The organism is Variovorax sp. E3, from assembly GCF_016082275.1.
Taxonomy (GTDB): Bacteria; Pseudomonadota; Gammaproteobacteria; order Burkholderiales; family Burkholderiaceae_C; genus Variovorax.
The window spans coordinates 1-52,897 of the sequence record NZ_MOWM01000038.1 but is presented as its reverse complement, the minus strand read 5'-3'; the positions used below and the strand labels follow the sequence as shown (position 1 = coordinate 52,897).

53 protein-coding genes, 1 tRNA gene and 4 pseudogenes are annotated in these 52,897 nt (G+C 64.2%); 33 read left to right on the top strand and 25 right to left on the bottom strand.

What is annotated here, in order from left to right:
• Positions 1 to 115: 115 nt before the first annotated feature.
• Genes BMG07_RS15840 through BMG07_RS15835 form a run of 3 tightly spaced genes read right to left on the bottom strand, consistent with a single transcriptional unit; the run spans position 116 to position 1,361 of the window.
• Positions 116 to 700 carry a hypothetical protein gene (locus tag BMG07_RS15840; RefSeq protein WP_198085377.1) on the bottom strand — a complete coding sequence of 195 codons (585 nt, stop codon included), beginning with the start codon at positions 698 to 700 and terminating at the stop codon, positions 116 to 118.
• Positions 697 to 849, bottom strand: coding sequence for a sigma factor-like helix-turn-helix DNA-binding protein (locus BMG07_RS42245; RefSeq protein ID WP_269759029.1), 153 nt, complete (start codon positions 847 to 849; stop codon positions 697 to 699). The genes BMG07_RS15840 and BMG07_RS42245 overlap by 4 nt, the downstream gene beginning before the upstream one ends.
• A complete protein-coding gene (locus BMG07_RS15835) occupies positions 825 to 1,361 on the bottom strand; it encodes a sigma-70 family RNA polymerase sigma factor (protein WP_269759028.1) in 537 nt (178 codons plus the stop codon). The genes BMG07_RS42245 and BMG07_RS15835 overlap by 25 nt, the downstream gene beginning before the upstream one ends.
• 135 nt (positions 1,362 to 1,496) lie before the next feature.
• On the opposite strand from BMG07_RS15835, the gene BMG07_RS15830 reads away from it, so the two are divergent.
• The 15 genes from BMG07_RS15830 (at position 1,497) to BMG07_RS15760 (ending at position 13,022) form a co-directional block, all read left to right on the top strand.
• Entirely contained in the window at positions 1,497 to 3,008 is a 1,512-nt protein-coding gene (locus BMG07_RS15830; RefSeq protein WP_198085376.1) for a VWA domain-containing protein, read from the top strand.
• Positions 3,009 to 3,062: 54 nt separating this feature from the next.
• A tRNA-Met gene (locus BMG07_RS15825) sits at positions 3,063 to 3,139 on the top strand.
• A gap of 11 nt (positions 3,140 to 3,150) precedes the next feature.
• Complete coding sequence (locus BMG07_RS15820; protein WP_198085375.1) at positions 3,151 to 3,684, top strand: hypothetical protein; 534 nt, start codon at positions 3,151 to 3,153, stop codon at positions 3,682 to 3,684.
• 40 nt (positions 3,685 to 3,724) lie between these two features.
• Positions 3,725 to 4,261 (top strand): hypothetical protein, encoded by a 537-nt coding sequence (locus BMG07_RS15815; protein ID WP_198085374.1) that lies wholly within the window; start codon positions 3,725 to 3,727, stop codon positions 4,259 to 4,261.
• 318 nt (positions 4,262 to 4,579) lie between these two features.
• Positions 4,580 to 4,870, top strand: coding sequence for a hypothetical protein (locus BMG07_RS15810; protein WP_198085373.1), 291 nt, complete (start codon positions 4,580 to 4,582; stop codon positions 4,868 to 4,870).
• Between the two features lie 78 nt (positions 4,871 to 4,948).
• Positions 4,949 to 5,335: a hypothetical protein gene (locus BMG07_RS15805; protein ID WP_198085372.1), complete on the top strand. Its 387-nt coding sequence runs from the start codon at positions 4,949 to 4,951 to the stop codon at positions 5,333 to 5,335.
• Positions 5,336 to 6,067: 732 nt separating this feature from the next.
• Positions 6,068 to 6,562 carry a hypothetical protein gene (locus tag BMG07_RS15800; RefSeq protein ID WP_198085371.1) on the top strand — a complete coding sequence of 165 codons (495 nt, stop codon included), beginning with the start codon at positions 6,068 to 6,070 and terminating at the stop codon, positions 6,560 to 6,562.
• Positions 6,563 to 6,829: 267 nt separating this feature from the next.
• Complete coding sequence (locus tag BMG07_RS15795; protein ID WP_198085370.1) at positions 6,830 to 7,075, top strand: hypothetical protein; 246 nt, start codon at positions 6,830 to 6,832, stop codon at positions 7,073 to 7,075.
• 20 nt (positions 7,076 to 7,095) lie between these two features.
• Positions 7,096 to 7,794, top strand: a complete 699-nt coding sequence (locus BMG07_RS15790; RefSeq protein ID WP_198085369.1) for a hypothetical protein — start codon at positions 7,096 to 7,098, stop codon at positions 7,792 to 7,794.
• A gap of 701 nt (positions 7,795 to 8,495) precedes the next feature.
• A complete protein-coding gene (locus BMG07_RS15785; RefSeq protein ID WP_198085368.1) occupies positions 8,496 to 8,990 on the top strand; it encodes a hypothetical protein in 495 nt (164 codons plus the stop codon).
• 196 nt (positions 8,991 to 9,186) lie between these two features.
• Positions 9,187 to 9,387: a hypothetical protein gene (locus BMG07_RS15780; protein ID WP_198085367.1), complete on the top strand. Its 201-nt coding sequence runs from the start codon at positions 9,187 to 9,189 to the stop codon at positions 9,385 to 9,387.
• 11 nt (positions 9,388 to 9,398) lie between these two features.
• Positions 9,399 to 9,521, top strand: coding sequence for a hypothetical protein (locus BMG07_RS44915; RefSeq protein ID WP_198085381.1), 123 nt, complete (start codon positions 9,399 to 9,401; stop codon positions 9,519 to 9,521).
• A complete protein-coding gene (locus BMG07_RS15770) occupies positions 9,518 to 10,792 on the top strand; it encodes a relaxase/mobilization nuclease domain-containing protein (protein WP_198085366.1) in 1,275 nt (424 codons plus the stop codon). Before BMG07_RS44915 ends, BMG07_RS15770 begins: the two co-directional genes overlap by 4 nt.
• 996 nt (positions 10,793 to 11,788) lie before the next feature.
• Positions 11,789 to 12,262 carry a hypothetical protein gene (locus tag BMG07_RS15765; RefSeq protein WP_198085365.1) on the top strand — a complete coding sequence of 158 codons (474 nt, stop codon included), beginning with the start codon at positions 11,789 to 11,791 and terminating at the stop codon, positions 12,260 to 12,262.
• Between the two features lie 58 nt (positions 12,263 to 12,320).
• Entirely contained in the window at positions 12,321 to 13,022 is a 702-nt protein-coding gene (locus tag BMG07_RS15760) for a hypothetical protein (RefSeq protein ID WP_198085364.1), read from the top strand.
• 267 nt (positions 13,023 to 13,289) lie between these two features.
• Here BMG07_RS15760 and BMG07_RS15755 read toward each other — a convergent pair whose 3' ends face one another.
• On the bottom strand, positions 13,290 to 13,733 hold the full coding sequence (locus BMG07_RS15755) for a GNAT family N-acetyltransferase (protein ID WP_198085363.1): 444 nt from the start codon (positions 13,731 to 13,733) through the stop codon (positions 13,290 to 13,292).
• A 23-nt stretch (positions 13,734 to 13,756) separates the two neighbouring features.
• Here BMG07_RS15755 and BMG07_RS15750 point away from each other — a divergent pair, with 23 nt between their 5' ends.
• The 3 genes from BMG07_RS15750 to BMG07_RS15740 all read left to right on the top strand — a co-directional run bounded on the left by BMG07_RS15750 (position 13,757) and on the right by BMG07_RS15740 (position 15,436).
• Positions 13,757 to 14,173 carry a DUF2946 family protein gene (locus tag BMG07_RS15750; protein WP_269759027.1) on the top strand — a complete coding sequence of 139 codons (417 nt, stop codon included), beginning with the start codon at positions 13,757 to 13,759 and terminating at the stop codon, positions 14,171 to 14,173.
• A gap of 122 nt (positions 14,174 to 14,295) precedes the next feature.
• The gene (locus BMG07_RS15745; RefSeq protein WP_198085362.1) at positions 14,296 to 14,925 is read left to right on the top strand and encodes an SCO family protein; all 630 of its coding nucleotides are present in this window, start codon (positions 14,296 to 14,298) and stop codon (positions 14,923 to 14,925) included.
• Positions 14,926 to 14,959: 34 nt separating this feature from the next.
• A complete protein-coding gene (locus tag BMG07_RS15740; protein WP_198085361.1) occupies positions 14,960 to 15,436 on the top strand; it encodes a copper chaperone PCu(A)C in 477 nt (158 codons plus the stop codon).
• Between the two features lie 24 nt (positions 15,437 to 15,460).
• Here BMG07_RS15740 and BMG07_RS15735 read toward each other — a convergent pair whose 3' ends face one another.
• From BMG07_RS15735 to BMG07_RS15710, 6 genes and pseudogenes are all read right to left on the bottom strand, one after another.
• Positions 15,461 to 15,916 carry a type IV pilin protein gene (locus tag BMG07_RS15735; RefSeq protein WP_198085360.1) on the bottom strand — a complete coding sequence of 152 codons (456 nt, stop codon included), beginning with the start codon at positions 15,914 to 15,916 and terminating at the stop codon, positions 15,461 to 15,463.
• 5 nt (positions 15,917 to 15,921) lie between these two features.
• Positions 15,922 to 19,343 (bottom strand): annotated as a pseudogene (locus tag BMG07_RS15730) (pilus assembly protein).
• A 16-nt stretch (positions 19,344 to 19,359) separates the two neighbouring features.
• A complete protein-coding gene (locus BMG07_RS15725; protein WP_198085359.1) occupies positions 19,360 to 19,953 on the bottom strand; it encodes a PilX N-terminal domain-containing pilus assembly protein in 594 nt (197 codons plus the stop codon).
• Positions 19,950 to 20,699, bottom strand: coding sequence for a PilW family protein (locus tag BMG07_RS15720; protein ID WP_198085358.1), 750 nt, complete (start codon positions 20,697 to 20,699; stop codon positions 19,950 to 19,952). Before BMG07_RS15720 ends, BMG07_RS15725 begins: the two co-directional genes overlap by 4 nt.
• Positions 20,696 to 21,256 (bottom strand): type IV pilus modification protein PilV, encoded by a 561-nt coding sequence (pilV, locus tag BMG07_RS15715; RefSeq protein WP_198085357.1) that lies wholly within the window; start codon positions 21,254 to 21,256, stop codon positions 20,696 to 20,698. The genes BMG07_RS15720 and pilV overlap by 4 nt, the downstream gene beginning before the upstream one ends.
• The gene (locus BMG07_RS15710; protein ID WP_198085356.1) at positions 21,253 to 21,807 is read right to left on the bottom strand and encodes a GspH/FimT family pseudopilin; all 555 of its coding nucleotides are present in this window, start codon (positions 21,805 to 21,807) and stop codon (positions 21,253 to 21,255) included. The genes pilV and BMG07_RS15710 overlap by 4 nt, the downstream gene beginning before the upstream one ends.
• Before the next feature lie 356 nt (positions 21,808 to 22,163).
• On the opposite strand from BMG07_RS15710, the gene BMG07_RS15705 reads away from it, so the two are divergent.
• Complete coding sequence (locus BMG07_RS15705; RefSeq protein WP_269759026.1) at positions 22,164 to 22,628, top strand: hypothetical protein; 465 nt, start codon at positions 22,164 to 22,166, stop codon at positions 22,626 to 22,628.
• A 20-nt stretch (positions 22,629 to 22,648) separates the two neighbouring features.
• Here BMG07_RS15705 and BMG07_RS15700 read toward each other — a convergent pair whose 3' ends face one another.
• The 4 genes from BMG07_RS15700 to BMG07_RS15690 all read right to left on the bottom strand — a co-directional run bounded on the left by BMG07_RS15700 (position 22,649) and on the right by BMG07_RS15690 (position 26,722).
• Positions 22,649 to 24,625 (bottom strand): UvrD-helicase domain-containing protein, encoded by a 1,977-nt coding sequence (locus BMG07_RS15700; protein ID WP_198085354.1) that lies wholly within the window; start codon positions 24,623 to 24,625, stop codon positions 22,649 to 22,651.
• Positions 24,626 to 24,706: 81 nt separating this feature from the next.
• Positions 24,707 to 24,877, bottom strand: coding sequence for a hypothetical protein (locus tag BMG07_RS42240; protein ID WP_269759025.1), 171 nt, complete (start codon positions 24,875 to 24,877; stop codon positions 24,707 to 24,709).
• Positions 24,877 to 25,032, bottom strand: coding sequence for a hypothetical protein (locus BMG07_RS42235; protein WP_269759024.1), 156 nt, complete (start codon positions 25,030 to 25,032; stop codon positions 24,877 to 24,879). Before BMG07_RS42235 ends, BMG07_RS42240 begins: the two co-directional genes overlap by 1 nt.
• Positions 25,033 to 25,300: 268 nt before the next feature.
• Positions 25,301 to 26,722: a cytochrome P450 gene (locus BMG07_RS15690; protein WP_374221284.1), complete on the bottom strand. Its 1,422-nt coding sequence runs from the start codon at positions 26,720 to 26,722 to the stop codon at positions 25,301 to 25,303.
• A gap of 83 nt (positions 26,723 to 26,805) precedes the next feature.
• Here BMG07_RS15690 and BMG07_RS15685 point away from each other — a divergent pair, with 83 nt between their 5' ends.
• Positions 26,806 to 27,747 (top strand): helix-turn-helix domain-containing protein, encoded by a 942-nt coding sequence (locus BMG07_RS15685; RefSeq protein WP_198085353.1) that lies wholly within the window; start codon positions 26,806 to 26,808, stop codon positions 27,745 to 27,747.
• Between the two features lie 194 nt (positions 27,748 to 27,941).
• On the opposite strand, the gene BMG07_RS15680 is transcribed toward BMG07_RS15685, so the two are convergent.
• Positions 27,942 to 29,582 carry a 3-(methylthio)propionyl-CoA ligase gene (locus BMG07_RS15680; protein ID WP_198085352.1) on the bottom strand — a complete coding sequence of 547 codons (1,641 nt, stop codon included), beginning with the start codon at positions 29,580 to 29,582 and terminating at the stop codon, positions 27,942 to 27,944.
• A 123-nt stretch (positions 29,583 to 29,705) separates the two neighbouring features.
• Here BMG07_RS15680 and BMG07_RS15675 point away from each other — a divergent pair.
• The 7 genes and pseudogenes from BMG07_RS15675 to BMG07_RS15645 all read left to right on the top strand — a co-directional run bounded on the left by BMG07_RS15675 (position 29,706) and on the right by BMG07_RS15645 (position 34,344).
• Positions 29,706 to 30,376 (top strand): annotated as a pseudogene (locus BMG07_RS15675) (nitroreductase).
• Positions 30,377 to 30,457: 81 nt separating this feature from the next.
• On the top strand, positions 30,458 to 31,234 hold the full coding sequence (locus BMG07_RS15670; protein ID WP_198085351.1) for an AraC family transcriptional regulator: 777 nt from the start codon (positions 30,458 to 30,460) through the stop codon (positions 31,232 to 31,234).
• A 37-nt stretch (positions 31,235 to 31,271) separates the two neighbouring features.
• Complete coding sequence (locus BMG07_RS15665; protein WP_198085350.1) at positions 31,272 to 32,183, top strand: DMT family transporter; 912 nt, start codon at positions 31,272 to 31,274, stop codon at positions 32,181 to 32,183.
• Between the two features lie 55 nt (positions 32,184 to 32,238).
• Positions 32,239 to 33,081: a dienelactone hydrolase family protein gene (locus BMG07_RS15660; RefSeq protein ID WP_198085349.1), complete on the top strand. Its 843-nt coding sequence runs from the start codon at positions 32,239 to 32,241 to the stop codon at positions 33,079 to 33,081.
• A 9-nt stretch (positions 33,082 to 33,090) separates the two neighbouring features.
• The gene (locus BMG07_RS15655; RefSeq protein ID WP_198085348.1) at positions 33,091 to 33,711 is read left to right on the top strand and encodes a hypothetical protein; all 621 of its coding nucleotides are present in this window, start codon (positions 33,091 to 33,093) and stop codon (positions 33,709 to 33,711) included.
• Positions 33,708 to 33,959: a hypothetical protein gene (locus BMG07_RS15650; protein ID WP_198085347.1), complete on the top strand. Its 252-nt coding sequence runs from the start codon at positions 33,708 to 33,710 to the stop codon at positions 33,957 to 33,959. Before BMG07_RS15655 ends, BMG07_RS15650 begins: the two co-directional genes overlap by 4 nt.
• A gap of 13 nt (positions 33,960 to 33,972) precedes the next feature.
• Positions 33,973 to 34,344, top strand: coding sequence for a hypothetical protein (locus tag BMG07_RS15645; protein ID WP_198085346.1), 372 nt, complete (start codon positions 33,973 to 33,975; stop codon positions 34,342 to 34,344).
• A gap of 21 nt (positions 34,345 to 34,365) precedes the next feature.
• On the opposite strand, the gene BMG07_RS15640 is transcribed toward BMG07_RS15645, so the two are convergent.
• The gene (locus BMG07_RS15640; protein ID WP_198085345.1) at positions 34,366 to 35,532 is read right to left on the bottom strand and encodes a GGDEF domain-containing protein; all 1,167 of its coding nucleotides are present in this window, start codon (positions 35,530 to 35,532) and stop codon (positions 34,366 to 34,368) included.
• Between the two features lie 78 nt (positions 35,533 to 35,610).
• The gene (locus BMG07_RS15635) at positions 35,611 to 36,789 is read right to left on the bottom strand and encodes an acetyl-CoA C-acetyltransferase (RefSeq protein WP_198085344.1); all 1,179 of its coding nucleotides are present in this window, start codon (positions 36,787 to 36,789) and stop codon (positions 35,611 to 35,613) included.
• Positions 36,790 to 36,952: 163 nt separating this feature from the next.
• Here BMG07_RS15635 and BMG07_RS15630 point away from each other — a divergent pair, with 163 nt between their 5' ends.
• Complete coding sequence (locus BMG07_RS15630) at positions 36,953 to 37,567, top strand: hypothetical protein (protein ID WP_198085343.1); 615 nt, start codon at positions 36,953 to 36,955, stop codon at positions 37,565 to 37,567.
• Between the two features lie 19 nt (positions 37,568 to 37,586).
• Here BMG07_RS15630 and BMG07_RS15625 read toward each other — a convergent pair whose 3' ends face one another.
• Complete coding sequence (locus tag BMG07_RS15625; RefSeq protein ID WP_198085342.1) at positions 37,587 to 38,369, bottom strand: SDR family NAD(P)-dependent oxidoreductase; 783 nt, start codon at positions 38,367 to 38,369, stop codon at positions 37,587 to 37,589.
• A 134-nt stretch (positions 38,370 to 38,503) separates the two neighbouring features.
• On the opposite strand from BMG07_RS15625, the gene BMG07_RS15620 reads away from it, so the two are divergent.
• The 4 genes from BMG07_RS15620 (at position 38,504) to BMG07_RS15605 (ending at position 43,701) form a co-directional block, all read left to right on the top strand.
• A complete protein-coding gene (locus BMG07_RS15620) occupies positions 38,504 to 41,203 on the top strand; it encodes a LuxR C-terminal-related transcriptional regulator (RefSeq protein ID WP_198085341.1) in 2,700 nt (899 codons plus the stop codon).
• Between the two features lie 242 nt (positions 41,204 to 41,445).
• Complete coding sequence (locus BMG07_RS15615) at positions 41,446 to 42,336, top strand: AP2 domain-containing protein (protein ID WP_269759023.1); 891 nt, start codon at positions 41,446 to 41,448, stop codon at positions 42,334 to 42,336.
• 140 nt (positions 42,337 to 42,476) lie between these two features.
• A complete protein-coding gene (locus tag BMG07_RS15610) occupies positions 42,477 to 43,226 on the top strand; it encodes an AP2 domain-containing protein (RefSeq protein WP_269759022.1) in 750 nt (249 codons plus the stop codon).
• A 97-nt stretch (positions 43,227 to 43,323) separates the two neighbouring features.
• Entirely contained in the window at positions 43,324 to 43,701 is a 378-nt protein-coding gene (locus BMG07_RS15605) for a hypothetical protein (RefSeq protein WP_198085340.1), read from the top strand.
• A 9-nt stretch (positions 43,702 to 43,710) separates the two neighbouring features.
• Here the strand turns inward: BMG07_RS15605 and BMG07_RS15600 are convergent, their stop codons facing one another.
• The 7 genes and pseudogenes from BMG07_RS15600 to BMG07_RS15575 form a co-directional block, all read right to left on the bottom strand.
• Positions 43,711 to 44,859, bottom strand: a complete 1,149-nt coding sequence (locus tag BMG07_RS15600) for an acyl-CoA dehydrogenase family protein (protein ID WP_198085339.1) — start codon at positions 44,857 to 44,859, stop codon at positions 43,711 to 43,713.
• A 32-nt stretch (positions 44,860 to 44,891) separates the two neighbouring features.
• Positions 44,892 to 46,451, bottom strand: coding sequence for a long-chain-fatty-acid--CoA ligase (locus BMG07_RS15595; protein ID WP_198085338.1), 1,560 nt, complete (start codon positions 46,449 to 46,451; stop codon positions 44,892 to 44,894).
• Positions 46,452 to 46,475: 24 nt separating this feature from the next.
• A pseudogene (locus BMG07_RS15590) lies at positions 46,476 to 47,614 on the bottom strand (CaiB/BaiF CoA transferase family protein).
• Positions 47,615 to 47,667: 53 nt separating this feature from the next.
• Positions 47,668 to 48,066: an acyl-CoA dehydrogenase family protein gene (locus BMG07_RS44110; protein ID WP_307866980.1), complete on the bottom strand. Its 399-nt coding sequence runs from the start codon at positions 48,064 to 48,066 to the stop codon at positions 47,668 to 47,670.
• A complete protein-coding gene (locus BMG07_RS15585; RefSeq protein WP_307866979.1) occupies positions 48,054 to 48,806 on the bottom strand; it encodes an acyl-CoA dehydrogenase family protein in 753 nt (250 codons plus the stop codon). The genes BMG07_RS44110 and BMG07_RS15585 overlap by 13 nt, the downstream gene beginning before the upstream one ends.
• A 12-nt stretch (positions 48,807 to 48,818) precedes the next feature.
• Positions 48,819 to 50,012: an acyl-CoA dehydrogenase family protein gene (locus BMG07_RS15580; RefSeq protein ID WP_198085337.1), complete on the bottom strand. Its 1,194-nt coding sequence runs from the start codon at positions 50,010 to 50,012 to the stop codon at positions 48,819 to 48,821.
• A 113-nt stretch (positions 50,013 to 50,125) separates the two neighbouring features.
• Entirely contained in the window at positions 50,126 to 50,995 is an 870-nt protein-coding gene (locus BMG07_RS15575; RefSeq protein ID WP_198085336.1) for a UDP-2,3-diacylglucosamine diphosphatase, read from the bottom strand.
• Positions 50,996 to 51,089: 94 nt separating this feature from the next.
• Here BMG07_RS15575 and BMG07_RS15570 point away from each other — a divergent pair.
• Positions 51,090 to 52,837 (top strand): annotated as a pseudogene (locus BMG07_RS15570) (lysoplasmalogenase family protein).
• Positions 52,838 to 52,897: the final 60 nt, after the last annotated feature.

The window sequence follows — 52,897 nt, the reverse complement described above, 5'->3', positions numbered from 1 at the left end:
CGGCGCCGTGATGCCGCCTGTGGAGCGGGCTGTGGCGGCGGCGCGGCGCGCCGGACGGCGTCCGCGCTGGCCGCGCCCGCGGCCTCCTTGGCGGACGACGAATCGCGCGGGGCCTTCACCTGCTGCTGCTTCTTTTGATCCTCGACTTGCGCTCTTCGTGCAGCGGTGGCCGCCGCTGGTGGCGCCGGCTCCGGTGCTGCTGGTGCTGCTGCTGCCGATGCGGCGGCAGGCAGGTCGGCTGGCGGTGCGGCATCCGCCGAGGGCGGAGCCGGCACGGCCGCAGGTGCGGGTGCAAGTGGAGGAGCCACGGGCGCCTGCGCTGGCGCGGCAGCCCCGCCACGCGCGCCTCGCCGTCGAGCTGCGCGTCAGGCACCGGCTCGCGGTGCCACAGCACGGTCACGAACGTCGCCACGAGCACGGTCGCGAAGGCCGCGTTCCATGGCATGCGCGAGCGCGGCTCGCCGCCGCCGCCGAACACGCGGCGCCACCAAGGCGCGGCACTCGCGCTGTTGGCGGCGGGGCGCGTCGCGGCCGGCACGGCGGCCAGGTTGTGCGCCATCTTCAGGATCGCGTCGCGCGTGCGCGCGTCGGGCGTGGCGTTGCTGTCGGGCGCGTGGTCGAGCGCGCGGCGCAGCGCCGGGTCGCGCAGGTCTTCGCCGTCGTCGCGGTCGAAACCGGTGGTGTTGCCGGTCGTCGTCATGCGCGTGGCTCCAGCACCGACAGGTAGCGCTCCATGCACCCGCGCAGCTTCTGCAGTCCGTAGCGCAGGCGGCTGCGCACGGTCTCGAAGCCGATCTCCAGGCTCGCGGCCAGCGCCTCGACGGTCAGGCCGTCTTCGTGGTGCAGCAAGAACGCGGCGCGCTGGTCGGCCGGCAGTTCGTCGAGGCAGGCCAGCAGGCGGCGGCCCGCGGCACGCCAGAACGCGAGCTCTTCGGCCGACGGGTGCGCGGCGGCGTCCACCGCGCCGCGCACGCACGGTCGAGCGTGGGAATGGGGTCGGTGTCGTCGTCAAGGTGCGCGTCGAGCGTCACCTCGCGCCCGCTGACGCGCAGGCGGTCCATCGCGAGGTTGTGCGCGATGGTGAAGGCCCAGGTGCGCCAGGTCGCGCCCTGCGGCGAAAAGCTGTCGCGCGCCGAGATGATCCGTACCCAGGTGTCCTGGAACACCTCGTCGGCCTGCGCCACGAGCCGCGCGCCCAGCAGCCGCTTGACGAAGCGGAACAGCCCGCCCTCGTGGCGCGCGTAGAGCACGTCGAACGCAGCGGCGTCGCCTTGCGCGTAGGCCAGCATCAACTGGTCGTCGGGCATGGCCTGTCGCTCGGGGGCGTTCTTGGCGGAAGGGGCGCGGGGAAGCGCGGACATCGGAGGATTTTCACCCGAGCTTGTACGGGCGGCGGGGCGGATCGGGGTTCGGGTGGGCAAAAAAGTGGCGCGGACCTAACCCCGTTGCGGCGGCCCCGCCGTATCAGCCTGCATCCAACCACCCGGAGTCCCGCCATGACCCAGCCTTTTGCGCCCCGGCTTCGCCGCCCGATCATCGTGCTGCTGTGCGCCCAACTGCTCCTGACCGCCTGCGGCGCCACCGAGGCCCCGGCCCTGCCCGGCGTGACGCGCCACCCTTCGACGCCGCCCGACAGTCGCACCATGCAGACCGCGCTGAACTTCGAGGCGCCGTCCGCCACGCATTGCGCCCGGCCGGTGCAGACGCACGAGACCCCGGGCACGCCGCGCCCCCTGACGCTCATGCGGCGCGAACGCGCGGTCGGCGCGGCCAGCGCCGACGAATACGCGCTGCGCAAGAGCGCCCCGCCGTCCACGGCCGCCGCCATCGCCGAGGCGCCCGCGGCGATGGCCGTGCCCGTACCGCCGGCATCGCCATCGCCATCGCCAACGCCAACGCCAGCAGCGACAGCACCCCGCGTCGCCGGCGCCATCCAGCCGCCGGCCCAGGCCCCGCGCCCCGCCAACGAACCCGTCACCGCCGGCATGGTCGACGACAACGCCGACTTCGGCGAATACCTGGCCTTCCGCGCCCGCACGCAGGTCGTGCACCGCGAGCGCGACATCAGCGCGCGTTACCTGCTGCAGGTGCGCGACGCGCGCGGCACCGTCGTGCCCGACGCCGAGGTGGCCGTGCAAGCCCCGAACGGCGCCGCCATGTGGGCGCGCACCGACGCGGGCGGGCGCGCGTGGCTGCATCCGAACGCGTTCGATGCCCGGGGCCGCAGCCAGGTGTACGAGGTCACGGTGCGCAAGAACGGCCGACAGAGCACCGCCTTCCTGCAGCGCGGCCAGAAGAACGCCGTTGACGTGGTGCTCGGCGGCAAGTCCGACGCCGCCCCTGCACGCGCGCAACTCGACCTGGTTTTTCTGATCGACGCCACCGGCTCCATGGACGACGAAATCGCCAAGCTCAAGAGCACGCTGCGCACCATCGCCGACCAGGTCGCGAAATTGCCGAGCCGCCCCGACACCTGCTTCGGCCTGGTGGCGTACCGCGACCGCACCGACGACTTCATCGTGCGCCGCCACGACTTCACCAACGACCTGAACGCCTTCCAGGGCGTGCTCGACGCGCTGCGCGCGGCCGGCGGCGGCGACTACCCCGAGGCCATGAACGAGGCGCTGAACGAGACCGTCCACCAGCTGAGCTGGCGCGGCAACGGCACCACCCGCCTCGTGGTGCTGCTGGCCGACGCGCCGCCCCACCTGGACTACGGCGGCCCGCAGTACGACGACGACATGGTCGCCGCGCTGGGCAAGGGCATCAAGGTGTTCAGCGTGGGCGCGTCGGGGCTCGACAGGCAGGGCGAATACATCCAGCGGCAGATCGCGCAGTACACCGGCGGGCGCTTCGTTTTCCTGACCTACAAGGAGGCGAGCGACCCGGCCAGCGGCCCCGGAACGCAGACCGTGCACGACGTCGGCAACTACTCGGTGCAGACGCTGGACAAGCTGATCGTGCGGCTCGTGTCGGAAGAGTTGGGCAAGTTGCCGGCGGGCAGTTGAACTCGGCCAAAAAGCTGGGCTATAATCTTGGGCTCGATGCCAATAAGCATTGACGGCTCTTTAGCTCAGTCGGTTAGAGCGATGGAATCATAATCCACAGGTCCGCGGTTCGAATCCGTGAAGAGCCACCAACACCCCCCGAGTGTTGATTTCATTGGGGAAATCAGCACTTTCAGCCATTCGAAGTGAGCCGGTCAATGAGCCGGTTCACTCAATGCGACACCTCCCCAACCTGTATCGAAACCGATACGGCGTCTACTACCTCCGCCTCTACCACGAGAGGCGCGAAACCAAAATTTCCCTGCGCACCAAAGATTGGTCGCTGGCTAAACTGCTCGCTTTACAACACCACCACAGGCAGGCAATGGCAGGGATACCCAGACGATACGAAGCAAACCTAGAGACCTTCGAGTTCAAGACGGACGGGACCCCAGAAGACGCCGTAGCCCTTGAGCGCTTTCTAGCCAATCCAGCGATTGCCTACAGGCTCCAGCAGCCCCCAGCGGCACGCGCGCCGGTAAGCCACGCGCCCACCTCAGCCCCAATCCTCGCCACACCGAAAACCTTTGTTGAGTTCACTAAAGCATACCTACTCACCAAAGATAATCAAAATACAAATAAAACTCTCGCAGAAAAAAAAACGAACTTACGAAGAGTTTTTACTACCGCTCTCTAACAAGGAAATTCTCGTTAAAGATATTGACAAAAATCACGCGGTGGAATTCAAGCTCAATCTTATGGCTCGAAGAGCGGGAAACTCGATAGTAAATAAAAAGATTTCTTACCTCAAAGATTTTTTTTCAGAAGCAAAGTCGAATGGGCAACACGCTGGACCCAACCCTTTCGACGATTTAAGTGTTGAGAAAAAGGGAAATGATAGTATCAAATTTGACGAGTTCACCGACGAAGAACTCATTTTGATTTTTAACCCACACACATATATTGAATATATGAAGGAGCCAAATTATTTTTGGCTTCCCATTCTCGCACTATTTACTGGCGCTCGACTGAACGAACTTGCCGGGATTTCCCTTAAAGATATATTTCAAAGTTCAGGCGTCTGGGTTATCAAAATCCCTCCGGAACGCGCAAAGACCGAAAACAGTGTGAGAGACATACCTATTCACAAAAAACTTATTGAGCTTGGTTTTCTTGACTTCTATGAACAAGTTAAAGCCGCAGAGCCTTTCAACAATCTTCTTTTTTCCGAGCTTGTTAAGAAAGAAAAAATTCGACAAGTGGAAATCAAATAAGTTTGATATCGACTACGGGAAAAACTGCTCGCGTCGGTTCGCGCAATATCTTGACAAAATTAAGCTAATCTCAAGAGAAAAGGTTTTCCACTCTTTTAGGTCTACTGTAATCAATCGGCTTACTAATGTTGCCGCCCTTCACCCTGCGCTTATTATGGGCCTCGTGGGCCACATTGAGAGCGCGAAGATTGATTATTCTGCGGTTCACTTTAAGGTCTACCAGAAGAAAAAGCCAATTCAGACCTTGAAGCAGGTTATTGATAGACTTTCCTACAATTTTCTGAATGAGAATCTTCACCAACTTTCACAATCACGCAAATGAAAATCGATATTCTTTCAAAATACCATTTTGACAATCTGACTCCAGACCAGCTGGACGAAATCCTAGACATTGAAGAAATTCACGAGCTTCAAGACAATCAGGAGACGCAAGATACTATGCGTATGCTCTCACAGTTTCTTGTTGGCAATGTAGGCAACACCTTCAAGGAAATCAAAGCCCTTGACCAGCAAGACAGAAGGCGACTTCTTCAGCGCTGGGCCTCACTTTTGAAGAGCCCCGACCAACTGAAATCCGTAGTTATCGCGATAACTACCGAACTTCTGTAAAATCTTCAAAGAAACACTTGACTGCAGTTTTTGTTGCAAGGATACTACACTTCCTTAACCACCAAGAGGAGTGAAACTATGGCAACCGCTACCAAGTCGATTGACGAACAACTGGCAGAGCTTGACGCAAAGCGTAAAGAGCTTCTTGCGGCCAAAGTTCAAGAGAAAGAAAAGCCGTACCTCGATATGCTGGAGCATATCAAGAGCAAGGATATTGACCCGGAAGACTTCGCCAAATGGCTTGAGGTGAAATTCCGTAAGTACTTTATCACTATCGACTACAAAGACGGCGAAGAGACCAAGACCTACCGCCGCTACAAGGGCCAGATTGGCAAGGACGCAACCGCGACCCTGTCCACTCTGAAGGCTCTGGGTGAAAAGGCCCTCTATGCGGCTGTAAACCCCGAACACAAGGCGTTGGGCGACGAATGGGTGAAGAACCTGTTCTATCCTGCCCCCAAGTAAGTAAGTTGAATACTCCAAAGAATAAGGCGCCCAGGGCGCCTTTTTCTTTTCAACAGTAAATTTAATCAACAATTACAGAACCAGCTTTATTAAACCAAAAAAGCGCCCATTGTCAAGAGCTATGGACAACTTACCTACCCACAGCGTAAAGCTGTGGATAGCCCTTCGGGTTCGAAAGTTGACCACAGCGAGACACTGACGCGCTGCGCTTGCCCTAGTTTTTATATTTCTCTCAACACAGGGAAGGCAAGCAGCCAGGAACCCCACAGAACGGCCGTAGAGCCGTTTTTTTACACCTGCCCTACCTTACCCCTTATCTCCTATCCCTCCCTGCTCTAGCGGCAGATTACAAGAGATTGTCCGCCTGTCAAATTTCAGAAAACAGATTATAAAAGTCGATTTTTCTTGACACCATTTCTTGACACCACTTTTTTCATTGGAGAAATTTAAATTCTTGACACCACAGGCTGACACCACACCCCCCCGAGCTTGACACCATTTTGAAGCACCCGTTTTCATTGGAGAAAATCACACTTGACAATCAAACCTGACACCACTTTTTTGTATTGTTTACATATTCATTGATTACAAGCTACATTACAAACTCAAAAACCATAGTTTTTGGAGTAATAAGTAAAGCGAAGCGGAAAAAAAAGGCAAAAAACGAAAATCACGCAAAAATTTGCTTTTTAATAATCTTTTTGCTACTGTATTACCAAACAGGAGCAACAATTGGAACAAAAACAACAATTTATAAATTTACCTAAGGACGCAGTAAAAAGACTTTTTAGCCCGGAGCTGAACGATTTTGACCATAAGCTTTATATTTACTTAAGATTTAAATCAACTTTTAAATATGAGCTCTTTGGAATATACAAACAAGAAACCTTTCAAACCCTCAAGAATGCAATAAACGACGCTTGCGGCACGAGCAAAGACATTACGCAAATAAAGCGCTCAATCTCAAAGCTCGAAAAGCTCAAACTTCTCACAGTTCAGAACTCGAAGAGTTGCCTTGTGGTCTGTTTAGACTACACAAAAACCCTCGCTGACACCGTCAGCGCCATTGAGAAGGACTATAAAACCTTCAACCTTTACCCCGAGCGACTTAAAGAGCTTCGAGACGCCATAGGCGTAAACACTGCCGCAGTCTTCCAAAATAATCAAAAACAAATAGAGGAAAGCACAGACCTATCGCCCGATACTCTAGAAAAACTCGGTTGGTAAATAAAATAAAGGCGCAAGGGCGCCTTTTTATTTGACTTTAAATATATTTTTTATTACCATATATTATCAAACAATATCATAAAGGAGAAATATGGATAATAAAGAAACCTACCCCGCCTCAATAAAATATCATTTACCGACAGAGAATAAAGAGCTTTTAAAGGTCATAAGTGATACCTCGGGCGTCTCAGTTAGCGAGATTTTAAGACGCCTCACTGCATATTATTTAAACCTCACCCCCGCGCAAGCTTCAAAGCTTATAACAAAATGAGCATTTTAAACGAAGCTTTAGAAGCACTCCCAGACACCAGCAAAGAGCGCCACACGCTCGAAGCAATACTAATCAGCGGCCTTTCGGCCAAAGAGAAAATCAACTTGACCCGCGCCTGTAATGAACTCGGTGTTGAGCGGAGCAAACTTATCCGCGCATTCCTTGAAATAGGTTTGCGCAACTACAACAACAGCAGGGGCGCCCAAGGTAGCGGCGGCCTTAATATTAAGAAAGGTATCTGATTATGCTAGAAGTCAATTACTTGGGCTTGCTTGACCAAGCTCTGGAAAAATACAACCTAACCGACAAAATCAATAAACAAGGTGTTTCCGACATTCTCGAAGAACTAAAATTTTATTATGAAAAAGAAGGCAGAGAACCGGAAGAGCAGCTCACCTATATTTTTGAGCAAGCACTACCAGACGGCGACCGAGACGAATATCTGAGCTGTGCGCGGTGCGATTGCCTGGACGGGTACATAGAAAATGTTCGCGCACGAGGAAATTCACCTGACCTTATTAAGTCTATTAAAGAAAAAGGAGATTTTAACGAAATTGCCGAAGACTATGATAGGTACTCAAAAGCGATTTGGGACGACGACCTTTATATGGTAAAGAAAAAATCTGCCGATATTGATTTTTCAGGTCTCCAGCAGACTTTTGTAGAAAGAGCGATACGCGCCTACTCTCACGATTTTACGGAAGAAGAACGAGAGCTATTCCGTTTTGAAAATCGCAGCAAAATCACCGCAACGCTTGCCAGTAAAAGTGAAGTGTTTTATGAGTTATGCCTTCCTGAAATCAGGCAAAAAATTGATTTTGAGAAAGCTTTGCCCTACGCGCAGACGCTTGCTCTCTTGGAGCAAACACAACCCACCTACGAACCGGGCACCTACTTCACAGACGCGCTGGACAAGGTGAATGAACTCAACGCACCAAAGAAAAAGACCTTAAAAATATGAATACATTGCGCAACAAAATAATCGTAGACGCCGCAATTTTTGCTTGGTTCTTACCGCTCGTTTGGTTCGCTTATGAGACCGCCTCCGGGCACCGCCAAGCAGAGTTTGGCGATTTCATAATCTACTTAATCGGCTTGGTGCTAGTTCTTCCGTCAACCTTTGTGTTCGCTCTAACTCATTTAAAAGCTTAAGCATATTCTCTATGACTATTTCCAGAAACAGAGACTTTTTTTAAGTCTCTTTTTTTTGGCCTATCGGTGTCATAGTTCTTCATTCTTTCCACAAAATCGCTCACGGTTTTGACTGGCAGGGCTCTATTTATCGCCCCTGATATCTCGCCCCATAGTTGCCCTTCCAGCAAAAGAACAAGAGACAGCGCGTCCTCTTTTTCGCCCTCATTTCCCTCATTTAGCGCGCTCACAGCACTCAAATAGAGTCTGTATTTACTAGATAAATCGAGGCCGATAAAGCCTTTATCCCCTTAATATCTGATATTTTTATATTTATGTGATATCTCATATTTGACTTTCTTTTTTATTCTGTTATCAATATAACAATAAGAATAAGAGAAAGCAAGCATACGCGAACGATAGCGCCCTTCGGTCTCTATCTAACCCTAACGGGTTTCGCGGCTTGTAAGGGGTTCCCCCTTAACCCCCTTGTTCTTCGAACTATAAATACAAATACAGGAAAAAATTTATATGGCAAAAATAACAGAAATTTTTAATAGTAATCGCGAAATTGAGCTATCTGACAGTGAGCGCTTGAGGATTGATATGGAAAGCAGATATGCCGCTTATGGATTGAAACTCACCACGGTTTTTTGTGAGTACGATATCGACAAATTCAAGGTGGAGTTCTCATTAACTAACCTGAAATTTAGCTCTGTTATTTTTCCAGAATCTGGAACTTACTCAGACATTCCAGGAAAACTGGAAAGAGTAATACTCTCTGCTTTCGAGGTATTTTTTAGAGAGAAATTTTTTAAAATAAAACCGTTATCGACAGTAAGAAAATCAACAAAAACAACGACAGGAGAATATTATGAGATTACAAGGAGAAAAAATTTAAGGAATTTCAAAGTGAGAGAGAATTCAATTATTTGTACGGCAAGGCGGCTGGAAAGCCAAGAAAGTCAGTGGCTGATAACTGCGTTGAGTTTACAAAAGAAGAGGATTGTTTTTTTGCCAAGCTAGCAGTCAGATACGCTGATTGGCGCCTCTATTTTGAGAAAGAAATTATCGACGGCGAGACGGTCCTCTCTGTCAGCTATCGATTAAATGGTTCCACCTTTTGGATTCACGCACCCGCTAAAAGGATTAGCTCGGACCAACTACAGGAACTTATTTTTAGCTCGATACGCGAAACATTTATCAAGCACTTGGGCGCGAAATGAGCAAGAAAAACCGCGTCCTTTTCACCCGTTTGACTGAGGAAGAACACAGCAAAGTTTCTGATGACTTTTTTAAATTCTGGCGCTGTAAGCGTGGCCGAGTACGTGCGCGCCACACTTTCAAAGCAGCAACCAAAGCGCCACAACAGAGACTTTTTTTTCCTGTATCGCAGAGATTAGGCGTGTTGGAAACAACATAAACCAAATTTCTATGTCGCTTCACGTAATCAAAAAAAGCGCTGATAAAAACAGCTTTGATTTTTCGATTATTGAGCGAGAGCTTGAAGCGATATCAAGCCACCTTGAAACCTTATCGCAAGAGGTTTCAAAATGATTTTGACATTTTCGGGCTACGGAAAAGGCAAAGGCCACGGGCCTGTCGCTTATGTGTGCGACAGCATAAAACACGACGGCACTCAAAGAAGCGTAGCGCCCGAGATTTTGAAAGGCTCTAGAGCGACCACCAAAGCGCTCATTGATAAAAACGAGAATAAATACAAATACACAAGCGCAGTAATCAGCTTCACAAAAGAAGAGTTCTCAAAAGAACTTGCTTTAAAGGTCCTGAAAGACTTTATTGACTGCGCGTTTGTGGGCCTTAACCCCGCGCAGTACGACCTCTTGGCAGTGCTCCACCTGGACACAGAGCACCCGCACATTCACCTAGTCATACCCCGCGTTGAGCTGACCACGGGCAAGGACTTCAACATTGCGCCACCTCCCCCACGCCCCAACAGTGGCAAGCAGGCCCCTACCGGGTCCGTGGCGCCCGTTTGGAGGGACTGGAGCACCCTTACCCGCCACAAACACGGTTTGGCGCCTGTAGAGGCGTCTGAGGACTTGGACCGCCTCCCACTGACCCAGAAGGAGCGGCGCGCTCTGTCCAAGGTCGAACTGTCCAAGCTCCCACACACGCAGGCCAAGCTAGCACTTGACGGCTTTGTAAAAGACAACATTGCCAATGGCCTCATTCGCACCAAAAAAGACATTGTTCAATTTTTAAAAGAGCAAGGCTTTGAAGTTTGCCGCATTACTTCAAACAGTATCAGCGTTAACCACAACAATAAAAATATCAGACTATCAGGAGGAATTTATGAAGACAGAACAGACAGAAAAACTTTTACCGACCTCGCCTTTGAGCAAGCAAGAGAGCGAGGAAGTGGAAACACTTTTGGACCGATTGAACAAAAACCAAAAATCAATCGACGGGAAAATTTTGATAATGCTTCAAGCGAACTTGGAAGAATTAAACAGCGATACCAAGTACAGATTTCAAAAATTCACAACAGAAATATTGCGCGCTATCGGGGAGGAAACAGTCAAAGCGGAGAAGTACATAGCTCGGTATTTTCGCAAGCTGGTGCGCCCCGTCAAGCTGTGGTTCGCAGCCCTACTGATAAGCAACCTGTTAGTTCTCACAATGTGTCTAATCGTGCTTTACAAAATAAGCCGACTATAAAAGCTGTTTCTTCTGGAGGAAAAGGCGACGACCGTTCACAAATTGCGGAGCTTCTCGCAAGACTAGGCCAAACCTCCGACCCCTTTCAAAGATTGGAACTAGAAGCTCAAATTTTTGATATCACGAGGAAAGTACCAAACCTATGAACTTCGAGCAACTTCTACAAAAAAACATTCTCGACTATCACAACGAGCTTTCATCCAAATACGGCCCCGCTGGAGCCTCCTTTAAGAAACTTCATAGTGAAAATTGTGGGACTATAGCTCGCTATTTTTGTCAAAGTTCACTAATCGAATATGACGCCGAAGAGGTTCTTTTTAGTGGAATAAAAAAACGGTGATACACGAATTCTCTCACCATATCCAGCAAAAACAGTTTGGCTATACAAAGCACGACTTCCTTTTTTACCTAATCAATCAACTGATTATTATTCTAGAGAGGACTTTCGACAGCCCGCGCACGGCATTTTTTTATAAGTCATTACGACCTACACGAGGATAAAGAAGCAATCTCGACACCGATAAATTATTTATTTGTCTATGAAGAACTTAAAAAATACTCAGCGCTTCCGCTCAACCAAGCCTTAAAAAACTGTAAATTTTTAGAGGTTGCTATTTTCGGCGTGCGGGACATTCAGGACTTTGACTACGCAGACCACACGGAAGAAATTAAATTACTCGAAGAAAGAAAACAAAAATATGGACATATTTAAAAGGCTACTTACCTTATTTTGCAAAAGACCAAACGAACAAGCTGGTTTAATTAAAAACCCCGTCTTCAACATTTTTTTGACGCCTGCGAGTCAGGCAAGCAAAAACGTTCGAAGCTATTCTGACCTTATTAAAGCACTTGAAGAAAGCAAAATTAAAACCAGAGATAAAGAGTAATTATGGGCATATTCAATCGGCTTTTTAATTTTCTACTTGGCAAACCAAACGAGATAGCTAAAACAAGGCGCACAAGAAAAACTCGATATGACAGAGATATTGAAAATATCTCCAATTTGCTTGACATAAAGCCTCGCGTTTTTTAAATCTTACAAAGAGCACTTAAAAGAAAGCCTTCAAGACCCGAACAAGATAAACAAAAAGCCTTTAGCAATCACCCTCCAATTTGTCCCGAGCAGCCAATCAAACAGAAATGTGCGCAGCTATCTTGAATACACAACGGGTTCTTACAAAACCTGGCAAGCGATTAGAAACAAATGCGAGAACGACGCGGGCGGAGTTTGTGAAATCTGTGGCGACACCTCTCAAAAATATGGCGTCAAGCATTCGACTGAATGCCACGAAGTTTGGAGCTATGACGAAGAAATACAGATACAAAAACTTGAGTACTTGATAGCTCTATGCGTTCGTTGCCACAAAATTGTTCACCTTAACCAACACAAAGCCATTGAGGAAGATTGGAAATCTCTTTTAAAAGACTACGAGTATCTGAACAACATTACAGCGAAGCAGGCTAAAAACTACTACGACAAAAGCTTATCGCGGCAAAAAAGACAATCTAGCATAAAGTTTAAGATTGATTTAAGTTTTATCCAAGGCCCGTCAAACTTCGACCCACACGCCAAAGAATTTGAAGAGTTTTTGATAAAATTTAAAGAAAAGGATTGATTAAACTTTTATTTATGCTACTGTATTATCTAACAATATCAACAAGGAGACTTTAATAATGAAAATAAGAAAACTAGTTTACGCAATTTTGATTGCGCTTTCAGCTCACCCGCAAGCATTCGCGCAAAATATCGACAGTGCCAGCGCAGGCTATATTGTGGGAGTGGACAAAGCGCCGCCCTTTACCCAAATTGGCGCGGAAACCGGCAACACTTCACAAGCCGTAGGCCAAGGGGTTGAATATAGAACCGTCCCTTGTTCTGGCGGGAAAGTAGGTACGGTTTATCAAGCCAGAAAGGTTTACACCCGTCAAAACTTATCCCAAGTTTTTGAAGAGTGGTACACGCAATCTGACGACTGTAAACAGCCACAAGACGGAGCTATTGCCGATTTGTATGCTCGCTTAGCCGTCCAAGGTGGAGAAATACAGGCATTGAAAAATAAAGCACCCGTAGGCGCTGTAAGTCCAATATTTACCATTCGCACCGGTTCATTTTTTGGTAGCACAAACGGCGGAACAATGACCGGATTTTGTTTCTCCGGAGGCTTTGAAAATTGGCCCAACTCTTACAACCAACAAATTACTTGGGATACTTTGTTAAATGGGCAGTCCTCAGGCGTTGGAACATTTATCGGCCCGTGGCCCAACTGGCCAGGAACACAGGTAAGGGCTTACCTATACACAGGCCCTCTCTGCCCAGAGGGAATGCGCTTCACTATCATTGGGCAAGGAGCACCAGAGGCGCCCAGCGGTGAATAAGCCTCCCAGAACGACTAAACCGCCCCACAGGCGGTTTTTTCTTGTGTGTTGAGCCTTACCCCCTCCCCTGCCCCCTTTGGCCCCTGTAGGCCCCCACCTTGCGCGCTGCCCCGCACTTGTGAGACCATAGGTGAGCCGGTTTCTTGGTGGCTAATCGACCGGCTCTGCCACCAAAAAATCGTTGATTTTGTTGAGTTTTTCCCTCTGGCAGCGCGGGAATCCGTGAAGAGCCACCAACAAAACGAAAAAGCCTTGTAAGTCGCTGACTTACAAGGCTTTTTTCTTGGCCGAGAGATAGGCGTCGGGCACGTATTTCTCCATCAGCGTCTGCGGCCGCGCGGGCGGCGTGAAGCCGAATTTCGCGTAGAGCCCGTGGGCGTCGGAGGTCGCGAGCATGAAGCGACGCAGCCCCTGCAACGGCGGATGGGCCACCACCGCCTCGACCAGCGCCTTGCTGTAGCCCTTGCCCCGGTGTTCCTCGAGCACGAACACGTCCACCAGGTAGGCAAAGGTCGCCAGGTCGGACACGACCCGCGCGTACGCCACCTGCGAGTCCCCGACAAAGCCGCCGAAATTCAGCGAGTTGCGAATCGACGTGCGCACCGTCTCGATCGGGATCTCCCGCGCCCATGCCGACTCTTCGGACAGGAAGCGGTGGATGAGCGGTACGTCCAGGTCTTCGGCGTTGGTGGAAATTCGAAGCTGTTCCATGGCGAAGAGGATAATCCGCGCCGATGCCCGCCGCCTCCCAAGCCGCTGCCCACACCGCACCCCACAGGCCCGCCGCCCGCGCGGCCCTGCGGCGTCCGGGCGTGGGCCTGATCCGCTGGGTGCTGCTGTGGTTCGCGCTGTCGCTCGGCGTGGCCGTTGCTTCACCGGTCGTGCATCCGCAGGCCGTGGAGCTGGTCTGCTCCAGCGCCGGTTCGGTCAAGGCCATCGTGCACACCGACGACGGCGCGCAAGAGCTGGGCATGGGCCACATGGACTGCCCGCTGTGCGTGCTGGCCGGCGCACCGCCCGCGACGCCCGTCGTCGAGCTGCCCGTGTTCATGGCGCCGGCCCACGCGGTCTCGCCGACGCTGTCCGCGCACATCGCCGTGGCCACTGCCGGCGCGCCCCTGCCGGCGCGCGGGCCGCCTTCGCTCTCCTGACGCTTCCTCTTCCGTTCGCCCGCATGTGACGCCGCCTCGCCGAGGCGAGCCGCATTGCATCGTGCGTTCTTGCAACGTGTCAGTCGGCGCCCATGCCCGGGCGCCAGAGAGCCTTTTTCCTCATGACCCATTCCACGCTTTCACGCCGCCGGTTGTTGTTGTTGCTGCTGCTGTCGGGCGGCACCGCCCTGGCTTCGCTGGCCCTCGCGGGCTGCGACGGCAAGGTGATTCCCGCCAGCTTCAACGGCGTCGACATCACCGGCGCCAACTACGCGCAGGACTTTCGCCTGACCGACCCCGACGGGCACGAGCGCACGCTCGCCGACTACAAGGGCAAGGCCGTGATGGTCTTCTTCGGCTTCACCCAGTGCCCCGACGTGTGCCCCACCGCGCTCGTGCGCGCCGCCGAGATCAAGCGCATGCTCGGCACCGACGGCGAGCGCCTGCAGGTGATCTTCGTCACCGTCGACCCCGAGCGCGACACGCCCGTGGTCCTGAAGGCGTACACCCAGGCCTTCGACCCGAGCTTCATCGGCCTGTACGGCGACCTGCAAAAGACCAGCGAGACCGCGAAGGACTTCAAGGTCTTCTACAAGAAAGTGCCCACCGGCTCGTCGTACACCATGGACCACTCGGCCTTCAGCTACGTGTTCGACCCCAAGGGAAAGATCCGCCTCGTGCTGCGCCACGAGCAGAGCGCGCAGGAATGCGCGCAAGACATCCGCCAGGTCCTCGGTTCGGCATCGGCCTGACCCCTCATCGCTTCACACCCAGGAGACGCTTCTCATGAAATACATCGCACACACCCTCGCCATCGCCGCTGCATTGCTCGCGGCTTCCGCCCATGCGCAAGTGACCGTCAAGGACGCATGGATCCGCGCCACCGTGCCGCAGCAGAAGGCCACTGGCGCGTTCATGCGGATCGACGCCGCGAAAGACACGAAGCTGGTCTCGGCCAGCTCGCCCGTCACGCCCGTGGTCGAAGTCCACGAGATGGCCATGCAGGACAACGTGATGCGCATGCGCCAGGTGCCCGCTGTCGACGTGCCGGCGGGCAAGACCGTCGAGCTCAAGCCCGGCGGCTATCACGTGATGCTGCTCGACCTGAAGCAACAAGTGAAGGAAGGCGACACCGTGCCGCTCGCGCTGGTGTTCGAAGGCAAGGACGGCAAGCGCGAAACGGTGGAGGTGAAGGCGCAGGTGCGGGCGCTCAATGCGTCGGCGCAGCCGGCCGCGGCGGGGCATGGGGACCACAAGCACTGAGCCGCGTGCGCCGGCGGCGGCGCATCACCAGCAGTCGGCGGGGGCCTGCGAACCGCTGACGGTTTGCGTGCCCAACTGATCGATGGTGTACGTGCCGCACAGCGTGTCGTTGGCCTGGGCGTTCACGGGCGTGGCGGTCGCGGTGAAGCCCGTGGCCGACGACGCCGTGACGTTGAGCTGATAGAACGCCGTGCCGCTGGTCAGCACATTGAGTGGAAAGGTTCCGCCGTAACCCAGATTGGCCGGGGTGCTGGTGTAGGCGTTGTTCATGGTGAAGTAGCGCTCTTCGCGCGTCACCAGGTCCAGCAGCGCGGTCTTGGCGTCGGTGCGGCGCGACTTCTGAACCTGCTTGGTGTAGGCCGGATAGGCAATGGCGGCGAGGATCGCCACGATGGCCACCACGATCATCACCTCGATCAGCGTGAAGCCCGCGCCGGCACGCGGGCTTGCTGCGTTGTTGGAGCGTTGGATTTTTTTCATGATGATCAGCGCAGCTTGGCCCAGGTCAGTCGCTTGCCCTTGCCGTTGGCGGCAGGGTTGATCTTGGTCACGACGCCCGTGCCGCCCACGGTCTGCTGCACCAGGTAGGGCCATTTGTTGGCCGTGACGATCGACGGCGTGCCGGTCGCGCTCAGGCCGATGCCGCTCACGATGCCGCCGTTGTAGACCACGAAGTTGCCGTTCTGGTCACCGAAGAACGACGCGTTGGCCGCGCCGCCGCTGTCCAGCGACACCGCCATGGTGTAGCCCGCCGCCGGCTGCGTGTCGCAGGTCAGCACTTGCGACACGGCGGGAATGGTGGTGTTGACCAGGAACATGCCGTAGGCCGTGGTCGGGCTGTAGATGACCTGTTCGTTGCCCGTGCTGGGCAGCGGCAGCGTCCAGCCGAACTGCGTGTTGGAGCCCGCGCCTCCCTTGCAGGCGCTCGACCCCTTCCAGCAGACCTTGTTGGTGCTCAGCGTGCGATAGCCGGAAACGGAGCCGCTGCCGGGCGCCGTCGCGGTGATGCTCTGGGCCAGCAGCGTGGTGGTGTCGACCGTCTGCGGCGAAGCGAGCGACGCGTACTGCGCCGACGCGCCGCCCTTGGCGTTCCATGCGGCCATGTTCCAGTCCCACACGCCGTACAGGGCCTGGGCGGCGGATGCATAGGTGGCGGCATTGACCTGTGTCTGCGGAAACTGCTGTCCCGTGCCGAAGCTCACGACCACGCCCGGCTGGCCCGAAGCGCCGATGCCCAGCACCGACGACACCGTCACCCGCGTCGTGATCGGCTGCCCGGTTGCGGTCTTGAAAATCGGCGCCGACGAGGCCGCCCACTTGGCGGGGTCGGAGTCGGTCAGGTCGAAGCGCCACACGTTGCCCAGCACGTCGCCGGCATAGACGTAGTCGGTCACGTGGTCGCCATCGAGGTCGGCGGAGGTCACGTAGCAATGCCGTTGCGGGCCGTGACCGTGGTGCCGCTCATGGTGGGCCCGGCCTTGGTGTCGATGAAGCGGAAGCTGATGGCGCCCGAGGCCGGGTCCACCAGCATCACGAACAGCCCCGCCGTGCCCGTGCTGCTGTTCAGGCCGTTGCCGAACAGCGCGGCCCACTGGCCGTTGTGCAGGCGCCGGATGATCGGCGTGCCGTAGGTGCTGCCGAGGTTGTTGCCGCAGTTTGCGTTGCCGACGCAGGTGATCGCGCCGGTGCCGGTGCCCGAGGTCCACTCGCCGCGCACCAGCGAGGCTGCATTGGCTTCGGAGAACTGCGTCGGGTCGGTCACGTCCAGCGCGTAGATCACGCCGTTGGCCACCGTGGTCTTGTCGCCGATCGGCCCGCCGGCGTTGCCGCCGGCGCCCACGCCGCTCACCAGCCACGTGTGCCACGCGCCGTTGTAATACAGGTCGCCTGTGCCCGGCGTGGCGTCGGTGTAGAGGCTGTGCGAGTACTGCGTCGAACTGAAGTCCAACCCCGGCGTGGTGGAGTGCATCACGTTCAAGATCGCCGCGGGGATGTACGCGAGCACCTCGTTGCCGTCGTTCGTCGTCTTCACGAAATTGCCGCTTGCATCGTAGGTGCCGCTGCGAAAGCCGTGCAGGAAGCCATCGTTGGCGCCGATATAGACCACGTTCTGGCGACCGCCCTGCGCCGTGGCCGCGGTAGTGCCGGCAAAGGCTGCGTAGGTGCCCGCCGCCTCGGGCGCGGTGCTCGCCGGATAAAGCCCGTCGAGCCATGGCCCCGTGTAGGGCAGCGACGGCCCGCCGACCCACGTCGGGCTGGAGTCGACGATGTCGCCGAGCACGCCGGTGCGCGTGCGCAAGGTGCCGCCGGTGCTGGCCAGCTCGTTGCTCCTGTCTCCCCGGAGGTATCGCAGCCGGATGTCGGTCGCGCTCGAATCGCCCGCGCTGAGCGCGGTCTGCTGCGCCGTGGTGAGCTTGCTCCACAGGAAGGGAATGCCCGCGGTCCCGTTCCAGCTCAGCATGTTGCGGCTGCCCGATGCCTGCGCCGTGTTGGTCCCGGTCGTGGCCTGGCAGGTGCCGCCGGTCAGCACGCAGCTGGCGTCCCAGTTGGCGATCGGGTTGATCGACACGATGCCCGTGGACGGGTCGCTCACCAGGTCTTGCGCCGTCAGCTCGCCCCACGAGTTGGTCTGGTGGTAGTAAGCCAGGTACACCTGCGTGCCGGCCTCCACGCGCGCCGACTGCTGCACGTTGGTGCCGGCCGAGCTGCTCGACTGGTTGACGGGCGCGGCCTTGAAGCAGGTGATCTCGTGCACGTTGCTCGATCCGCCGGTGCCGGCCGAGAAGCCGAAGCGGAAATTGGCGGGCAACGGTCCGTTGGTGGCGGTGATCGACTGCTTGTTGATGACGTTCTGCGCCGCGCCGCCGTTGACGCTGTAGGAGAGGCTCAGCAAGCCGTCCTGCGTGACCTGCAGGCCGTAGGTGATGGGCGTTGCAGTGCCACGCAGAGGCATATTGACGCCCTGCTGATTGGAAATGGAAAGACCCGCGGGCAAGTTGCTGTAGGCGGTCCCGTTGAGAAGCAAGGGGTAGTCGAGCAGCGATGTCGAGGTCGCATTTCCCGATGGCCCTGTCGTGGTGGTGGTGCAGTTCTTTTTCTTGTCGCAGGTCGTCGTGGTCGTGACGCTGTAGTCCATCACCACGCCGCTCTTGCAAGTAGCCTTTACCGCCGCAGTCTGCTGGGCCCCCGTGAGCACGCTGGGGTAGTGAACCGGGTCAAGCGCATTCAGCGACGCCCAGGTAATGTTGCCCGCGCCCCGCACGCTGATGCGGCCGGCCTTGAAGCCCGGCCCCGTGGCGGTGTTGTCGCCGGGGTTCGAGAAGTTGCCGTACTCGTCGATGCCGACGCCGAGGTAGCCGCCCACCACGCCTTCGTACTGGCTGTTCGTGTTGGAGCAGCTGTACCCCAGGCTGCCGCCGAGGCCGCCGACCGAAGGAGACTTCGATCCGTCCGCCAGGAAGAAGCTGATGCCGTCCGCGCCCGTGCCGTTGTCGCCGTCGCCGCCGTAGGTCACGGTGGTGAACGTCACCTGCAAACCCTGGTTGCTCGGGAAGGTGAAGTTCGACACCACGGCCCCCGTCTGGTTGTCGCCGTTGGAGCCGCCCTTGGTCGTGTCGCCGTTGGTCAGGCGCAGCGCGCCCGAGCCCACCGCGTCGGGCAGGCGGCCGGTGGTGCCGCCCACCAGCAGCGATTTCTTGCCCGTGTAGTACGTCAGGTTGCCGATGCACGCCGGGATGTGCCCCGTGTCGTTCCCCGCCGTGAGGCAAGCGCCGTTGAGCGCCTGCCAGTCATAGGACGACGACGCCCCCGTGAGCGTGTCGCTGATGATCAGCTGCGCATGCGCCGCCCAGGGCGCACCGGCCAGCATGCAAAGCAGCAGGCCCTGGAATTTCCGCAAACGATTCATGCCCGTGTTCCCTCGCTCAAGGTTGGTCCAGCGGCTTGTTGCCGCCCGACACCTGGTAGGTGCTCTGCACCACGGCCGCCGCCGTCGTGCTGCCGCCGTACCCGAAAGCCGAGACCTGGTAGAGCAGCGACTTGCCGTCGGGCGACAGCCCGAGGTAGCCGATGCTCAAGCCGGGCTTGGCGTTGTAGTTGATGTCTCCGCTGGCCGCGATGCCGCCGCCGGTGGCCACCGTCATGTTGGGCGGCAGGTAGTCGGCGCGCGCCGACCAGGGCAGGGTCGTGGGGGCGGTCAGCATGTTCGAGCACACCTGCATCTGCGACAGCGTGTTGGCATTCAGCACGCCCGAGCAATTCGCGCCGGTGCTGCCGTTGCCCTGGCCCAGCCACCACTCGCCGTACTGCAAGGCGCTTTGCGCTGCCTCCAGCGCACGCTCCTTCTCGCGCGTGTTGCCGGCGATGCGCTCCTGCAGGTTGAAGCTGCGGAACATGCTCACCGACAGCACCGTCAGCACGATCAGGAACAGCATCGCCACGATCAGGACGAAGCCCTGTTCTGTCGAGCGCGAACCCGAACGTGCGGCGGAAAGCGGCGTGTGCGCATGCGTGCTCATGACTTGTTCATCAGGTTGACGGTCTGCGTCCACGCGACGCTGGCCGGTTGACCCGTCTGGGCGGAAAAAGGATTGGCCAGGGTCACGGTGATCTGCGCGGTGCGCACCTGCGGCCACCATGCATTCGAAGTCACCGTGGCCGCGTCCAGGTACTGCAGCGCGGTGCCGTCACCCTTGGTGTCCGTGGCGTAGAGCACCTTGAGCGAGGTCACGCCGCCGACCAGCGGCGTGGTCGTCGTGCCGCCGTCGGTGGAGCACAGCAACTCGTTGGCGGCGCTGACCGTGAAGGTGTTCATGACCAGCTTGTTGACCTTCGAACTGGCCGGGTTCACGTTGCCCAAGCAATCCATGAGGCCGTCACCGCTTGCCGTCATGTAGCGCGAGGTGATGGTGTCGCTCGCACCCGAAGCGCCGGTCAGCCCCACCAACCCCTGGCCCGCCGCGAGGCTGCCGTAGCCGGCCCCCGTCGCGGCCGGCAGGTCGGTGACCGCCGTATTCACCAACGGGTCGGGAAAGTAGCCCGCCGCCTGCACCGTGGTCGTGAGCACGGTGAGCACCAGCCGTTCGTTGTCCTGCAGCAGCGCGAGCTGGTCCTGCGAGGTGAAGGCCTGCTTCATGTTCAGGAACAGCGCCCCCAGGCCAGCCAGCAAGAACAGGCCGATGAGGATCGCCACCATCAGCTCGACCAGGCCGAGCCCGGCCTGGCCGCGCGGGCCTCGGGGGAAAGAGGAGATGCGGCGGTTCATGGTTCGACGTAGAGGCTGTACTGCAGCGCGGACGAGCCCTGGGTTGCGCCGAGCGCAACGGCCGTGCTGCGGTTGACGGCAACGTACTTCTCGGTCCAGCTCAGGTTGATGACGCAACTGATCGGCGTGCCGATGGCTGTGGTGCACTGGATGGCGGCCGCATACGTGGGAAAGCGCGCGTTCATGTTCACGGCCCAGGCCTGCAGGTCGTAGGCCGCCATTTGCGCGGCCGTGCAGCCCGCGGTTGCCGCAGGACCGCACGCGACCGTGGCGCTCAGGATGCCCGAGCCATCGGTCACGGTGGTTCCCTTGACCGACACGCTGCCCGGCGCGGCGCCGACGCCCCAGAAACCGTGGTTCCCGTGCATGGCCTCCGCCAGGCTGGAGGCCTGCAACGCGATCAGCGCACGCGCACGCGCGTTCTGGGTGTTCGACAGCGCGGCCGCCTGCATCTTCGACAGGCCGATGAGCCCGAGCGACACGATCAGCAGCGCAACGAGCACCTCCAGCAGCGAGAAGCCCCCGGCGCGGCGCGAGACGAAAGTGCGCTTCTTCATGCGCAGGCCCCCTTGCCACCCTGGAGCACGGTCTGATGCCCCACCCTGTTGACGGACACGCAGCGCGTGGCCGCCGCATTCACCGGCGCCGTGCGCAGCGCCAGCAGGATCGATGCGCCGGGGCTTGCAACCGGAAGGTTCGCGAACCCGTCGCGGCTGTAGGTGACCGCCACGATCGACGGCGCCGCTGCAAAGGTGTCGCCCCCCTTCCACGCGGGGCGCACGCGCAGCACCGTGTCGCCAGTGGTCACGGTGCCGGAACCGTCCACATCCGAGAACACGATCCATCCGCTTTGCCAGGTGTTTGCTCCCAGGCAGGTCTTGCCGTCCGACGACGGGCACACACTCACCGGAATGCCCTGCTTGATCGCCTCCGAGCGCGCGAACTGCAGGTCCCCCGCGAACGAGTTGACCTCCGCGCTCACGCGGTTGCTCTGGATCAGGCTCACGAACGATGGTGTGGCAATCGCGACCATGATCGCAACGATCGCGACCACGACCATCAGCTCGACGAGCGTGAAACCGGTCTGCTGGCGAGGCGGCACATTCATGGTCAGTTCGCTTGCGTGGGGCGAGCCACGCACACGCCGGAGTGGCATGTCACGGAGCACCGCTGTTGGTAACAAGTGTTTCCAATTCGTACTGACCAGTTACTGACCGGTGCGCAGGTTTTGCCGATGAACGGCCGTACCGCGCGGTTGAACGGTAAATACCCTGTTCGGGTGATGGTGTGGCGCCCCTCAGTTCACAAGAATCAACCTTCGATAACAACTTCTCACGACTCACGCGGTTCGTTCAAGAAGTGGCGGGCGCTCCTCCCAGAGCGGCACCGACGGCAATGTGGAGGCGCAGACAGGGGTTCTTCGGTATGCCGCTTACTTATCTGCTTCACCTGGAGCACGCCCGCTTGCCGCTGCACGTGACCGGCGCGCCGGACGTGCGCCGCGTGTCGATCCTCAAGGCGACAGGCCTTGTCGAAGCCACGATCGAACCGGCCCTGGCCACGGGCGGAAGCTACCGGCAGGCGCAAGCCGCGCTGGTGACTTGCATCACCGACGACGGGCACGCCGAAATCGCGAGGATGCGAGGCAGGAGCGTTCCAAACGATGAAAGGCTTTTGAAAGCCATCAGGAAGAGCCTCGCGCCGCTGGCCTACCTGCGCAAGATAGAGAACGCATCGTTTCCCCTGCGCGTGGAAGTGCGGGACGAACTCCATTGCGTCGAAGCCCTGAAGCAGGCCGGCTTCATCGACGCCGCCATCCGCCCGCCGTCGGCGCCCCAAGCAGACGGCGACCACCCCGAACCGCTGGAGCTCGCGACGATCCGCCGCATCACCCCGCTGGGCCGCGCGGAGCTTGCACGCGGCAGATAGCGCGCGTCGCCTCGCCCCGGTCAGGGCGCGGGGTTGAACTTGTATCCCATCTTCGTGACCAGCGCGCTTGGCGCATCCGTGCTGGCGAACATCGTCAGGAATCGCCGCGCGCGCGTGATGCCCACGTAGAACAGGTTGCGCTCTTCGGTGTCCGGCGCGGAAGGCGCGGGGAACTCGCCCTGGGCCAGGTAGGGCAGCACCACGTGATCGAACTCCAGCCCCTTCACGTTCGCGATGCTGGCGATCAGGAGGTTGGCGGTCTTCTTCTGGTTGCGTTGCTTCTTCTCGGCGTCGTTGAGGCTCTGGAAGTAGTCGCTCGCCGTTTCGAACCGCGTCGCCGCGCGCTGCAGCCCCTCGAGGTTTCCGAGCGCATCCATCCGCCGCTGCTTCGACACATAGACCTCGTTGACGATCGACTGCACCTTCAGCGCGTCGAGGAGCCCGGCCAGCAGGTCGGGGCCCTTTTTCTCCTGGGCCAGCTTGACCGCGCGCTCGAGCCTGAGCTTCATCGAAGGCGCCGCGGTCCGCAGGATCTGGTTGTTGAAGAAGTGGACCAGGAAGTTCGGGTTGTCCTTCACGCTGCGAATCGCATCGGCGAGCAGTGCCTCCTGTGTTTCGTGCTCCCGGCCCTTGACGTCGATCTTGCTGCCGCTGAAGAAGAACAGCGCCTGCATCACTTTCTCGCGCGTGTGCTCGTCGGAAACGCTGCCGAGGTCATCGGTTGCCACGGCAAGCACGCCGCGAATGAACAGCACCTCGGGGCGCATCAGGTAGCTGTCCAGCCCGCTCATCGTGTAAGACAAGCCCGAGGCCAGCAGCGCGTTCTCGATGTGCACCGACTGGTAGGCGTGCCGCAGCAGGATCGCGAACTCGTTCATCTTCGCGCGCGGCTGCGCCTGCCATTTCAGCGCTTCTTCGACGACCATGCGCGCGCAGTCTTCGTGCGCGCCGTAGCCCGCGAGCGACAGCCTGGTTTCGTGCCCGGCCATGGAGCTGTACGGTTTCCCGGCCACGCGGCCGGCCTTGGTTGCGAGCGACTTTCCGAAGCGGTAGCTGTGGGTCAGCGGGTAGCGCTTCACCTTGCGCCGCGTCACGCGCTCCATCGCGTCGCCCATGAAAAGCGCGTCAGCGCCGGTGGTTTCGTGGATCACCTGGTCGCGGTCGCCCACGCCGCAGAACAGGCTCGCGGTGGAGTTCAACAGCTTCTGCAGCACACGGAACATGGCCTGGTTCAGGTCGTGCATCTCGTCGACCATCAGCACCTTGGCGCTGAAGGGCCACGCCCGCAGGCCGTCGATGGGCTCGTCTTCGTAGAGCAGGCGTGCGAGGTCGTAGGTCGCATCCAGCGGCCCTCTGAACAGGGGCCGGTCGGCGTTCTCGCGCCGGCGGATGCGTTCGTACGCGAGAAAGATCTTGAGCTTGGTGTACTCCACGCCGATGGAGGCCGCGTAGTCCGGCGTGACCGCCCGATCGTCGCGCTCCAGGAAGTCGCGCATGGTGCCCTTGAGCAAGGCATTGAGGTCAAGAAAATCCTCGACCATGTCGTTGTCGCCCAGCGAGGGCATGACGAGCTCGGCGCGCCACCGGTCGCCCTCGCCTTCCTCCACGCGCTGAATCGCCTGCCAGACGATGGGCTTCAGTTCTTCGGCCTGCAGGAGCGACGGCACGCTGGCACCCAGCATTTCGTCCAGCACCTCTTCGCAGAACGACTCGAAGGTCTGGATGCGAAAGCGCTCCACCACGCCCTGCGGCACACCCAGCTTGCGCAGGGCGGCCCTCAGCGCGTCGCAGGCCGTGCGGGTGTAGGTGAGCACAAGAAAGAAATCGGGGCTGGTGCCGCGCGACCATGACTCGGCCATGCGCAAGGCCAGCGTGGTGGTCTTGGCGGCGCCCGCGTTGGCTTCGACGATGATGGTCCGGTCGGCCGCGACCTGAATGGCTTTTTGCTCCGCCGTCGGCGACAGCGCCTGCGGCACGAACTGGGCATTGGTGTCCATTGATTTGACTGATTGGAAACTCGGACACGCCGAAATGAAATGGGAGGGCGCCGCCTGATGCCTTCGCGTGAAGGCGACGCGCTACGCGCCCGGGTCTTCGCCCTGCTGTTCGGTGCGCGCGTGCAGCATGCCCAGCGAGGCCACGACGAATCGCTGGAGCGACGCACGGTGCGCCGCGTCGAGCAGCGGCGCGCACGCAGGCTCGGACCTTAACTCATCGGCGCGCTCTTCATCCCACGCGAGCAGCTGCATCAGCGTGTGCGCGCGTCGATCACGTCGCGCGTGTCATTGAGGAACGCGGCGCGCTGGCGCGCGTGGGGGTCGAGCCCCTCCAGCGGATGCCAGGCGAAGGGCTTGAATTGCGCGCCTGCATGCGCGGCGCGGGGTGATGCGGATGAATCGGCCATGTCGGCCTCCCTTCGGTTCGGCTTTGCTACAACCGCGCACCACGCTGCTAAACGAAGGCGCGGCTCGAACGGGTTAGCAGACCGGGAACCGCTAGGCGAAACCGGCAGGGCGCGAGCCCTCCCATCCGAGCCGCCTAAAAAAGAAGCCGGAATAGAAAAGCCGCAACACCATTGCGGTCTGCGGCTTTCACCGCGGTTACTTCAGGCTGCTAAACCCGGCCCCGCTCATCACGAGGCGGACTGAATGTAGCGGCGCACCTCCCTCGCGTCAACCTGCCGGCGACACGCGCAGATGCAGCGGGCTCGCGGGCCGCAGCGTCACGTTGAGCATGGGGCGCGGCGCGCCCTGCCCCTCGGGCACCGAGAGCACGTGGCGCTGGAGCAGCATCGCCGCCACCACCGTCATCTCGGTCATGGCCAGGTGCTGGCCCAGGCACACGCGCGGGCCCGCGCCCAGCGGCATGTAGGCGCCGCGCGGCACCTCGGGCGCACCGGGGGCAAAGCGTTCGGGGCGAAACACCAGCGGGTCCGCGAACCATCGCGGATCACGCTGCATGAGCTGCACCGGCACCATGAACATCGTGCGCGCCGGAAACTGCCACCCGCCCAGCGTCACCGGACGCGTCGCGCGCCGGCTGAACAGCACGGGCGCGGCGGGGTACAGGCGCATCGTCTCCTGCAACGTGCGCGTGAGCGCGGGCAAGGCAGTGAGGTCTTGCGCCGTCGGCGCGCGGCCCTGCAGCCGCTCCTTCACTTCATCGGCGGCCACGCGCTGCGCTTCGGGGTTGGACGCAAGGCACCATGCCCACCACGTGAGCGTGGCCGCGACGGTCTCGTGCCCCGCGAGGAACGCGGTCATGCACTCGTCGTGCACGGCCTGCAGCGGCCAAGCCGCGGGGTCGTCGTGGTGCAGTTGCAGCAGGCGCGTGAGCAGGTCGTCAGGGCGCTCTTGCGGCGCCATGGCCGAGCGCGCGCGCAAGTGGCCGTCGATGAGCGTCCGCAGCAAGGCCTTCGCTTCGCGCTTGGCACGCTTCCACGGCATCGCGTCGGGCCAGCTCGCGGGCCAGTAGAACTCGCTGTCCGCCGCCATGCCGACGGTGTGCACGGCCTGCGCGACCGATGCCGCGTCGTCGCCGATGGGGCGCGAAAACAGCATGCGCACGATCACGTCCATGGCCAGCGTGGTGAGCGCGCTTTCTATCGGCCATTGCGCGTTGTCGCCGCGCGGCCACACACGCATTGCAAGCTCCGCTGTCTCGGCAATGGTGGGCACGAAGCTCTGCGTCGACTTCGGCGAGAACGCGGGCTGCAGCGCATGCCGCTTGTCGCGCCACGCCTCGCCCTCGGACACCAGCACGCTGTGGCCATGCACCTGCGAGAACACCCGCATGCCGCGCTCCCAGCGGATGAGCGCATCGTGGTTCGCCACGAGCAGCTCGCGCACCAGCGCCGGGTCGGTCACGACGACCTGGTGCTCGGGCCAGATGCGCAGATGCACCAGGTCGCCATGGCACTGCCGCCAGTCGCCGAGCGTGCCCATCAGGTCGCGCGACATCCGGTTGAGCAAGCCCCAGCCGGTGACGCCCGATGGCGGGCCGGGCGGCCAATGGCCGAGGGGATGGAGCGCCGGCGCATTCGCGGGCGCAGCCGCGTGCATCGGGCAAGCAGAAGAAGAGGAAACGCTGTTCATGCCCCGCATGGTTCTCGATTTCACGCGCGCCGTCTTGAACCGAAACGACACCGGCGCAGCCACTGCCTAAACTCGAACCTCCGATGCCCGTCGCTCCCCTGCTTTCCCCACCCGCCTACCCCGACCCGCTGGCGCGCGCGCCGCGTGTCGGCGCGCAAGACACCGGCCGCATCCTGCCGACACCACCGGTGCTGCAAGGGGCCGTGGTGGCCGTGGTCTCGCGCGACACGCGGGGCCTGGCGATGAGCGATGCGCAACGGCTCGCGCACTTTCCGGCCTCGCCGCTCATGAGCCTGTCGTGGTTCCAGCACACCGAGGCCAGCATGATCGAGCGTGGCGACGCGCAGCCGCATGCGCGTTGGCAGCCCTCGGGCGCGGACTCGGCGATCGTGATCTCAGGCAGCCAGTCGCGCCCCTCGGTCTGCTGGGCACACGCGACCGGACGCACCGGAATGATCTGCTTCACCGCCGACATCGCGCGCACGCTGTTCGGCGTCGACCCGGCCGCCGTTCACGACCGCTTCGTGCCCGCGCACGAGGTCATGGACGCCGCGTGGACCCCCTTGCTCGACGCGTTGATCGCAGCGCCCGACGACACCGCCACGCTGGCCGCATTGCGCGAGCACATCGCGCCGCGTTGGCAGGCCCTGCATGGCCGCTCGGCCACCGCGCCGTCGCTGCGGCAACTGGGCCGCCACTGGGTCGAGCGCCTGGCATGGCAGGCGCTCGAATGGCGCCGCACGCACAGCCCGCGCCAGGTGGAGCGCCGCGTCAAGGCCTTCAGCGGGCGCTCGCTGCGCGACTGGCAATCGCTGGTGCGCACCGAGGGCCTGTTCTTCGCGGCACGCGAGCGCTACGAGGCCGGCCAGCCCTTCGACTGGGCGACGCTGGCGCTGGACCACGGCTTTGCCGACCAGTCGCACCTCGTGCGCGCCACGCGGCACATCGCGGGGTTTTCTCCGGGCGAATTTGCCGAGCGCTTCGTGCGGGACGAGTCGTTCTGGATGTACCGGCTCTGGATCTAGCGGGCCAATTTCCGGCTGCGCGGCCTACCACGCTTTTCCTCATTCCTCACGCCGCGATAAACGTCTTTTCGGGCCTCGTCGAGGGGCTGCCTATTCAACAGGCAACGTGGTGGGAACCCACGCCAGGCCTCACTGTGCGGGCCCGTCTCCCCGCACAACCCACAGAGTTGTCCACAGAAAAATCGGACAAGTCATCAAACTGACTTTGCCGCGACATATCCCTTGAACATTTCGCGCAGCCTGGTCTTCAGCAGCTTGCCGGTGGCTGTATGCGGCAGGCTGTCGACGAAAGCCACGTCGTCCGGCAGCCACCATTTGACGACGCGCGTCGAAAGGAATGTGAGCAGTTCCTCTCCTGTGACCTCCGCGCCCGCGCGCTTCACCACGATGAGCAGCGGCCGCTCCTGCCACTTCGGATGCGCGACGCCGATCACCGCCGCCTCGGCCACGGCCGGGTGCGCGCTCGCGGCGTTCTCCAGTTCGATGGAAGAAATCCATTCGCCGCCCGACTTGATCACGTCCTTCGCGCGGTCGACCAGTTGCACGTAGCCGTCTTCGTCGATGTTGGCGACGTCGCCGGTCGGAAAGAAGCCTTCCGTATCCAATACCGGCCCGCCCTCGCCCTTGAAGTAGCCGCTGGCAATCCACGGGCCGCGCACATGCAGGTGGCCGAAGGCCTTGCCGTCGTGCGGCAGGCGCTGGCCGTCTTCGCCCACGATCTTCAGTTCCACGCCCCACACGCCGCGGCCCTGGCGCATCTTCACGCGCAGTTGCTCTTCCTTGGGCATGGCGTGGTGCTTGGGCAGCAGGTTGCCGATCACGCCGATGGGGCTGGTCTCGGTCATGCCCCAGCCCTGCACGAAGTCGGCGCCGAAGTCGCGCTCGAAGCGCTCGATCATGCTGCGCGGCGTGGCCGCGCCGCCCACGCCGATGCGCTTCAGGCCGATGGCGCGGGTGTCGATTTCGGGGTGCGCGTCGAAGTACTGGAACAGCATCAGCCAGATGGTGGGCACGGCCTGCGAGAAGCCCACCTTCTCGTCGCGCATCAGCTCGTACAGGCTCTGGCCGTCCATGTGCGGGCCGGGCATGACCAGCTTCATGCCGGTCATGGCCGCCGCATACGGCATGCCCCAGGCGTTGGCGTGGAACATGGGCACCGCGAGCAGCAGCGTCATCTGCGAGTTGACGCCGAAGGTGTCGGGCGCGCATTCCATCAGCGAGTGCAGCACCGTGGAGCGGTGCGAATACAGCACGCCCTTCGGGTTGCCGGTGGTGCCCGAGGTGTAGCAAAGCGACGAGGCGGTGCGCTCGTCGAACTCGGGCCATGTGTAGCTCTCGCTCTGCGCGCCGATCAGCTCGTCGTAGCACAGCAGGTTGGGCACGTCGATGTTCGGCATGTGCGCGCGGTCGGTCATGGCGATGAAGGCGCGCACCGACTTCAGGCCCGGCGCGAGCTTCTCGACCAGCGGCGCGAAGGTGGTGTCGAAGAACAGCACCTTGTCTTCGGCGTGGTTGACGATGTAGTCGATCTGCTCGGGAAAGAGCCGCGGGTTCACCGTGTGCAGCACCGCACCCGAACCCGACACGCCGAAGTACAGCGCCAGGTGGCGGTAGGTGTTCCACGCCAGCGTTCCGACGCGGTCGCCGGGCGCGATGCCCAGCGTCTTCAATGCATTGGCCACCTGCTTGGCGCGGCGCTGTATTTCCGCATAGTTGGTGCGGTGCACCGGCCCCTCCACGGTGCGCCCCACGACCTCGGCGTGCGGGTGGAAGGTGGCCGCATGGTCGATCAGTGAAGAGATCAGCAGCGGGCGGTCTTGCATCAATCCGAACATGGTCTTGTCTCCTGTACGCTGGGGCGATGCTAGGCAGCCGCCGCGCCGCGCCGCATCGTCGGAACGGACGATTGAGGGCCCTCGAGGGTTGCCCCTAGCATCCCCCTTCAAGAGGACTTTTGCATGAACGTTCAGGACGCCGTCGCCACCCGCCGCTCGGTGCGCGACTTTCTCGACACGCCGGTGCCCGGCGACGTCATCCGCCGCGTGCTCGCGCAGGCACTGCGCGCGCCTTCGGGCGGCAACCTTCAGCCGTGGCACCTGCACGTGGTGGGCGGCGACAGGCTCGCGCAGCTCAAGGCCATCATGCGCGACCGCGTGCAGGAAGAACCGGGCGGCGAAGGCAGCGAGTACGACATCTACCCGCGCGAGCTGGTCGCGCCGTACCGCGATCGCCGTTTCGCCGTGGGCGAGGCGATGTATGCGCGCCTGGGCATTCCGCGCGAGGACAAGGCCGCGCGGCGCGAATGGTTTGCGCGCAACTACCAGTTCTTCGGCGCGCCGCTGGCGCTGTTCTGCACCGTCGACCGCCGCATGGGGCCGCCGCAGTGGTCCGACCTGGGCATGTTCCTGCAGAACGTGATGCTGCTGCTGCGCGCGAAGGGCTCGACAGCTGCCCGCAGGAGTGCTGGGCGATCTACCCGCAGACCATCGGCCGCTTCATCGACCTGCCGCCGGAGCGCATGCTGTTCACGGGCATGTCGATCGGGTATGCGAACCGCGGCCGGCCGCTCGATGCACTGGTGACGGAGCGTGCGTCGCTGGACGAGGTGGCGCAGTTCGTCGGCATCTGAAAGGCGGGCAGGGAACGAAACCTGCTTGAGGGTCGGCCGTTTGCGTGATCGTTCGTGCCCATGCGGTGCAGAATGCGACCGATGCCGCAAGACCGAACGCTCCTCTACGCTGGACGCGAGTTCACGGTGGAGCATGTGCGCGCGCATCATCATGCGCACGCCCCCGGCTGGAGCGCGCCCTACACCCTCGAATCGCGGCGCATCATCTTCCCCGCAGGCCGCACGGTGCTCGACGTGCGATCGGGCGACGGCACCTGGCTCGTCGACGCACTGACCGCCATGCACTTCGGCGACGCCATGGTCTACCAGTTGCGGCCAGCGACTCCAGCGGCGCGGCTCAGCATGGTGGTGAGCCGGCACAAGACGACCCGCACGGACACGGGGCCCGCGTTCTACCTGCTGTCGCCGCGTTCCCTGTACCGCGTCCACGCGGCGCAGCAACAACTGCGCGCCGGCAATGCGGGTACGGACGACGTGGCCTCGCTGGTCGATGAACTCGCGGGGTCGCGCCAGCAAGCGCCCTCGAACGGCGCCGCCGCGCGCGCGAAGCGCCTGCTCGCGGAAACCGCCGACCGCGAGGCACGGCTCTCGTTGCACGACGTGGCCGACGCGGTCTCGCGCTCGCCGTTCCACCTGGCGCGCAGCTTCCGCCAGCAGACCGGGCTGAGCCTGCATCAGTACCGCCAGCACCTTCGGCTCGCCGCCGCGATGGAGCGCCTGGCCGAGGGCGACCGCGACCTCGCGGGCATCGCGCACGACCTGGGCTACTGCAGCCAGAGCCACCTCGGCGCGATCTTCCGGCGCGAAGTGGGCGTGACCCTGGGCGAAGCGCGGCGCGCGCTGACCGCACGAATCTGATAGCCGTGCGCTGCCCGCCGTCGCGACACTCCTCGCGATGGACAGGAACCTTCGCATCGGTCTTCTCGCCGCGCTGGCCGCGGCCTTCATTGGCAGCGCCTGGCAACTCGTCTCGCGCCACGGCGTGACCACCACGCTCGGGCCGATGGAACTGGCGCTGCTGCGCTACGGCATTCCCGCCTTGCTGCTCGCACCCCTGTGGTTCGGCCAGCGCCTCGTCGTGCCGCCCGAGGCACCGCGCATCGCGCTCGTGCTGCTCGTCGTCGGCGGCGGCCTGCCCTTCGGACTGCTGGTGCTGGCCGGCGCGCGATGGGCGCCGGCCAGTCACATGGGCCTGTTCATGGCGGGCAGCCTGCCGCTCTTCACCGCCATCGGCGCGTGGATTCACAAGGGCCAGAAGGTCGAAGGCGTCCGGCTTGCGGGACTGGCGTGCATCGCCCTGGGCATGGCGCTGTTTGCAGCGGGCAGCTTTCGCAGCGGTTCGCTCGACTGGCGCGGCGACCTGCTCTTTCTTGCGGCGGCCATGCTGTGGGCCGTGCATTCGCTCGCGTTCTCGCACTGCGGCCTCACGCCGTGGCAGGGCGCGGCGTTCGTCAACGGCTGGTCGAGCCTGCTCCTGCTGCCCGTGCTGGCAATCGCGGGCGCGCCGAGGCTGCTGAGCGCGCCGTGGCCGGATGTCGCGCTGCAGGCTTTGGCTCAAGGCTTGGTTGCGGGCGTGCTCGGGCTCGTGATCTACATGCTGGCCGTCGCGCGGCTGGGCGCGGCGCGCGCTTCGTTGTCCGCGGCGGCGGTGCCCGTTCTGACCACGCTGGGCGCAGCGGCATGGATGAACGAGCCGGTCACCGGCGCGGTGCTGCTGGCCCTGGCACTGGTGGTGCCCGGCATCGTGCTGGCGAGCGGCGCGGTTCGGTGGCGCGCCAGGGAAGCACGGACCCGGCCACGGACGTAGCGTCTTCAGGCAAGGCGGGCAGAATGCGGCGAATCTTCAAAGGACGCCCGCGCTCATGAGAAAGCTGATCCTCCTTGCCGCTTCAGTCCTCTTGTTCACCGCAGCCTCTTGCTGGGCGCAGGAACGCAGCACCGTGCGCGTGCCCACGCCTTTCGTCGAAGGCGGCGCGCCCGTCACGCTGGAGATGGTGATCTACAAGCCCGAAGGCGCGGGCCCCTTTCCCACGGTGGTGTTCAACCACGGCTCCACGGGCATCGGCAACGACCCGAAGCTGTTCAAGGAAACCTACGCACCCGAACGCCTGGCCCAGTGGTTCACGCAGCGCGGCTGGCTCGTGGCGTTTCCGCAGCGGCGCGGGCGCGGCCAGTCCGACGGACTCTACGACGAAGGCTTCACGCCCAAGCGCGAGCACTACAGCTGCGACCCGGCGCTGTCGCTGGCCGGTTTCGACCACGCGCTCGCCGACATCGACGCCGCCGTCGCGTGGTTGCAGAAAGACCCCGACGTGGACACGAAGCGCATGGAAATCGCTGGCCACTCGCGCGGCGGCATTCTCGCCATCGCCTATGCGGGAACGCGGCCAGGCGTGTTCCAGGGAGCGATCAATTTCGTCGGCGGATGGATGGGCGACAAGTGCCCCGACAACACGGCGGATGCCATCAACCCCGTGAGCTTCAAACGCGGCGCGGCGTTTCCGCTGCCCACGCTCTGGCTGTACGGCGAGAAAGACAGCTTCTACGCGCTCGCGCACAGCCGCAAGAATTTCGAGGCCTTCACCGCCGCAGGCGGCAAGGGCAGCTTCTCGTCCTATGCGCTGGCGCCCGGTGTGAACGGGCACCAGTTGGTGGTGCAGCAGGCACTGTGGGGGCCGACGGTCGAGGCTTATCTGGCGAAGTGAGTTCGCGACATGCGGCTGGTGCTGATCGAAGGCCTGCCCGGCACGGGCAAGACCACGCGGGCACGGGAACTGTGCGCGTCCGCGTTGCATGAAGGCCGCGAAAGCCGCTGGTACCTCGAAGAAGCCGCGGACCACCCGGTGCATCCCCATGTGCTGAGCGCGCTGAAATCGCATGCGGACTATCCGTCGCATTGCCTTCGAAGCTGGCAGCGCTTCGCAGCCGAGGCTCGTTCGGCGGGCACGCTGCACATCCTCGAAGGCAGCGCATTCCAGAGCACGGTGCGATTCATGATGGAGCAGGACTGCGCGGACATCGACGGCTACTTCGAGGCCTTCGAAGAAACGGTGCGCCCGCTGTCCCCCTCCTTCATCTACCTGCGGCCGGAAGACGCCGAGGCGCATTCGCGCGCCACGGCCGTATATCGCGGTGCGGAATGGACCCGCAAGGTCACCGCCTATATCGAGCAGACGCCCTATGCGCGACGTCGCGGGCTGCGAGGCGAAAGCGGCATGCATCGGTTCTGGGCCGACTATGCGCATCTGTGCGATACGCTGGTGAGCAGGCTCTCCATGCCCGTGAGCCGGCCTGGCGCGACACTCGATTCACCGCCCATCGACAAGGACACATGATGCAGAAGCCACCCTACTGGTTTCCCGCCAAGCGCTACGGCTGGGGCTGGGGCGTGCCCACGTGCTGGCAGGGCTGGATGGTGATCGCCGTGTACGCCGTGCTGGTGGCCATGGCCGTGGTGTTCATTCGCCCCGCACGCGATCCGCTGCTGTTCGTCGCGGCGGTCTCGGGCCTGAGCATCGCGCTGGTCGCGGTGTGCTGGCTCAAGGGCGAGCCGCCGCGCTGGCGCTGGGGCGGCAAGCAATAGGCCGCTTGATTCGATGACCCTCGAAGCCCTCGCACGAAGTTCGCTGGCCGCGCTGCTGCTCGCATGCGCCGCTTCTTCCGCCTTCGCCAACGGCAGCCTCTTCTGCCAGGGGAGTCCGTATTCGGCGGAGGTCCAGTTCAGCCTGTCCTCCGGCCGCCTGACCGACGTCGTCGTGTCCCGCGACGGCAATGACGACGCCGACAACAACGAGGCAGCGCCCGCTTCCCGGCGAATCGCGCTGCAACACAGCTCCGCCGACTACCGCCGCCAGCGCATGCTCGCCAGCGGCAAGGGCGTCACGTTGCGCGTGTCGAAGGCCCGAGGCACGCTGGCCTACGCGGGCAAGCAGCACACGCTGCGTTGCGACTGGTCCAGCCTCGGCTGAAGAAAGTCTCGCGCTGCGCCGTCAGGCCGCGGCCATCACCTGGTCGCGCCCCATCGCCTTGGCGCGGTAGAGCGCCGCATCGGCCTTGGCCAGCACCTCGTCGACACCCCTGCCGTCTTCGCGCGCGGCCACGCCGATGCTGACCGCGATGGAGCCCACCTTGGCCATCGGCGAATCGGCCGCGAAGGGCTCGTCGATGGCCTGCTTCAGGCGCGCGGCCACGGCCATGGCCTCGGCCTTGCCCACGCCGGGCAGCAGCACCACGAACTCCTCGCCGCCGTAGCGCCCGAGCAGCCCCGCGTCGCCCACCGCGCGCTGCATGCGGTGCACCGCCTCGCGCAGCACCCGGTCGCCCATCTGGTGGCCGAAGCGGTCGTTGATGCCCTTGAAGTGGTCCAGGTCCACCATCAGCAGCGCCATGTGCTGCTGGCCCGACGTGGACGTGAAAGCATCGCGGCACGCGTCCAGCAGCGCGCGGCGGTTGAGCGCGCCGGTCAGGGAGTCGCGCGTGGCCATGTATTCGAACTCGGTGTGCACCCGATCGGTGGCCATCAGGATGACGGCGATGGACAGCAGCAGCACGGAGATCGAATACATGCTGATGTAGAGCGCCTGGATCCAGGTCGCCTCCATCAGGTTGCTGCCGGCCATGCCCATCACCACCGACACGAAGCGCAGCGCCGCCACGACGGCCTGCGCCAGCAGCAGGCCGATCATCAGCCGCTGGCCGAACACGCGGGGCCGGTGGCGCAGATAGAGCAGCGCATGGGCAAAGAACAGCAGCGACACCGCGAGCGTGACGATCAGCAGGCGGGCCTCGAAGTCGGGCTTCACGCTGCTGAACCAGAACATCGACAGCCCGATCACGCCGTTCAGCAGCGTCCAGCCCCGGGTGTCGCTGTGCCCCTGCAGGAACTTCTGGCTGCCCGAGTAATAAAGGATGCAGGCCTGGAACAGCACGACGTTGGCCACGACGATCGTGAGGAAGTCCGGGAAGAAGCCGCGCGCCGCGAACAGCAGGGTGCTCACGAATGCCACCAGCGGTCCGCGGGCCCAGTCGCTCAGCCCCCGGATGCTGGGCGGGTAGCTGCGCCGCATGAAGAACATCACCAGCGCCATCATGACGCCCATGAGGCCGGCCAGCATGATGACGGAGCGGGGATCGAGGATGTACGGCAATGCGCCCATGGGGCGTGATTATTGATTAATGTTGACATTGCCGGCGCGCCCTTTCTCGCAGCATCTCGCCGCGTCGCGCCGCAAGCCTCAGAGCCGCTCGACGATGGTCACGTTGGCCATGCCGCCGCCTTCGCACATGGTCTGCAGCCCGTAGCGCTTGCCGCGCTGGCCGAGCGCATGGACCAGGGTGGTCATGAGCTTGGTGCCCGACGCGCCGAGCGGATGCCCCAGCGCGATGGCGCCGCCGTTCACGTTGAGCCGGTCCGCGTCGGCGCCCAGCGTCTGCAGCCAGGCCAGCGGCACGGGCGCGAAGGCTTCGTTGACCTCGTACAGGTCAATGTCGCCGATCTTCATGCCGGCCTTGAGCAGCGCGCGCTGCGTGGCGGGAATGGGGGCTTCGAGCATGATGACCGGGTCGTGCCCCATCACGCTCATGTGGTGGATGCGCGCGAGCGGCTTCACGCCCAGCGTCTTCAGGCCGCGTTCGTTCACCACCATCAGCCCGCTCGCGCCGTCGCAGATCTGGCTGGCCGTGGCGGCCGTGCAGCGCCCGCCCTCGGCGATGAGCTTGACGGCGGCAATGCTCTCCAGCGTGGCGTCGTGGCGGATGCCTTCGTCGGTGGTGTGCAGCTCGCCGGGCTCGGTGCCGTCGGCCAGGCGCACCGCCACGGGCACGATCTCGCGTTCGAAGAGGCCGGCCTGGGTGGCGGCGATGGCGTTGCGGTGGCTGCGCAGCGCGTAGGCGTCGAGCTCGGCTTTCTCGATGCCGTAGTTGCGCGCGATCATCTCGGCGCCGGTGAACTGGCTGAACTGCACGTCGGGGTAGCGCGCGGCCATTTGCGGGCTCACGTAGAAGCCCAGGCCGTTCTTCAGCGCCAGCGTGGTGGGCGTGCCCATGGGCACGCGGGTCATGCTCTCGACGCCGGCGGCGATCACGATGTCCATGCTGCCCGACATCACGGCCTGCGCCGCGAAGTGCAGCGCCTGCTGCGACGAGCCGCACTGCCGGTCGACCGAGGTGGCCGGCACCGACTCGGGCAGCTTCGACGCCAGCACCGCGTTGCGCGCGATGTTGGACGACTGCTCGCCGGCCTGGCCGACGCAGCCCATGATGACGTCTTCGATCAGCGCGGGGTCGGCGTCGGCGCGCTCGACCAGCGCATCGAGCACCTGCGCGGCCAGGTCGGCGGGGTGCCAGCCGGCCAGGCGGCCGCTCCGGCGGCCGCCGGCGGTGCGCGCAGCGGCGACGATGAATGCTTCGGGCATGAGGGGTTCTCCGGTAAGGTCAGGGGGTTGGAGAATTGTTGGTGCCGTGCCGGTGTGGAGCGTCGTCGAAACGGACGATTTTGAAGACGCCCCCACGGCCCGCCGCCGCATCCGTATGCTTGCACCGCTGCAGCCAGGGCTCGCGGCACGGGAGACACGAACGATGGGAATCCGTATCGCGCTGACAGCCGGCCTGTGCATGGCCGCCGCCACGGCCGCCATAGCCTTCGAGGCCGCGGGCATCGACATGCCCGCGCTGGTCCGCCATCCGCACAGGCCGGAAGCCGCGCAGGGCACGCCAGGCAACATGCGCGGCGTGACCTGCAAGGAGGTGCGCGCCAGGAAGCCGGCGGAACTGCCCTCGCCGTGGCGCGGCGCGGTCACCGCCATCTCGATGAGCTGCGAACCCTTCCCGGGCCTCGACAAGGAGCCCGACGTCAGCACCGACGCCGTGGCTCGCCTGCGGCCCGGCGCAGCCACGCTGTGGGGCGTGCCGGTGATCGAGCTGCGCCATAGCGAGTCGTGGGCGCACGGCGACAGCCAGTACGTGCTGGGCGCGGCGTATGCCGACGTCGCCGCGTCGCTGGGCGCCTACCTCCAGGCGCGCTGCCTGTCGCAGGCGCCGCGCGCGGCACCGCGCGAGAGCATCTGCAACGTAGAGCCCGACGCGCGGCACGGCGGGCTCTACGTGCGCACCAGCGAGCTCGGCGGCGTCTGGCTGCACCCGGACCCGGCGGACCCGCGCCGCTCGATCCTCGCGCAAGCCTGGTCGGAATGAGCGGACGGCAAAAAAACGCTCAGCGCGGCGCCATGCGAATGGCGCCGTCCAGCCGCACGCTCTCGCCGTTGAAGTAGCCGTTGGTGATCATCAGCTCGGCCAGCGTCGCGTACTCCGCCGGGTTGCCCAGCCGCTTGGGAAACGGCACCGACGCGGCCAGCGCGGCCTTCACGTTGTCGGGCGCGCCCTGCAGCAGCGGCGTGTCGAAGATGCCCGGCAAGATGGTGTTCACGCGAATGCCCTCGCCCATCAGGTCGCGCGCGATGGGCAGCGTCATGCCGACGATGCCGGCCTTCGACGCGGTGTAGGCGGCCTGGCCCATCTGCCCGTCCTGCGCCGCCACCGAGGCAGTGTTGACGATGGCGCCGCGCTCGCCGTCCTGCAGCATGTCCAGCGTGAGCATGCCGGCCGCCGACTTGGCGATGCAGCGGAAGGTGCCCACCAGGTTGATCTGGATGATGCGGTCGAAATTCGCGAGCGGAAAGTGCTTGATCTCGCCCGTGGCCTTGTCGCGGCTCGCGGTCTTCACCGCGTTGCCGGTGCCGGCGCAGTTGACCAGCACGCGCTCCTGGCCGTGGGCGGCGCGGGCCTTGGCAAAGGCCGCGTCCACCTGCTCTTCGGACGTGACGTCGACCTTGCAGAACACGCCGCCCAGTTCGGCGGCCAGCGCCTGGCCCTGCGCTTCGTTGAGGTCGAACAGCGCGACCTTCACGCCGTGGCTGGCCAAGCGGCGCGCGGTGGCGGCGCCCAGGCCGGAAGCGCCGCCGGTCACGACGGCGGCAATGCGGGAATCGAGTTGCATGAGGTGCGGTCCTTGCAGGGTAATTGGCGGTTTTCGCGGGCCAGTTTAGGAAGCAGAATCGGCGGCGGCATCGTCGGAAACGACGGAAATCCGGACCGTTCGGGCCCGGCCACGCCGCTTCCCCCCGCTCGCCGATGTCGCCTTCCACGCCCCGCATCCTCGAAACCAAGCTCAGCCCCCCGGCCTTCACGGCCACGCAGGTGCCGCGCACCGCGATCCGCGAGGAAATCGCGGCGGCCACCGTCAAGCTGGTGCTGGTGCGCGCGCCCGCCGGCTTCGGCAAGACCACGGCCATGGCGCAGATCCGCGAGCGCGTCGAAGCACAAGGCATTGCCACCGCGTGGCTCACGCTCGATCGCGCCGACAACGACGTGTCGCGCTTTCTCAATTGCCTGGCCGAAGCCGTGCAGCGGCTGGGCGTGGACGAGCCCCGCGCCAACGGCCCCTTCGACGCCGTGGCCGCGCTGGCCGCGCACGACGCGCCGTTCACGCTGTTCCTGGACGACTTCGAGGTGGTGCAGGAGCCGGCGGTGCTGGGCCTGGTGCGCGAGATCGTCGAGCACCTGCCGCGCCGCGGGCAGCTCGTGATCGGCTCGCGCGGCCTGCCCGACCTGGGGCTGGGACGGCTGCGCGCGCGCGGGCAGCTCATCGAGATCGACACCGACCGGCTGCGCTTCAGCCTCGAAGAGACCAGCGCGTTCTTCGGGCTGCGCATGGCCCACGCGACGCATGCGGCGCAAGCCGTGCAGGCGCTGCCGGCCGACCTGCTCTCGCAGCTGCACCACAAGACCGAAGGCTGGGTGGCCGCGATCTGGCTCGCGTCGATGGCGCTGGAGCGCCACGGCACCGAGACCGGCTTTGTCGAGCGCTTCTCGGGCTCCGACCGCGCCGTGGCCGACTACCTGGCCGAGGACGTGCTCGCGCACCAGCCGCCGGACATTCGCGAGTTCCTGCTGCGCACCAGCATCCTGCGCCAGCTCGATGCCTCGGTGTGCCAGGCGCTGTGCCCGCGCGCCGATTGCGCGGCCATTCTCGAGCGGCTGGCCGCGTCGAACCTGTTCCTCACGCCGGTGAGCGGCGAAGGCGGGGACGGCGGCGCGTGGCGCTATCACAGCCTGTTCGCCGACTTCCTGCGCGTGCAGCTCGCGCACGACATGCCCGGCGAAACCGAGCGCCTGCACCTGGCGGCCGCCGGCTGGTACGAGTCGCACGACCGGCCCGTGCCCGCCATCGACCACGCCATCGAGGGCGGCGACCATCCGTATGCGCTGGTGCTGCTCGACGGTTACGCGGCGCAGTTCCTGGAGCAGGGCCGCATGCGCATGCTCGCGCGCTGGTTCTCGGCCATTCCCGAACACCAGCTGCGCGAACACCCGTTCCTGCAGCCGATCGCGCTGTGGGCGACCTGCTTCACGCACGGCCCTTGGGACGCGATGCGCATGCTCGAGCAATCGGGCTGCCTGGACAGCCCCATCGCCGAGGTGCGCGCCAGCGCCCACACGCTGGTGCCGCTGCTGCTGGCCATGCAGGACCGGCACGACGAAGCCTACGAGGCCGGCCGCCTGAGCCTGGCGCGCCTGCCCACCGGCCTGCCCTTTGCCGACAGCGTGCTGCTCAACGCCATGGCCCACATCCTGGCGGTGCGCGGCGACCCGCACGAGGCGCGCCGCATGCTCGAGGCCGCGCGCGAACGCGGCAGCAGCACCTTCAACCGCATGTACACCGAGTCGCTGGCGGGCCTGTTCGACCTGCACGAAGGCCGGCTGCGGCAGGCCACCGCGCGGCTGCGCATGGCGGTCGACTCGACGCATGCCGTGTCCTACAACCACAGCCACGGCAACGCCTGGGCCGGCGTGCTGTACGCAGGCGCCGTGTACGAGACCAACCAACTGGTGCAGGCCGAGCACCTCCTGAACGTGTACCTGCCGCTGGCGCGCGACGTGGGCCTGCCGGACCACATGATCCTGAGCCACGTGATGCGCTCGCGGCTGGCGTTCCATGCGGGCGACATCGACGCCGCGTTCCAGGCGCTGACCGAGCTCGAATACCTCGGCCACCACCGGCAGCTGCCGCGCGTGGTGGCGGGCGCCAAGCTGGAGCGCTCGCGCGTGCTGCTGCTGCAGGGCAACGGCCCCGCGTCGCGCGACGAACTGGCGCGCGCCGACGACCCGGCCCTGTGGAACCGCGAGAAGCGCCAGCGCCTGCCCGCGCACGACCTCGACTACATGGCGCTGGCCAAGGCGCGCTGGGACATCGCGTTCGGCGACGCGCGCGCGGCGCTGGGCGTGCTCGACGCCGAACTGCACGCCGCGCTGGCCGCGGCGCACAACCGCCGCGCGCTCAAGCTGCGGGTGCTGCGCGCGCTGGCGCTGCAGGCCGCGGGCGACCCGGCGGCGGCCGTGAAAGAAATAGAGACCGTGCTGCAGGCCGCGAGCCAGGAAGGCTTCGTGCGGCTGATCCTCGACGAGGGCCCGGCCGTCGGCACGCTGATCCACCGCTACGCGCTCACCGCGCAGGACACCCCCGCCGCGCGCGCCGACCCGATCCTGGCGGACTACCTGCAGCGGCTGCTGCAGCTGGTCGGCCCGATGCCGGCGGCCGAGCCGGAAACGCCTGCCGCCGGTGCCGACGCCATGAAGGAGCCGCTCACGCGCAAGGAAATCCGCGTGCTGCAGCTGCTGGCCGAGGGCTACTCGAACAGCGCGATGGCCGAAAAGCTGTTCGTGTCGGACAGCACGGTGCGCACGCACCTGCGCAACATCAACATGAAGCTGGACGCCCGGAGCCGGACGCAGGCCGTGGCGATTGCGCGGCGGCTCGGCGTGATCCGGTAGGCGGCAGCCGCCCCGGCGGGCCGGCAGGGCGGGCGCCACCGGGTATTACAAATACTACGGATTCCGGTGATACCGCCCCCCACGGGCGGTGCCTAGCATTCCCCTCAGAGATCAGAGCCTTCCAACTATCGCGATTGCGCCCGCCAGCGCGCCGTCGCGGCTGCGGAAGAGCCATGCCCAGCCGAATCAGACGGCTGCGCAGGGAGCCACCGAAACAGAGAACGCCACGAGCGGACGCCAGCATGCCCAAAGGAATCCCCAACCCGGCCCCCATGTACGGCATCGCTCCGCGCGCCTGGGGGTTCGAGGTGTCGATCGTGCGCAACGGCAACCGCTTCTACAAGCAGTTCGGCCGCGCCAGCTACGGCAGCGAGGAGCAGGCGCTGCTCCAGGCGCAGGCCTGGCGCGACGAGATCGTGCGCAGCTTTCCGCCGGTGGCGCGGCGCACGCGGGCCGAGAAGCTCCGGGTCAACAACACCACCGGCGTGTCGGGCGTTTTCTGCCAGGTGGCGTCCGGCGGCCGGGTGCGGGCCTGGGTGGCCAAGACCTACCTCGGCGAGAACGAGATCCTGCGCACCGACTTTCCGGTCGATGCCGCGGGCGGCGACGCGCAGGCGCTGGCCATCGAGGAACGGGGCCGGCAGCTGGAGCGCATGGCGGGCCTGGCCAGGCTGCACCCGGCCGAGGAATCGATCCGCAAGAGCAAGACCGCGCTCCCGGCCGAGCTGCTGTCGCCCAAGCGTTCGAAGTCCGAAATCAAGCGCAGCACCAATTCCAGCGGCGTGAGCGGTGTCCACTTCAAGGCGCCGAATGTCGGCCATCCGGGCTACTGGCTGGCCATCACCTACACGGCGGGCAAGGGCAGCGTGAGCAAGGCCTTCTCGATCAAGGAACACGGGCCCGACGGCGCCAAGCTGCTGGCCATCGCGGAACGCGAGCGCCAGCTCGAAGCCAAGCTGTCGGGCGGCACCCGTACCAGCGCCGGCACCGATGTCGCCACCGGCACCCACACCGGCACGACCATTCCCCCCATCCCCTTCCGCCAAGAGGTGCGGCAAGACCTGCGGCAGGACCTGCGCCCCCACGGCGCGGCGGGCGCCGGCGCGACAGAGGCAAGGCAGGCGCTCCTGTGAGGCTTTCGTGTCCAGGCGCGGGCCGGGCATGCCGGTTCGGCCAGAATAGCGGGGAAACGCGTGCGCCGGCGAGCGCCACGCGGTTCGCAGAGCCCGCAATCAGCAGCCGCTGCGCCCGGAAAAGCAGCAACACGTCGAGCATGCCCAAAGGTATCCCCAATTCGGCCGCCATGTACGGCATTTGCGCCAGGCCCTGGGGGTTCGAAGTCTCTATCGTGCGCAACGGCGTGAGGCACTACAAGCAGTTCGGCAAGGCCAGCTACGGCGGTGCCGAGCAGGCGCTGCTCCAGGCACAGGACTGGCGCGACGAGATCGTGCGCAGCATGCCGCCCCCGACGCGGCGCGAGCGGGCCGAAAAACTCCGCGCCAACAACAGCACCGGCGTGCCGGGCGTGTTCCACCAGCTCTCGGCCGGCGGCCGGGTGCGGGCCTGGATGGCCAAGACCTACATCGGGCAGGGCGAGATCCTTCGCACCGACTTCATCGTCGACCACCTGGGCGACGCGGCGCATGCGCTGGCGATCCGCGAGCGCGCGCAGCAGCTGGAGCGCATGGCGGGCCTGGCGCGGCTGCATCCGGCCGAGGAAGCGATCCGCACCGGCCAGTCGGCCCCGTCGCCGGGGCCGCGATCGGCCAAGCGCTCGAAGTCGGAGATCACGCGGCGCAACAACACCAGCGGCGTGAGCGGCGTGCACTACAAGACGCCCGGCCCCAGCCACCCCGGCTACTGGCTGGCCATCACCTACACCACCGGCAAGGGCAGCACGAGCAAGGCCTTCTCGGTGAAGGAACACGGCCACGACATGGCCAAGCGCCTGGCGATCGCGGAGCGCGCGAGGCAGCTCGCCGACAAGCTGCGCCACCAGGACGGCGCAAAGCCGGGCCACTGATGACGCAAGACAGACACGGCTTCGCCCACGCGGCGAAGTCCGCCAGCCCCCGCTCGCCCGCCGCGGCCCGCATGGCACGCCACGGGACCGCGCGGCCATGACGCTCAAGTCGCTTCACCAGTTGCTGCGGGTGGCCTCCCACCTGCTGGACCAGGCCGCGGCCGAGGTCCGCTCGAACGACCTGGCGCCCGTGCGCGAGAACATCGAGCGCATCGGCCGCGCGCTGATCGAGGTGATCGAGGTGCAGCGCCTCATCTACGAGGAACAGCCCGAGCTCGCGCCGAAGTCGCTCGCAGCCTCGCCGAAGGAGGCCGACGCGGGCCGGCTCTTCACGCAGTTCACGATGGAGGCGCTGGCGCTGGAAGACGCGGGCCACACCGAGGCGGCGCGCGAAAAATACACGGCCTTCATCGGCATCTCGCCCTCGCATCCGCACCGAGAGATCGCGCGGGCCGAGATACGGCGGCTGTCGTAGCGCAGCAGGTCAGAGCGCCCGCGAGATCACCTCTTTCATGATCTCGTTGGTGCCGCCGTAGATGCGCTGCACGCGCCCGTCGGCGTACATGCGCGCCACCATGTATTCGCTCATGAAGCCGTAGCCGCCGAACAGCTGCAGGCATTCGTCGACCACGCGGCCCTGCGTTTCCGAGCCCCAGAGCTTGGCCATCGAGGCGGTGGCGGTGTCGAGCTTGCCGGCCACCAGGTCTTCGACGCAGCGGTCGATGAAAGCGCGCCCCACCTTGATCTGCGTGGCGATCTCGGCCAGCTTGAACTTGGTGTTCTGGAACTCCGCGATCGGCTTGCCGAAGGCCTTGCGGTCGCGCACGTACTCGAGCGTGGCTTCGTAGGCGCCTTCCATGGTGGCGAGCGCGCTCAGGCCGATGATGGTGCGCTCGTAGGGCAGGTCGCTCATCAGCTGGAAAAAGCCCTGCCCTTCCACGCCGCCCAGCAGCGCGTCGGCCGGCACGCGCACGTCGTCGAAGAACAGCTCCGAGGTGTCCTGCGCCTTCATGCCGATCTTGTCGAGCACGCGGCCCACGCGAAAGCCCTGGCAGCCCTCGGTCTCGACGATGAGGATCGACGTGCCCTTGGCGCCCTGCGCCGGGTCGGTCTTGCACACCACCAGCACCACGCCCGCGAGGAAGCCGTTGGTGATGAAGGTCTTGGAACCGTTGATGAGGTAGGCGCCGTCCTTCTTCTCGGCGCGGGTGCGCACGCCCTGCAGGTCGGAGCCGGCGCCGGGCTCGGTCATGGCGATGGCGCCGACCAGCTCGCCGCGCGCCATGCGCGGCAGGTAGTGGCGCTTCTGTTCGTCGGTGCCGTGGTTCAAAAAGTAGTGCGCCACGATGGCATGCACCGACGTGCTCATGCCGCTCAGGCCGCGCCGCGCGCACTCTTCATAGAACACGGCTTCGTGGCGGAAGTCGCCGCCGCCGCCGCCGAATTCTTCGGGGATGTCGGCGCACAGCAGGCCGAGCGCGCCGGCCTTGCGCCAGATCTCGTGGCCGACGTGGCCGCGCTTGCGGGCCTCTTCGTCGTGCGGGCGCATTTCGGTCTCGATGAAGCGCACCACGTTGTCGCGGTACAGGTCGAGGTCTTCGTCGCTCCAGGAGCGTCGGAAATCGATGGGCATGCTTGTCTTCCTTGAATGTTTTTTTTCTGGAGTCAGCCGACGCGGCGGCTCCTGCCGGCCCAGAAGGGCTCGCGCAGCTGGAACTTCTGCAGCTTGCCGGCGGCCGAGAGCGGCAGCGCGTCGCGAAACTCCACGCTGCGCGGGCACTTGTAGCCGGCGATCTGCTCGCGGCAATGCGCGATGACGGCTTCGGCCTCCAGCGCCATGCCCTCGCGCCGAACGATCACCGCGTGCACGCGCTCGCCCCACTTGTCGTCGGGCACGCCGATGACGGCGGACATCGCCACCTGCGGCAGTTGCGCGATGGCGTTCTCGACCTCGGCCGAGTACACGTTCTCGCCGCCGCTCACGATCATGTCCTTCATGCGGTCGACCACGAAGACGAAGCCCTGTTCGTCCATGTAGCCGCCGTCGCCGGTGTGCATCCAGCCGCCGCGCAACGCGGCCTCGGTTTCCCTGGGTTTGTTCCAGTAGCCCTTCATGACCATGGGCCCGCGCGCGACGATCTCGCCGACCTGGCCGGCGGGCACCTCGCGGTCGTCGCCGTCGACGATGCGCACCTCGGCAATCGAAATCGGCGTGCCGGCCGAGCGCAGCAAGCGCTCGCGGTCGGGGCCCGGCAAGTGGCAGTGCGAAGGCAGCGCGGTGACCACGGGCGACAGCTCGGTCATGCCGTAGACCTGCGCGAAGGCGGTGCCGGGAAACGCGCGCATGGCCTGGTCGAGCAGCGCCGCGTCGATGGGCGCCGCGCCGTAGGACAGCAGGCGCAGGTTCGACAGATCGAACTCCGCGAAGCGCGGATGCTCGATCACGCGCTTGATCATGGTCGGCACCAGGAACATCTCGGTGATGCGCGCCGACTGCAAGGTCTGCAGCACGGCCAGTTCGTCGAACACCGGCACCACGTGCACGGGCACCAGCCGCATCAGGCCCTGCAGCGCGACGCCGCAGCCGGCCACGTGGAACATGGGCGCCGCGACGATGGCGGCGGCGTCGTGCGTGTCGCGCGGCAAGGCGGCCACCGAGCCCAGCGCGTTGATGCACAGGCTGCCGTGCGTGAGCATCACGCCCTTGGGCTGGCCGGTGGTGCCGCCCGTGTACATGACGGCGGCCAGCTCGTCGCTGGTGTGCGGCGCGTCGTCGATCGGCTCGGCGGCGGCGAGCAAGGCTTCGTAGCCGAGCATGCCTTCGGGCACGGCGCCGTCGCCGCAATAGACCACGGTGCGCAGCGACTTCGAGAGCTTGCGCAGCTCGGCCGCCATGGGCGCGAAGACGTCGTCCACCAGCAGGATGCGGGTGTCGCAGTCGTCGAGCGAATACGCGACCTCCTTCGGGTTCCAGCGGATGTTGACGGGGTTGATGACGCCGCCGCCCCACCACGTGCCGAAGAAGTATTCGACGAAGCGGTGCGAGTTGAGGCTCATCATGCCGACCCGGTCGCCGGGCTGCATGCCGAGCTGCCGCAGCACGGCGCCCAGGCGCGAAACGCGGCCGGTGAACTCCGCGAAGTCGAGCCGCTTGCCGCCGCAGACCACGGCGGTGGCCTTGCCTTTTTCGCGCCGGCCCTTGTGCAGGGGTTGGGTGAGGAACATGGGGTCTCCGTTCTCCGGTTCTTGTCAGGAGGCGCACAGCGGCGCGATGGCTTCCGCCGGCACGCCCCAGCGGCGCAGCACGGTCGGGCCGTCGTCGTGCGCGGTGGCCGGCGGCACCACGGGCGCGGTGCGGCTGAAGCGCGGCGCGGGCGCGGGCTGCACCACGCCGCCCACGTCGGCAAAAGTGCCGCGCGCCACGTTGTGCGGATGCACGGGGGCCTCGTCCCAGTCGAGCACGGGGGCGAAGCAGGCGTCGCTGCCTTCGAGCAGCACGCACCACTCGTCGCGCGTGCGGGTGCGGAACACGTCGCCATGCGCAGCTTGAGCAGCGGCCAGCGGTCGGCGTCCATCTGCGCGTCGAAGGCCGGGTCGTCGGCGATGCCGCAGCGCTCGCGCATGAGGGCATAGAACTGAGGCTCGATGGCGCCCACGGCCACGTACTTGCCGTCGGCGCAGGCGTAGGTGTCGTAGAAGTGCGCGCCGCCGTCGAGCATGTTCTCGCCGCGCTGGTTGCTCCACTGGCCGGCCGACTTGAAGCCGTACATCATGGCCGACAGCAGCGCCGCGCCGTCGGTCATGGCCGCATCGACCACCTGGCCCTGCCCCGAGCGCCTGGCCTCGTGCAGCGCGGCCAGGATGCCGAAGGCCAGCAGCATGGCGCCGCCGCCGAAGTCGCCCACGTAGTTCAGCGGCGGCACGGGCGGCTCGCCGGCACGGCCGATGGCATGCAGCGCGCCGCTGATGGCGATGTAGTTGATGTCGTGGCCGGCCGCGTGCGCGAGCGGGCCGTGCTGGCCCCAGCCGGTCATGCGGCCGTAGACCAGGCGCGGGTTGCGCGCATGGCACTGCGCCGGGCCCAGGCCCAGGCGCTCCATCACGCCGGGGCGAAAGCCTTCGATGAGCACGTCGGCCTTTTCGATGGCGTCGAGCACCGGCTGCGCCGCGCCTTCCGCGCGCAGGTCGACCTGCAGCGTGCTGCGGCCGCGCGCGAGGATGTCGTGCGAATTGGCGCGCGTGCCGGGCCGCGCGATGCGCAGCACCTCCGCGCCCATGTCGGCGAACAGCATCGCGCAGAACGGCCCGGGGCCGATGCCCGCCATCTCGATCACGCGTAGTCCCTGCAGTGGGCCTGCCATGGCTTGTCTCCTGTTGCGTGGCGCCATCTTGGCGCGGGGGCGGCGCCGCTGCATCGTCGAAAGCGACGAATGCGGCGTGTTCAGGTGACGGGAACGGCGGCGCGCAACCGCGCCACGCGGCGCAGGTGCCACGCGGGCGGGCCGAACTGGTGCTCGATGAGGGTGGCGCGGCGAAAGTAGTGGCCGATGGCCAGCTCTTCCGTCATGCCCATGCCGCCGTGCATCTGCACCGCGCCCTGCCCCACCGCGCGGCAGGCCTTGGCGACCGCGACCTTGGCGGACGACACGGCACGCGCGCGCGCGCTGGGCGTGGCGCCGTCGACGGCCTCGCCCACGCTCGCGGTGAGGGCGTCGGCCTGCTCCAGCGCCATGTGCATGTCGGCGAGCCGGTGCTGCAGCACCTGGAAGCTGGCGATGGGCACGCCGAACTGCTTGCGCTGGCGCACGTGGTCGAGCGTGTCGCGCATCAGGCGGCGCATGACGCCGATGGATTCCGCGCAGACGGCGAGCGTGGCCTCGTCGAGCGCCTGCTCGATCTGCGGCAGCGCGCCGCCTTCGGTGCCGAGCAGTGCGCCGGCCGGCACGCGCACGTTGTCGAAGGCGATGTCGGCGGCGCGGCCGCCGTCGCGCGTCGGGTAGGCGCGCAGGCGCAGGCCCGGCGTGTCGGTCGCACGACGAGCAGCGAGAGCCCCGCGCCGCCGCGCGCGCTCACGACGAGGTGGCTGGCCCAGGGCGCGGCCTGCACCACGGCCTTGTGCCCGTCGAGCCGGAAGCCGTCGCCTTCGCGCACGAGCTGCGTCGTCACGTCGGACGGGTCATATCGGCTGCCGGGTTCGCTGTGCGCAAAGGCCAGCACGGCCTCCCCGCCCACGATGCGCGCCAGCAGGTCGTCGGCCAGCGCGCCGGGGTGGCGCGCCAGCAGGCCGGCGCCGATCACCATCGTCGAGAGGTACGGCTCGGCCGCCAGCGCGTCGCCCAGCACCCGCATGACCGCGAGGTGCGCAGCCATGCCGCCGCCGAAGCCGCCCTGCGATTCGGGCAGCGCCACGGCCAGCAGGTCGAGTTCGCGCGAAAGGCCGCGCCAGAAAGGCGGCGCGGCGTGGTCGGCATGGGTCAGTGCGTGCAGGCGCTGCTCGAAGCCGTGCTGGCCCTCGAGGTAGCGCGCCAGGCTGTCGCACACCATCGACAGGCTGTTGTCTTGTTCGGTGAAGCTGTTCATGGCGAATAGCCATCAGCGGGCCAGCAGGTGGCTCGCGACGATGTTGCGCTGCACCTCGTTGGAACCGGCGTAGATGGAAGCGGCGCGGTCGTTGAGGTAGGCGGACACCGAGAACACGGCCTCTTCGGGAATCGGCATGTCGCCTTGCAGGCCGTCGTCCAGCGGCAGGTTGGCGGCGGCGTGGTGGCCGGCGATTTCCACGCCCAGCTCGGTCAGGCGCTGACGCAACTCGGAGCCCAGCACCTTGCCCATCGACGGGCGGATGCCCACCGGCTCGCCGCGTGCCTGCGCGCGCAGCGACTGCAGCTCGGTGGCTTCGACCGCGTCGATGGCGCAGTCCATTTCGGCCAGCCGCAGCGCCATGCCGTCGGCCTCGTCTTCGTGGCCCGGCGAGGCAAACGCCACCCCGGCCGCCGCGGTCAGCCGGCGCAGCCGCGCGCGCAGCATCGGCGCCCACGCGCCGCCGCGCTCGTGCTGCAGCAGGTACTTGGCAATGGTCCAGCCCTGGTTCTCTTCGCCGATGAGCCCGTCGGCCGGCACGCGCACGTCGTCGAAGAACACCTCGTTGAACTCGTGGTCGCCCGAGATGCTGACGATCGGGCGGATGGTGACGCCCTGCGCCGGCAGGTCGAAGCACAGGAAGCTGATGCCCTGCTGCGGCTTGCCGCCCGAGGCGGTGCGCACGAGGCAGAACATGCGGTTGGCGTACTGCGCGTGCGTGGTCCAGATCTTGGAGCCGTTGATGACGTAGTGCGCGCCGTCCCGCACCGCCTTGCACTGCAGCGACGCGAGGTCGGAGCCCGCCTGCGGCTCCGAGTAGCCCTGGCACCAGTAGTCCTCGCCCGAGGCGATGCCGGGCAGCCAGCGGCGCTTCTGCGCCCCGGTGCCGAAGGCGATGATCACCGGCGCCACCATGCCGGGCCCCATGGGTGCGCGCTGGGGCGCGTCGGCCGCGGCCAGCTCGCTCGAAAAAATGTAGTGCTGCATCGGCGTCCAGCCGGTGCCGCCGTGTTCGACCGGCCAGTGCGGCACGCTCCAGCCGCGCGTGGCGAGGATGCGGTGCCAGCGGTTGGCTTCGTCGTAGTCGCTGAAGATGCCGGCGCATCGGCGGCCCGCACGGCGCAGGTCGGGCGTCAGTTCGCGCGCGAGAAAGTCGCGCACCTCGTCACGGAACGCGGTCTCCGCGGCGGTAAGGGTCCAGGCCATGGGTGTTGTCTCTCGGGAGTACAACGGCCAGTGTGAGGCCTGCGTCCCGGACGGCATCGTCGGTTCGGACGAAGAACGCGGCCGGGCGGGCCCCGGCGCCCCCATGTCGCGGTTCAGGCCGCGATGGCTTCGCGCGCCGGCGTCGACTTGGCCGGCACGGGCATGTGCTGCGCCCAGTCGATGATTTCCAGCTTGCCGTCGGCGTGCTCGGCCAGCGCCGTGAGGCTTTCGACCCAGTCGCCGTCGTTGCAGTACAGGATGCCGTCGATGTCGCGCATCTCGGCATGGTGGATGTGGCCGCACACCACGCCCTGCGCGCCGCGGTTGCGGGCCTCGCGAGCCACGGCGGCCTCGAAGTCGCCCACATAGCTCACGGCGCGCTTGACCTTGCCCTTGAGGTACTTGGACAGCGACCAGTACGGCAGCCCCATGCGCGCGCGCAGCGAGTTGAGATGCCGGTTGAGCTTGAGCGTGAACTCGTAGAGCGAGTCGCCCACGTAGGCCAGCCACTTGGCGCACTGGATGACGCCGTCGAACAGGTCGCCGTGAATGATCCAGAGCTTGCGCCCGTCGGCCGTCTCGTGGATCCACTCCTCGGCCACGTCGATGCCGCCGAAGTTGTGGTGCAGGTACTTGCGCGCGAACTCGTCGTGGTTGCCCGGGATGAAGATCACGCGCGTGCCCTTGCGCGCCTTGCGCAGCAGCTTCTGGATCACGTCGTTGTGCGCCTGCGGCCAGTACCAGTGGCGCTTGAGCTGCCAGCCGTCGATGATGTCGCCGACCAGGAACAGCGTCTCGCACTCGGTGTGCTTGAGAAAGTCGAGCAGCGCCCGCGCCTGGCAGCCGGGCGTGCCCAGGTGCAGGTCGGAGATCCACAGCGTGCGGAAGTGCAGGGGTGGACGTGCGCGATCTTCGTCCTCGGGGTCGAGGGCCCGGGTCGCGGTGTCGCGCCATGCGCGAATGAAAGCGTCGTCGCGTTGCATGGACGGGTAGGCTCCCACTGCCCGATGACCGCGCGATGGCACACCCGTGACATCCCGGTGACGCGTTGGCGCCGGGCAACGCCACAATCCCGCGATGCGCTCTGGCCAGATCATCGTTCTTGCAACCCCTGTCTTCTTTCTTCTTATCGCGATCGAATTCGTGGTGGGCCGCGTGCGCGCGCGCCGCGGCACGGGGCAGGACACCTACCGCCTGGCCGACGCGGTGAACAGCATCGGCCTGGGCATGCTCAGCCAGATCAGCGCGGTGCTCACGGGGCTGCTGCGCATCGGCATCTACACGTCCGTGTATTCGGCGGTGGCGCTCTTTCCGCAAGAGGCCGCGCGCGAGTTCTGGACCAACTGGTACGGCTGGCTGCTGGCGCTGGTGTTCTACGACCTGTGCTACTACTGGCTGCACCGCATGGGCCACGAGTCGGCGGTGCTGTGGGCGGCGCACGTGGTGCACCACCAGAGCCAGCACTACAACCTGTCGACCGCGCTGCGCCAGACCTCCAGCGGCGCGCTGTTCGGCTGGCTCTTCTACCTGCCGATGGCGCTGGCGGGCGTGCCGCCGCTGGTGTTCGTGGTAGTGGCGCTCATCGACCTGCTCTACCAGTTCTGGGTACATACCGAGCAGGTGGGCAAGCTGGGCTGGTTCGACCGCTGGTTCTGCTCGCCGTCGAACCACCGCGTGCACCACGCGGTGAACGACCACTACCTGGACCGCAACTACGGCGGCATCCTGATCGTGTGGGACCGCCTGTTCGGCACCTTCCGCGAGGAAGACGAGCGCTGCGTGTACGGCACGCGCGGCGAGCTGCGCAGCTGGGACCCGCTGTGGGCCAACGCCGAGGTGTACTGGGCGCTGGCCAAGGACTCGTGGCATGCGCGCAGCTGGGCCGACAAGCTGCGCGTGTGGCTCAAGCCGCCGGGCTGGCGGCCGGCGGACGTGACGGCGCGCTTTCCCAAGCCGGCCTTCGACATCGCCAAGGTCACGCGCTACGAGCCCGAGGTGAGCCCGGGCGTGCAGTGGTTCGCGGGCGTGCAGTTCGTGCTGATGCTGGCGGGCGTGGCGTTCTTCCTGTGGTTCTCCGACGTGATCCCGCTGCCGCGCGCGGCCGTGTGGCTGGCCGCGCTGACGGCCAGCCTCTGGGCCATCGGCGGCGTGCTGCAGGGGCGGCTGACGGTGACCGAGGTGCTGCTGATCGAGGCGGCGGCGCTGGCCACGGCGAGCGCGGCGCTGGGCATCGACTGGCTGCATCTGTCTTCAAGCCGCTGGCGCTGGCCATCGCCATCTTCTTCGCGGCGCGGCGCGCCATGGCGGCCGGCGGCGTGACGACCTTCGACGGGCTGCTGCTGGCGGGGCTGGTGGCCTCGCTCGGCGGCGACGTGATGCTGATGGGACCGGCGAAGCTGTTCGTGCCCGGGCTGGTCTGCTTCCTGCTCGCGCATCTGGCGTACATCGCGCTGTTCCGCATCGGCGTCGGGCTGTTTCCGCGGCGCGGGGCGCTGGCGGCAACGCTGCTGATCGGCGCGGCGATGTACGCGTTCCTGTGGCAGGGTGGCCTGCCCGTGGCCTTGCGGGCGCCGGTCGCGGCCTATGTGGTGGTGATCGCCTGCATGGCGGCGCAGGCCATCGGGCGCGCCGCCGTGCTGCGCCATACGGACCCGGCCGCGCGATGGGTGGCGGTGGGCGCGTGCGTCTTCATGGTGAGCGATTCGCTGCTGGCGACGAACCGGTTCGTGACGCCGCTGCCGCTGGCGGCGCTGTGGGTGCTGGCCACGTACTACATCGCGCAGATATTGATCGTGCGGCACGCGCGGCCCGCAATCCGCGTTTGACTTTGTCTGTCTCCCTCCCCTTCCGGGGGAGGGCCGGGGTGGGGGCAAGCGACGTATCCA

Bases quoted from the DNA above. Each gene is read 5' to 3' on its own strand.
- BMG07_RS15840 (WP_198085377.1), bottom strand. From the start codon at position 700: ATGACGACGACCGGCAACACCACCGGTTTCGACCGCGACGACGGCGAA.
- BMG07_RS15835 (WP_269759028.1), bottom strand. From the start codon at position 1,361: ATGTCCGCGCTTCCCCGCGCCCCTTCCGCCAAGAACGCCCCCGAGCGA.
- BMG07_RS15830 (WP_198085376.1), top strand. From the start codon at position 1,497: ATGACCCAGCCTTTTGCGCCCCGGCTTCGCCGCCCGATCATCGTGCTG.
- BMG07_RS15810 (WP_198085373.1), top strand. From the start codon at position 4,580: ATGAAAATCGATATTCTTTCAAAATACCATTTTGACAATCTGACTCCA.
- BMG07_RS15805 (WP_198085372.1), top strand. From the start codon at position 4,949: ATGGCAACCGCTACCAAGTCGATTGACGAACAACTGGCAGAGCTTGAC.
- BMG07_RS15795 (WP_198085370.1), top strand. From the start codon at position 6,830: ATGAGCATTTTAAACGAAGCTTTAGAAGCACTCCCAGACACCAGCAAA.
- BMG07_RS15785 (WP_198085368.1), top strand. From the start codon at position 8,496: ATGGCAAAAATAACAGAAATTTTTAATAGTAATCGCGAAATTGAGCTA.
- BMG07_RS15780 (WP_198085367.1), top strand. From the start codon at position 9,187: ATGAGCAAGAAAAACCGCGTCCTTTTCACCCGTTTGACTGAGGAAGAA.
- BMG07_RS44915 (WP_198085381.1), top strand. From the start codon at position 9,399: ATGTCGCTTCACGTAATCAAAAAAAGCGCTGATAAAAACAGCTTTGAT.
- BMG07_RS15770 (WP_198085366.1), top strand. From the start codon at position 9,518: ATGATTTTGACATTTTCGGGCTACGGAAAAGGCAAAGGCCACGGGCCT.
- BMG07_RS15760 (WP_198085364.1), top strand. From the start codon at position 12,321: ATGAAAATAAGAAAACTAGTTTACGCAATTTTGATTGCGCTTTCAGCT.
- BMG07_RS15755 (WP_198085363.1), bottom strand. From the start codon at position 13,733: ATGGAACAGCTTCGAATTTCCACCAACGCCGAAGACCTGGACGTACCG.
- BMG07_RS15750 (WP_269759027.1), top strand. From the start codon at position 13,757: ATGCCCGCCGCCTCCCAAGCCGCTGCCCACACCGCACCCCACAGGCCC.
- BMG07_RS15745 (WP_198085362.1), top strand. From the start codon at position 14,296: ATGACCCATTCCACGCTTTCACGCCGCCGGTTGTTGTTGTTGCTGCTG.
- BMG07_RS15740 (WP_198085361.1), top strand. From the start codon at position 14,960: ATGAAATACATCGCACACACCCTCGCCATCGCCGCTGCATTGCTCGCG.
- BMG07_RS15735 (WP_198085360.1), bottom strand. From the start codon at position 15,916: ATGAAAAAAATCCAACGCTCCAACAACGCAGCAAGCCCGCGTGCCGGC.
- BMG07_RS15725 (WP_198085359.1), bottom strand. From the start codon at position 19,953: ATGAGCACGCATGCGCACACGCCGCTTTCCGCCGCACGTTCGGGTTCG.
- BMG07_RS15720 (WP_198085358.1), bottom strand. From the start codon at position 20,699: ATGAACCGCCGCATCTCCTCTTTCCCCCGAGGCCCGCGCGGCCAGGCC.
- pilV (WP_198085357.1), bottom strand. From the start codon at position 21,256: ATGAAGAAGCGCACTTTCGTCTCGCGCCGCGCCGGGGGCTTCTCGCTG.
- BMG07_RS15710 (WP_198085356.1), bottom strand. From the start codon at position 21,807: ATGAATGTGCCGCCTCGCCAGCAGACCGGTTTCACGCTCGTCGAGCTG.
- BMG07_RS15700 (WP_198085354.1), bottom strand. From the start codon at position 24,625: ATGGACACCAATGCCCAGTTCGTGCCGCAGGCGCTGTCGCCGACGGCG.
- BMG07_RS42240 (WP_269759025.1), bottom strand. From the start codon at position 24,877: ATGCAGCTGCTCGCGTGGGATGAAGAGCGCGCCGATGAGTTAAGGTCC.
- BMG07_RS42235 (WP_269759024.1), bottom strand. From the start codon at position 25,032: ATGGCCGATTCATCCGCATCACCCCGCGCCGCGCATGCAGGCGCGCAA.
- BMG07_RS15690 (WP_374221284.1), bottom strand. From the start codon at position 26,722: ATGAACAGCGTTTCCTCTTCTTCTGCTTGCCCGATGCACGCGGCTGCG.
- BMG07_RS15685 (WP_198085353.1), top strand. From the start codon at position 26,806: ATGCCCGTCGCTCCCCTGCTTTCCCCACCCGCCTACCCCGACCCGCTG.
- BMG07_RS15680 (WP_198085352.1), bottom strand. From the start codon at position 29,582: ATGTTCGGATTGATGCAAGACCGCCCGCTGCTGATCTCTTCACTGATC.
- BMG07_RS15670 (WP_198085351.1), top strand. From the start codon at position 30,458: ATGCCGCAAGACCGAACGCTCCTCTACGCTGGACGCGAGTTCACGGTG.
- BMG07_RS15665 (WP_198085350.1), top strand. From the start codon at position 31,272: ATGGACAGGAACCTTCGCATCGGTCTTCTCGCCGCGCTGGCCGCGGCC.
- BMG07_RS15660 (WP_198085349.1), top strand. From the start codon at position 32,239: ATGAGAAAGCTGATCCTCCTTGCCGCTTCAGTCCTCTTGTTCACCGCA.
- BMG07_RS15655 (WP_198085348.1), top strand. From the start codon at position 33,091: ATGCGGCTGGTGCTGATCGAAGGCCTGCCCGGCACGGGCAAGACCACG.
- BMG07_RS15650 (WP_198085347.1), top strand. From the start codon at position 33,708: ATGATGCAGAAGCCACCCTACTGGTTTCCCGCCAAGCGCTACGGCTGG.
- BMG07_RS15645 (WP_198085346.1), top strand. From the start codon at position 33,973: ATGACCCTCGAAGCCCTCGCACGAAGTTCGCTGGCCGCGCTGCTGCTC.
- BMG07_RS15640 (WP_198085345.1), bottom strand. From the start codon at position 35,532: ATGGGCGCATTGCCGTACATCCTCGATCCCCGCTCCGTCATCATGCTG.
- BMG07_RS15635 (WP_198085344.1), bottom strand. From the start codon at position 36,789: ATGCCCGAAGCATTCATCGTCGCCGCTGCGCGCACCGCCGGCGGCCGC.
- BMG07_RS15630 (WP_198085343.1), top strand. From the start codon at position 36,953: ATGGGAATCCGTATCGCGCTGACAGCCGGCCTGTGCATGGCCGCCGCC.
- BMG07_RS15625 (WP_198085342.1), bottom strand. From the start codon at position 38,369: ATGCAACTCGATTCCCGCATTGCCGCCGTCGTGACCGGCGGCGCTTCC.
- BMG07_RS15620 (WP_198085341.1), top strand. From the start codon at position 38,504: ATGTCGCCTTCCACGCCCCGCATCCTCGAAACCAAGCTCAGCCCCCCG.
- BMG07_RS15615 (WP_269759023.1), top strand. From the start codon at position 41,446: ATGCCCAAAGGAATCCCCAACCCGGCCCCCATGTACGGCATCGCTCCG.
- BMG07_RS15610 (WP_269759022.1), top strand. From the start codon at position 42,477: ATGCCCAAAGGTATCCCCAATTCGGCCGCCATGTACGGCATTTGCGCC.
- BMG07_RS15605 (WP_198085340.1), top strand. From the start codon at position 43,324: ATGACGCTCAAGTCGCTTCACCAGTTGCTGCGGGTGGCCTCCCACCTG.
- BMG07_RS15600 (WP_198085339.1), bottom strand. From the start codon at position 44,859: ATGCCCATCGATTTCCGACGCTCCTGGAGCGACGAAGACCTCGACCTG.
- BMG07_RS15595 (WP_198085338.1), bottom strand. From the start codon at position 46,451: ATGTTCCTCACCCAACCCCTGCACAAGGGCCGGCGCGAAAAAGGCAAG.
- BMG07_RS44110 (WP_307866980.1), bottom strand. From the start codon at position 48,066: ATGCGCCGCCTGATGCGCGACACGCTCGACCACGTGCGCCAGCGCAAG.
- BMG07_RS15585 (WP_307866979.1), bottom strand. From the start codon at position 48,806: ATGAACAGCTTCACCGAACAAGACAACAGCCTGTCGATGGTGTGCGAC.
- BMG07_RS15580 (WP_198085337.1), bottom strand. From the start codon at position 50,012: ATGGCCTGGACCCTTACCGCCGCGGAGACCGCGTTCCGTGACGAGGTG.
- BMG07_RS15575 (WP_198085336.1), bottom strand. From the start codon at position 50,995: ATGCAACGCGACGACGCTTTCATTCGCGCATGGCGCGACACCGCGACC.